Origin of the sequence: Rummeliibacillus pycnus (genome assembly GCF_050459865.1) — a bacterium.
Taxonomy (GTDB): Bacteria; Bacillota; Bacilli; order Bacillales_A; family Planococcaceae; genus Rummeliibacillus; species Rummeliibacillus pycnus_B.
In genome coordinates, this window is sequence record NZ_JBCMNM010000039.1 from 1 (window position 1) to 57671 (window position 57671).

A 57671-nucleotide genomic window follows, 5' to 3' on the forward strand; every position below is an offset into this window, starting at 1 on the left:
TAATTCCACATCATGCAGATGCAAATTAATACTAATACTAATACTATTAATAATTGTATTTAAACACTTTAAAGTTTTGGTAAGTTAAATTTCGTTAAGTATTTAGCAGGTAGACGCAGATAATAGATTTGAAGTCCAAAATAAGACCAAAATTTAATAGCATAACTATAAGTGTTTTTATCCATAATGAAGAAGGCTATCAATTTTATAGAAAATAAAAACAATCTATTTTGTCGTATGAAATTGTTTTAGCTCTAAATAAAAATATGCTATGATGATACTAGGGAGAGTGAACACAATTGCGAAGAAAAAGAGATAAACTTCAAAAACATCAAAATGTTATTGTGTTCCCTGGAACAATAGAAAGGCTTATTGCAGAAGGACAGCGATATGCTGAAAATTATCAATATGATAAAGCTGTCGTTTCGTTACGTGAGGCATTGCAATATACAGAAGGTGACGAAAGTCTATTGAGTATTTATGCCTTCTCTTTGTATGAAACACGTAATTTTCAAGAAGCTAAACTTATTTGCGAGAAATTGCTAGCCATTGGTCCACAGTTATACATAGAAACCATGGAACTTTATTTAACGGTGTTGATGGAATTGAAGGAGTTCAAGCAAGTAGAGGTATTAATTGAATCCTTGCTTGAAGAAGATGTCATACCACCAGAGTCGCAAGATAAATTTATTCGTATCAAAAACTTGAATGCAATGATTGCTGATACGCAAGATGAAGAACCGTCGGACATAGTAGAGATTGAAAAAGCATGCGAACAATTTGAAGCAGACCCATTTTTTTCTCAAACGACTTTACAACAAATGCAGCAATTGCAAGCATTTCGTGAAGTGAATATTCGTCCGTTGAAAGAACTTGTGGCCGCTATTATTGAAGACCCACGTGCTCATCCAATGATACAAAGTTTTGCATTATACTTACTTGTACAGCAAGAGGTTGATCTTGAAGTGAAAGTAAAAAAGTTTGATGAATTGCGTATTGTAAATCCATCACAGTTACAATTTCCTGATGAGATGCCAGTCGCAAAGCAAGTTTTAAAACTTGTTGGAAGTGCCTTGGAAAAGGAGCCATCTTCTTTAGAAATGGTTCAATATCTCATTGCGAGACATATATTCGTGACTTATCCTTTTGAATGGTTTGATTATCACTCAGAAGAGATAGTAGATGGGTATATAGATTTTGTACATGCTATGTTTGGCGAAATTAAAGAAACAGATTACGATTTAATGGACTTATTAAACCTGCTTGAAGAGCAGTCAGAGCTGTTTGATGTGTGAAATCAGTTGAAACTATAGCTATCTATGATATACTAAAACAGTTGTGAAAGTCGTATTAACGAATGAAAAGTCCAACATTTGAAATTAATCTTGGAGGTATTATAAATGTCAGCAAAATGGGAAAAACAAGAAGGTAACACTGGATTATTAACAGTAGAAGTGCCTGCTGAAAAAGTAAACGAAGCTTTAGATAAAGCTTTCCAAAAAGTGGTAAAACAAATTAATGTACCAGGCTTCCGTAAAGGTAAAATGCCTCGTCCAATGTTCGAAAAGAAATTTGGTGTAGAATCATTATACCAAGATGCTTTAGAATTTTTAGTAAACGAAAACTATCCTTTAGCAATCGATGAAACTGGTATCGATCCAGTTGATCAACCAGAAATCGATTTCGAAATGGAAGACCTAGGTAAAAACAAAGACTTCAAATTTACTGCAAAAGTAACTGTAAAACCAGAAGTAACTCTTGGTGATTACAAAGGTTTAGAAGTAACTAAACAAGAAACTTCAGTATCTGACGAAGAAATTGAACAACAATTAAAAGACCAACAAACTCGTCTTGCTGAATTAGTTGTAAAAGAAGAAGGCACTGTAGAAGAAGGCAACACTGCTGTTATCGATTTCGAAGGCTTCCAAGATGGCGTAGCATTCGAAGGTGGAAAAGGCGAAAACTATTCACTTGAAATCGGTTCAGGTTCATTCATCCCAGGATTCGAAGAACAATTAGTAGGCGTAAAAGCTGGTGAATCTAAAGATGTTGTTGTAACATTCCCTGAAGAATACCATGCTGCTGAATTAGCTGGTAAAGAAGCTTCTTTCAAAGTAACTGTAAAAGAAGTAAAAGCAAAAGAACTTCCAGAATTAGATGATGATTTCGCTTCAGAAATCGATTCAGAAGTTGAAACTTTAGTTGAACTTCGCACTAAACTTAAAGAAAAAACTGCTACTGAAAAAGAAAGTGCTGCAGAAACAGCTTTACGCGACGACTTAGTTGAAAAAGCTGCTGAAAACGCAACAATTGATATTCCAGAAGCAATGGTTGAAACAGAAATCAACCGTATGTTACAAGAATACGATCAAAGCTTACAAATGCAAGGTATGAACCTTGACCTTTACTACCAATTCTCAGGTCAAGATGAAGCAGCTCTTCGTTCACAAATGAAAGCTGATGCTGAAAGCCGCGTACGCGTATCTTTAGTTCTTGAAGCAATTGCTGAAGCTGAAAAAGTTGAAGTAACTGAAGAAGATATCAACGCTGAATTAGAAAAAATGTCTGAACAATTCAAAATGGATGTAGAGCAAATCAAATCAGTTCTTGGTGGCACATCTGTACTTGAACATGATGTGAAAATTCGCAAAACAGTTGAATTATTAGTTGAAAACGCTAAAGTAACTGAATAATACAGTTCAATTTTAGTAAACCTGAACAAGGTACGGGTTTTAAATCCGTACCTTGTTTTTCTAACATATAAATGAAAATTTAGAATAATACATATTTATGAGTAATGTGTGACAAGGAATCATAATATTTGATAATATATATAGAATCTTGTAACATTGTTGCTTGAATAGGGGTGAAATAATTGTTCAAATTTAATGATGAAAAAGGCAATTTAAAATGCTCATTCTGTGGTAAACCACAAGAACAAGTCCGTAAACTAGTTGCAGGACCAGGCGTATATATTTGTGATGAATGTATCGATCTATGTTCTGAAATTGTTGTTGAAGAACTTGGTACTGAAGAAGAAGTTGAGCTAAAGGACATACCAAAGCCAAAAGAAATACTAGACATTTTGGATGATTATGTCATCGGACAAGAACGTGCAAAAAAAGCGTTATCTGTAGCAGTCTACAATCACTACAAACGTATTAATTCTAACAGTAAAGTAGATGACGTAGAGTTATCAAAATCTAATATCGTGTTAATCGGGCCAACTGGTAGTGGTAAAACATTATTAGCTCAAACTTTAGCGCGTATTATCAACGTACCATTTGCGATTGCTGACGCGACTTCTTTAACAGAAGCTGGTTATGTAGGAGAAGATGTTGAAAATATTCTTCTTAAACTAATTCAATCCGCTGATTATGATATTGAACGAGCTGAAAAAGGAATTATCTATATCGATGAAATAGATAAAGTTGCACGTAAATCTGAAAACCCATCAATTACACGTGATGTGTCTGGTGAAGGTGTTCAACAAGCATTATTGAAAATCTTAGAAGGTACAACAGCAAGTGTTCCTCCTCAAGGTGGTCGTAAACACCCTCATCAAGAGTTCATACAAATTGATACGACAAATATTCTTTTCATTGTAGGTGGAGCTTTTGATGGAATTGAATCAATTATCAAACGTCGTATGGGTGAAAAAGTAATCGGTTTTGGTTCTGATGTTAAAAAACAAAATGCAAATGATAAAGATTTGATGAAACATCTGATTCCAGAAGACTTACTTAAATTCGGTTTAATCCCAGAATTTATCGGTCGTTTACCTGTATTGGCAAGTTTAGAGCAGCTAGATGAAGATGCACTTGTTCAGATTTTAACAGAACCTAAGAATGCACTATCTAAGCAATATCAAAAGATGTTAGAACTTGATAATGTAGAGCTTGAATTTGAAAAAGACGCATTATATGAGATCGCAAAAGAAGCGATTGAACGTAAAACGGGTGCTCGTGGCTTACGTTCAATTATTGAAAATATTATGTTGGATGTAATGTTCGAATTACCTTCTCGTGATGATATCGCAAAATGTATTATTACGAAAGAAACTATTACAGATAAAGCTCGACCAAAACTTCTTTTAAAAGATGGCACTGAGCTAGATCCAGATAGCGAAAAAACGTCTGCATAAGATCTGATTGAATAGCTGGCTTCGATTAAGTGCCAATCAGCACTTTCTCGGTCGCCAGCTTTTTTTAACTAAATTACTGTGCATTAAAAGTGTTTTCGGAAACATACTTATAGCGTATTGAAATATACTCCTAAGATAATTAATAATATGAAATTTACACAATCACTCGGAGGTGTTCACCCGTATGGCAGAAGTAACTAGAACGAAGGACATACCGCTTTTACCACTTAGAGGGTTACTCGTTTATCCAACGATATTATTACATATTGATGTAGGTCGTGAACGCTCTATAGAAGCATTGGAAAAAGCGATGGCGGATGATAATTTGATATTTCTTGTAACTCAAAAGGTCATGAGTGTTGAAAATCCGGAACAAGATGATTTATATGAAGTGGGTACTGTCGCTTATGTAAAACAAATGTTAAAATTACCAAATGGTACATTACGAGTGCTCGTAGAAGGTCTTAACCGAGCAAGAGTAAAGAAAATTATAGATCATGATGATTATATTTCGGTGGATCTAGAAAATTTAGTGGATTCGAATGAAGTCGATATTGAGACAGAAGCATTGATGCGTACATTATTATCCTTTTTTGAAAAATATTCAAAAGCTTCTAGTAAAATTTCGAACGAATCTTATGAAACCGTAGCGGATATAGAAGAACCTGGTCGTTTTGCTGACACAATTGCATCCTATTTACCATTGAAAATGCAAGCAAAACAAGAAATTCTGCGTACAATTGACATTAAAGAAAGAATCAATATTTTAATTCAACGTTTGCATGATGAACAAGAGGTGCTAAATCTTGAACAGAAGATTAATACCAAAGTTAAACGTGCAATGGAGAAAACGCAAAAAGAATTTTACTTGCGTGAACAAATGAAAGCAATCCAAGAAGAACTTGGAGACCGTGAAGGGAAGCAAGCAGAAGTTGAAGAGTTAAGAAAACGAATCGAAGCTTCCAAAATGCCAGAAGAAACGATGAATGTTGCATTAAAAGAATTAGGTCGTTATGACAAAATACCAACTGCTTCTGCTGAAAGCGGAGTTATTCGTAACTATTTAGATTGGTTAATTGCACTTCCGTGGAAAAAAGCTACTAAAGACCGTCGAGATATCAATGTTGCAGAGAAGATTTTAAATCGAGATCATGAAGGTTTAGAAGAAGTAAAAGAACGTATTTTAGAATACCTTTCTGTCCAACAATTAACCAATTCACTTCGAGGGCCAATCCTTTGCCTTGCTGGTCCTCCAGGAGTAGGGAAAACTTCATTAGCAAAATCGATTGCTGAATCTTTAAATCGCAATTTTGTTCGAATCTCACTTGGTGGTGTTCGAGATGAGTCCGAAATTCGTGGTCATCGAAGAACATATGTCGGTGCAATGCCAGGTAGAATCATTCAAGGTATGAAAAAAGCAGGTACTATTAATCCTGTTTTCTTATTAGATGAAATTGATAAAATGTCGAATGACTTCCGTGGGGATCCATCTGCAGCAATGTTAGAAGTATTAGATCCTAACCAAAATAGTACATTTAGTGATCACTATATCGAAGAACCATATGACCTATCGAATGTGATGTTCATAGCAACTGCGAATGATTTAAGTACAATTCCAGGGCCATTACGTGATCGTATGGAGATTATTTCGATTGCCGGTTATACAGAGGTAGAAAAACAAGAAATCGTAAAAAATCATTTAATACCAAAGCAAATGAAAGAAAATGGATTAACAAAATCACAACTACAAATTCGTGATGATGCAGTACTTGATTTAATTCGTTTTTATACACGTGAAGCGGGGGTTCGTAATTTAGAACGTCAAGTTGCTTCACTATGTCGCAAATCAGCAAAACAAATTGTCTCAGGCGACAAAAAACGTGTTGTTATCACTTCAAAAAATTTAGAAGACCTATTAGGAAAACATCGATTCCATCATGGACAAGCAGAAAAGGAAAATCAAATTGGTGTTGCGACAGGTCTAGCCTATACTGTTGTTGGTGGAGATACACTACAAATTGAAGTTTCACTTACTCCAGGTAAAGGAAAGATTCAATTAACAGGTAAATTGGGTGATGTCATGAAGGAATCTGCACAAACGGCATTATCTTATGTACGATCCAAATCAGATGAATTGGGTATTGAAGATGATTTCTTTGATAAACACGATATTCATATCCATGTACCAGAAGGAGCTGTACCAAAAGATGGTCCTTCTGCTGGTGTTACAATGGTTACTGCAATCACTTCTGCCATAACAAAACGACCAATTCGTCGTGAAGTAGGTATGACAGGGGAAGTTACTTTGCGAGGACGAGTATTACCGATTGGTGGATTAAAAGAAAAATCACTTGGAGCTCATCGTGCAGGGTTAACAACAATAATTTTACCGAAAGACAATGAACGTGATATTGATGATATTCCAGAAAGTGTTCGGAAAGGGCTCACATTTAAGCTCGTGTCAAACGCAGATGAAGTATTGAATATAGCGTTAGACGGAGGGATTTTATGAAAGTCAATAATGTAGAGATGGTAATCAGTGCTGTTCGACCAGCTCAATATCCAGAGGACGGTCTGCCAGAGTTCGCTCTTGCAGGTCGTTCTAATGTTGGTAAATCTTCTTTTATCAATCGAATGATTGGCCGAAAAAGTATGGCTCGTATATCTTCAAAACCAGGGAAAACCCAAACACTAAACTTCTATAAAATTGAAGAGCAATTATTTTTTGTAGATGTACCAGGTTATGGTTATGCAAAAGTTTCTAAAACTGAACGTGAAGCTTGGGGCAAAATGATCGAGCAGTATTTAACTGGAAGAGCAGAGTTAAAGGCAGTTGTTCAAATTATCGATATTCGTCACGAACCAACTGACGATGACTGTATGATGTATGATTTCTTAAAGCATTACAATATTCCAACAATTGTTATTGCTACAAAAGCAGATAAAATTAAAAAAGGGAATTATGCCAAACATATAAAAATGGTCGAAGAGGGTTTAGACATGGATCCGGATGACCCACTTATTTTATTCTCATCTGAAAAGGGAATGGGTATGGAACAAGCATGGGCGGAAATTGAAAAAAGAATGTAGTAGATTACATAACCTGTAGAATTGAAATGTTCTACAGGTTTTATAGTTTATTTAAATCAACAAAAAATTTGATAGACTCTAATATTAAGCATACCCAATAGAAAACTGGAAAGATGCTTTGGATAATCATGTCAGCATTTATACAAGAATTTTTACAATAATGTTCAGAAAATTTAATAATAGAGCAACATTATTGTGATTCAGTGTATGTTTTGATAAAATATAGATTATAATAATTCTAAAGAAAAATGTCGATTTTTATGTCATAGCCTGTTCACAAAATTGAAGCAGGATTATTTATAATTTATGTTATAATAAGAATCGTTAATTAGAACGTGAGAGGTGTATAATTTCATGCATACCATCGTAGTAGGCTTGAATTATAAAACAGCGCCCGTCGAAATTCGTGAGAAATTCTCATTTAACGAAGAAGAACTTCTCGATGCGATGAGAGCATTAGAAAGTCAAAAAAGCATACTAGAAAATGTAATTGTCTCAACTTGTAACCGTACTGAAATATATGCTGTAGTCGATCAACTGCATACAGGACGTTATTATATTAAACAATTCTTATCAAATTGGTTTCAAGTTCCAGTGAATACTTTTGAACCACATCTTTATATTAGTGAAGAAGATAGTTCAATGATGCATTTATTTAAAGTTTCATCTGGGATCGACTCAATGGTATTAGGCGAAACACAAATTTTGGGACAAGTTAAAGGCAGCTTTTTAAAAGCTCAAGAAATCGGTGTTACAGGTACTGTTTATAATAAATTATTCAAACAAGCAATCACATTTGCAAAACGTGCACACGGAGAAACAGCTATTGGTGAAAATGCCGTTTCGGTTTCTTACGCAGCTGTAGAACTTGCAAAGAAAATCTTTGGCTCATTATCAAATAAACATGTAGCTATTTTAGGCGCTGGTAAAATGGGTGAACTTGCGGCTGAAAATCTATATGGTAGCGGTGTTTCTAAAGTAACTGTTATTAACCGTACATTCTCAAAAGCAGAAACTCTTGCTGAGAAATTTAATGGTACAGCAAAATCTATGCAAGAGCTTCAATGTGTACTACTAGAAGCAGATATTTTAATAAGTTCAACTGGTGCTACAGATTATGTAATCGATTATGAACTTATGAAACATGTTGATACTTTACGTAAAGGAAAACCAATATTTATGGTTGATATTGCTGTTCCACGTGACTTGGATCCACGTATCGGCGATCTTCAAAATGTTTTCTTATATGATATCGACGATTTACACGGTATTGTAGAAGCAAATCTAGCAGAACGCCAACGTGCAGCCGAACAAATCACATCTATGATTGGTACTGAAGTCGATGAATTCAAAGATTGGATGGGTACTTTAGGAGTTGTTCCTGTTATTTCAGCACTTCGTCAAAAAGCTGCTCGAATCCAAGCAGAAACCATGCAAAGTATTGAAAATAAAATGCCTGATTTAACAGAACGTGAGAAAAAGGTATTGAATAAGCATACGAAATCGATTATTAACCAATTGTTAAAAGAACCTATTTTGCAAGCAAAGGAAATGGCTGGTTCTCAAAAATCAAAAGAGCAGTTAGCGTTATTCCAACAAATTTTTGGAATTGAAGAAGAAGTAGAAGAAGAAGCTCGAAAACAACAACTTCACCAAAAAGAACGCATGCAAAAATCAGCATTAGAAGTACAAACAACTGATGCTAAATTGTCATATTAAAGAATTTTTCTGAAGGCGTTTTCGTGTCTATGTGGTAAACTAATAGGTGCGAAGGCGCTTTTTTCATCTTATGTATAACACGACAAAGGAGTTTGTTATGACTGATTTGACGATGACAAGGCTACATGAAGCAATGGTCGTCTTATATGCGATCAGTCTTGTCTTTTATTTTATAGATTATCTCAATAAAGATGCTAAGGCGCATCGAATTGCATTTTGGCTTGTATCGATTGTATGGATTTTGCAGTCCGTTTTTTTAGGGTTATATATTATAGAAACACATCGATTCCCAATATTATCTTTATTTGAAGGGATTTATTTCTACGCATGGCTCTTGGTTACAATTTCCATATTATTGCATTGTTTGTATCGTGTCGATTTACCGGTTTTCTTTTTAAATGTAATCGGTTTTATATTTATGTCGATTCATACGTTTGCACCAAATCAAATTGCTCAGTCGCCAGTAGGACATACTCTGGTATCTGAGTTACTTTTTATTCATGTGACGTTCGCAATATTGTCATATGTTGCATTTTCTTTGTCATTTGTTTTCTCCACATTATATTTAATCCTTTATAATGTACTTAAGAAAAAGAAATGGACAAAGCAATGGACGAGATTACCTTCTTTAGAGCAAGCTCAAAAAGGTATGTCTGGTGCATTATTAGCAGGTATTCCATTCTTATTAATTAGTTTAATATTAGGTTTACAATGGGCTTACGTCTCATTGGAAAATTTTACAATTTTCGACGTGAAGATTATTGGTTCATTTATATCGTTATTAATCTATTGCTTAATTATATATGGAAATCGAAAAGGAAAACTTCATACAACAATGTATGCTTGGACACATATTTATGCGTTCTTGATTGTTATTATCAACTTCTTCTTAGGAAGTCGTTTATCAAGTTTTCACTTTTGGTATTAACAGAAAGGTTGGATTGTAAGTGCGTAAAATTATTGTAGGTTCTAGAAGAAGTAAGCTTGCTTTGACTCAAACAAACTGGTTCATCGACCAATTAAAAAAAGCGGGTGTACCATTTGAATTCGAGGTGAAGGAAATTGTCACAAAAGGTGATAAAATCCTTGATGTTCAGTTATCAAAAGTAGGCGGTAAAGGTTTATTTGTAAAAGAAATCGAGCAAGAATTATTCGATAAAGAGATCGATTTTGCTGTTCACAGTATGAAGGATATGCCTGCCGTACTTCCAGAAGGACTTGTAATCGGTTGTATTCCAAAACGTGAAGATCCACGTGATGCATTTATTTCAAAAGGCCATGTAAAATTTGCAGACCTTCCTAAAGGAGCTGTTGTAGGTACTAGTAGTTTACGTCGTAGTGCACAATTATTACTTGCACGCCCTGACTTAGAAATCAAATGGATTCGCGGCAATGTTGATACCCGTTTATCAAAACTTGAAACAGATGAATACGATGCGATCATTTTAGCAGCTGCAGGCTTAAAACGTTTAGGCTGGAATGATGAAGTTGTTACGGAATATTTATCTACGGATGTTTGTATGCCAGCAGTTGGGCAAGGCTCACTTGGTATTGAATGCCGTGGTGATGATGAAGAATTATTAGCAGAACTTGCTAAATTGACAGATAAAGCGACTTGGGAAGAAGCTCAAGCTGAACGTGCATTTTTAGCAGCTATGGATGGTGGCTGTCAGGTACCAATTGCTGGTTTTGCACGCTATAATGAAGGTCAAGTAGATTTTAAAGGATTAGTTGCGGCTCCTGATGCTTCTGTATTCTATAGAGAATCAATCGTTTCAACAAAAGCTACTGAAGCTGGTGTAGAGGTTGCTAAAAGGTTAACAGAACAAGGTGCTTTTGAATTAATTCAAAAAGTAAAGGCTGAGCAAGATGCCAAATAATTTGCCATTACAAGAACAACAAATTGTTCTGACTGGCACAAACATGACACATTCAATATCTTCTCGAATAACAGCTTTAGGCGGTAAAGTACATTACTTACCGCTTATTACTGTTCATGAAATTGAAGCATCAGAGGATGTAACGATGCTTCAACATGCTTTGAATAGTGAATGGCTGATTTTTACGAGTCAAAACGCGGTACAGGCATTTTCAAATAAGTTAGAACGTTACAAACAGACGAAAGAGGACTGTGTAGCGAAAATTGCCGTAGTTGGCGAGAAGACAGCACAAGCAATGGAAAAACTAGGTTTTACAATCGATTTTATGCCTTCTACATATAGTGCAGATGTTTTTGTTAAGGAATTTCCAAATTACGTGGGGCAATTAAAAAATTGTCTATTCTTGAAAGGAAGTTTAGCAAAGGCTACTATAAAGGAAGGATTACCGTTTCCGGTAGAAGAATGGACTGTTTATGAAACAATTCAAACAACAGACCATGTTTCTGCTTTGAAAAATCTGATTGAGCAATCTAAAAACGTTACTGTGATCTTTGCAAGTCCTTCTGTAGTAGAAGTTTTTGCAAAGCATATAGCAGCCGATATTGGTTGGAATGGTTTCAAAATTGCTGCAATCGGTCATGTGACAGAAACAGCATTGCAAAATGTTGGAGCAACGGTAGATGTAAAACCAGAAAAGTATACAATGATGGCCATTATTGACGAATTGGCTAATGGAAAGGAACTTTAATCATGACAGACTTAAACTTTAAAAGACATAGACGTTTACGCCAATCTGCAACAATGCGTGCAATGGTAAAAGAGACATACTTACACAAAGAAGATTTCATCTATCCAATTTTCGTAATCGATGGCGAAAATATTAAGAATCCAGTGAATTCAATGCCAGGTGTATATCAATTTTCTTTAGATCGTTTAGGCGAAGAAATGGATGAAGTCGTATCTCTAGGTATTCCATCTGTTATTCTTTTTGGTCTTCCAGCTGAAAAAGATGAAGTTGGCACACAAGCTTTCCATGATCACGGTATCGTACAAGAAGCTACACGATTCGTCAAAAAGAACTACCCAGATATCGTTGTAGTCGCAGATACTTGCTTATGTGAATTCACTTCACATGGTCACTGCGGAGTTGTATCAGAAGACGAAAAAATCTTAAATGATCCTTCTCTAGATATTCTTGCAAAAACAGCTGTCTCACAAGCACAAGCAGGCGCAGATATTATTGCACCTTCTAATATGATGGATGGATTTGTTGCAGCAATTCGCAAAGGCCTAGATGAAGCTGGGTTTGAAGATGTTCCAATCATGTCATATGCTGTAAAATATGCATCTGCATACTATGGTCCATTCCGTGATGCTGCTGATGGTGCACCAAAATTCGGTGACCGTAAAACATATCAAATGGACCCATCAAATCGTTATGAAGCAATGCGTGAAGCTACTAGTGATGTTGAAGAAGGCGCAGATTTCTTAATCGTAAAACCAGCATTATCATATTTAGATATCGTTCGTGATGTTCGTAACAATTATGACTTACCTGTCGTTGCATACAACGTAAGTGGTGAATATGCTATGGTTAAAGCTGCAGCACTTAATGGCTGGGTAGATGAAAAACAAATCGTTCTAGAAACTTTGACAGGCATGAAACGCGCAGGTGCGGACTTAATCATTACTTACCATGCGAAAGATGCAGTTCGCTGGATGGAGGAGAAATAATCAATGACTCGTTCACATGAAAAATCAAAAGCAGCATTTGCTGAAGCAATTAACTTAATGCCCGGTGGCGTTAACAGCCCAGTACGTGCATTTAATGCAGTAAATATGGATCCAATCGTGATGGAAAAAGGTCATGGTGCAATCATTACCGACGTAGATGGTAATGACTATATTGACTATGTATTATCATGGGGTCCACTAATCATCGGCCATACTCATCCTGATGTTGTAGCAGCGATTCAACGTGTTGCTGAAACAGGTACAAGCTTCGGTGCATCTTCAGTTATCGAAAATGAGTTAGCTAAAGAAGTAATTAAACGTGTACCATCAGTAGAAATGGTACGTATGGTTTCTTCAGGTACAGAAGCAACTATGAGTGCGATTCGTGTAGCTCGTGGCTTCACTGGACGTGATAAAATCTTAAAATTCGAAGGTTCTTATCATGGTCATGGTGATTCATTATTGATCAAAGCTGGTTCAGGTGTTGCAACTCTTGGTTTACCAGATAGCCCAGGGGTTCCAATGGGAATCGCTCAAAATACTTTGACAGTTGCGTATAATGACTTAGAATCTGTTAAACAAGCATTCGAAAAATACGGTGAAGAAATTGCCGCAATCATTGTAGAACCAGTTGCCGGTAATATGGGATGTGTTCCTCCTCTACCTGGCTTCTTAGAAGGTTTACGCGATATTACAACAAAAGCTGGTTCATTATTAATCTTTGATGAAGTAATGACAGGTTTCCGCGTTGGATTTAATTGTGCACAAGGATACCTTGGAGTTTCACCTGACCTTACTTGCTTAGGTAAAGTAATCGGTGGGGGACTTCCAGTAGGTGCTTTTGGTGGTTCTCGTAAAATTATGGAAAACGTTGCTCCTGCAGGTCCAATCTATCAAGCTGGTACACTTTCAGGTAACCCATTAGCTATGACTGCTGGTCTTGAAACGTTAAAACATGTAACACCAGAATCATATGAGTACTTTAAAAAATTAGGTGACCAATTAGAAGCTGGATTCCGAGAAGCAGCTGAAACTTATCACATTCCTCACACTGTAAATCGTGTAGGCTCAATGATTGGTTACTTCTTAACAAATGAACATGTTATCAACTTTGAAACAGCGAAAACTGCTGATTTACAACTGTTTGCAGATTATTATGCTTTAATGGCTGAAGAGGGAATTTTCCTTCCGCCATCCCAATTCGAATGTGTATTCTTCTCAACTGCACATACCGAAGAACATATTGCAAAAACAGTCGAAGCATTCCAAAAAGTGTTTAAAAAATTAGCTAGATAATAATATTAAAAAAAGCCAACGAATTTTTTTCGTTGGCTTTTTCTTTTGTAAAAAGTTGATTCTTCAGTTGTAATCATCGTTTAATTTGATATTAATAATTGGTATTTTAATATAATTTCAACAATAAAAAAACACTTGGACAATTTATCCATTCCATGAAAGTTCTTTTTTAAAATTTTTCGGCATATACATGAAGATAGAGGAGGGATATATAGTGCAAAAGATTACCTGGGAAATAAATGAGTCATTTATTTTTCCAGAAACTTATGGCTGCCCAGTGAAAGCGAGTGAAGTTCACGTAACACCCCGATGGGAACAACAAGTTGATGATCTATCAGTTTCGCTTTTAGGGATTTATCATTTATCAGCTTTTCTGGAATTTGACGCAGGCAAGGAAAGAGCAAAACAATTATCAAATGAATGTACACTAATAGATGAGGTGGAATGGCAAGATAAGCTAGGATATTTTGAATATGCTATTCCTTTAGATGTTAGTTTGCCAAAAGACAATGTTGTACATTCATCTGTTCAATTAAATGCTCGAGATATTAACGTGAAATTGGATGATGACGGTGTATGCCATATTAAATGTCATGTAGATTGTCTCTATGATGAGGAACAAGATAAAACACAAAAAGTTGAGCAACCACATGAAAGTAATGTATTGCTTATGCATTCAGAAGCGGCTGAAGATGCAGAGAAAGGTGAATCGATTTTGAATGATTTTTTGTGGGATTTAGATGAACAATATACTCGGGTCGAGATACCATTAAATAAAATCCGTTAATAACAGATAACTAAGAAGTACAAGAAATAAAAGTATCACTATATCCCATGTTGTTGGTACGATAATGATACGGACAAATTGAAAGCATGAAATAGGAACAATAATATTTCTGCAATAAAATCTAGTTTTTCTCAACCATGGGGGAAGTAAATAAGGATTGTAACGATTTCTTTTCATAACCACATCTCCTTTCTGTTAAATAAAAAATCCATTCCTAGTAATATATGTAGCTAGGGATGGATTTTTGTAGTTAAAGTGGGTAAATGTTTGTTTTTGTTTCTTCAATTGTTGTTTCAAATATCTTATAGATTAAAGATTTGTTCTCAATTTCTAGAATAGTTGGATATAGATATTAAGTTTTGAGCTTTCATTGCTGTTTCCTTTAAACTTATATAAAATCCAATCAATAACTGCAAACACCCAATTCCTATTATTTTTAACTTCCTCTATTGTTGAAGACGATATTTGTGTAATTGAACGGATATTAATATTATATTTAGATAATATATGCGATCCGCCACTATTTAAAGTGTTGCTAGAGGATTTTGCTAATGCGTCAATTTGTACATAATAAGAAAAGAAATATTTTCTTCAAGTACATTAGCCTTCTTTCAAATCATTTTTATGCTTATTATACTTATACAAAGTACTACATGTGAAGAATGTTGAAATTTGGTTAGTTTAAGTATTCTGAAAAACTTGAAAAACAATGTCTGATTCGTTACAATGTATACAGCTATATATATATGCGAAGAAGGGGAGGAGTAGAACGCTCCTACTTGTTAGAGAGGGAACGGTTGGTGCAAGTTCCTCAAGTAGACGTTTGAAGGTAGCCCTGGAGCAGTTTCTGCGAATGATTAGTAGTAGAAACCGGTTAGTAGCCGTTATGAGATGAAGTGTCAGCCATTTGTGCTGAAATTAAGGTGGTACCGCGAATAATAACCTTCGCCCTTTGTTTAGGGTGAAGGTTTTTTTATTTTTTCAAAGCCATTTACTTCGTCAAATAACGAGATATCAAAGGAGGTCATCATATTGACTGAACAAAACACATCTATGCCAACAAAGTACGATCCACAGTCGATTGAACAAGGTCGTTATGAATGGTGGCTTGAAGGAGAATTCTTCAAAGCACAACCAGAAAGTGGAAAACAACCATATTCAATCGTAATTCCACCACCTAACGTAACAGGTAAATTACACTTAGGCCATGCTTGGGATACAACTCTTCAAGATATCCTAATCCGTATGAAACGCATGCAAGGTTACGATGCTCTTTGGTTACCAGGTATGGACCATGCGGGTATTGCAACACAAGCGAAAGTTGAAGCAAAACTTCGCGAAGAAGGTGTTTCTCGTTACGATCTTGGTCGTGAAAAATTCCTCGAAAAAACGTGGGAATGGAAAGAAGAATATGCAGGTACAATTCGTCAACAATGGGCAAAATTAGGCCTTGCATTAGATTACTCTCGCGAACGCTTCACGCTTGATAAAGGTCTTTCTGATGCAGTAAAAGAAGTATTCGTGAAATTATATGAAAAAGACTTAATCTACCGTGGTGAACGTATCATTAACTGGGATCCACAAGCAAAAACAGCATTATCTGATATCGAAGTAATTTACAAAGATGTTCAAGGTGCATTCTATCACATGGAATATCCTTTAGCAGATGGCTCTGGAAAACTTGAAATTGCAACAACTCGTCCAGAAACAATGCTTGGTGATACTGGTATCGCTGTAAACCCTAACGATGAACGATACGCTCATTTAGTAGGTAAAACTGCGATTCTTCCAATCATAGGTCGCGAACTTCCAATCGTTGCAGATGACTATGTTGACTTGGAATTCGGTACTGGTGTTGTTAAAATGACTCCAGCTCATGATCCTAATGACTTTGAAGTAGGTAACCGCCATGATTTATCACGCATTATCGTGATGAACGAAGACGGTACAATGAACGAAAATGCTGGCAAATATCAAGGGTTAGATCGTTTCGAATGCCGTAAACAAATCGTAAAAGACTTACAAGAACAAGGTGTACTTATTAAAATCGTAGAACATATGCATTCAGTAGGTCACTCAGAACGTACTGGTGTTGTTGTAGAACCTTACCTTTCAGCACAATGGTTCGTTAAAATGGAACCACTTGCAAAAGAGGCTCTTGAACTTCAAGAGAAAGAAATGGAAAAGGTAAACTTTGTGCCAAACCGTTTCGAAAACACATACTCTCGCTGGATGGAAAATGTTCATGATTGGTGTATTTCTCGTCAATTATGGTGGGGTCACCAAATCCCAGCTTGGTACCACAAAGAAACAGGTGAAGTTTACGTAGGTAAAGAAGCACCATCAGATGAAGAAAATTGGAATCGTGATGAAGACGTACTTGATACTTGGTTCTCTTCTGCATTATGGCCATTTTCTACAATGGGCTGGCCTGATGAAGCAAGCGCAGAATACAAGCGTTACTATCCAACAAGTACATTAGTAACAGGTTATGACATCATCTTCTTCTGGGTTTCTCGTATGATTTTCCAAGGACTTGAATTCACTGGAGAACGCCCATTCAAAGACGTATTAATTCACGGTTTAGTACGTGACGGCGAAGGTCGCAAAATGTCTAAATCACTTGGTAACGGTGTTGACCCAATGGATGTTATCGAAAAATATGGTGCTGACTCGTTACGTTACTTCTTATCAACTGGTTCATCACCAGGTCAAGATTTACGTTACACTACTGAAAAAGTAGAAGCTGTTTGGAACTTTGCAAACAAAATCTGGAATGCATCTCGTTTCGCTCTTATGAACATGGAAGGCATGACATATGACGAAATTGATCTTTCTGGCGAAAATTCGGTTGCAGATAAATGGATTTTAACACGCTTAAACGAAACAATCGAAGAAGTAACACGCCTTGCTGATAAATACGAATTCGGTGAAGTTGGCCGTCAATTACACAACTTCATCTGGGATGATTTCTGTGACTGGTATATCGAAATGGCGAAATTACCATTGTACGGTGAAGACGAAGCAGCGAAGAAAATGACTCGCTCCGTACTTGCTTATGTACTAGACAACACAATGCGTCTATTACATCCATTAATGCCATTCATCACTGAAGAAATCTGGCAAAACCTTCCTCATGAAGGAGTATCTATCACTCACGCTTCATGGCCAGTAGTGAACACAGAATTTACTTTTGATCAACAGTCTCAAGATATGAAATTGTTAATGGATATTATCCGTGCAGTACGTAATATCCGTGCAGAAGTAAATACACCAATGAGCAAAAAAGTACCGATGTACATCTCTGCAAAAGATGCAGCGACATTAGCAGTACTTGAAGACAACAAAGCGTATATCGAAAAATTCTGTAACCCAGAATCACTAACTTTAGGTGAAAACTTACAACCTGAAATGAAAACAATGTCAGCTGTCGTATCAGGTGCTGAACTGTTCTTACCGCTTGAAGGTTTAATCGACGTTACAGCTGAAATCGAACGTCTTACTCATGAACTTGAAAAATGGGATAAAGAAGTAAAACGTGTTCAAGGTAAACTAAACAACGAACGCTTCGTTTCAAAAGCACCAGAAGATGTAGTTGCTGCTGAACGCGAAAAAGAAGCAGACTACCTTGAAAAATTCGCAACCGTTGAAAAACGTATCGCTGAATTAAAAAATATGTAGATTTATAATAAAGAAAATCGCTCAAGTCATTTGGAGGCTTGGGCGATTTTTTTCTTTAGAAAGGAATAATCAGAGATACCTTTCAAAAATAGGATGTAAATTGCATGAAACTCGGAAGTCCACCATGAAACCGCGGAAATCCGCCCGAAACCGAAGATGCCTCATCTGATTCGGGGATAATTTCTACAATCCTAATTCCTCAACAAAATATTCCATCAATATACTAGGTAAATCCTCTTCATACAAATTATAAAAAGATCTTGCACCAACTGGATCTTCGATTTCGTTTAAGAGCCAATCTCCATCTGGCAGTAGTAAAAAGTCGATGCCTATATAATCACTTTTTAGTGCTTTTTGAAGAGTCCCAACTTGCAGACATTGCTCTTTAGATAGTTCGTATTTTTCAATGGAGCCACCTAATGTATAGTTAGAACGAAAATCGTGGCTACCTTTTCGTTTGACTGCACCAATTATCTCAGGACCAACAATCCATACCCTTACATCGGTAGAATGAGTTTCGATATATGGCTGAATCATTATTTTTCGATGATGCCACTTTGATTGATATGATTTTAGTTCATCTTCTGAGTTACATAGTGCAACTTCATTACCACCGTGTCCATCAACGGTTTTAATAATAACAGGGTACTGCTGAATACGTTCTTTCAGCAACATAGGAACACTAGGAATTCCTTGCAGTTGTGCAAATTGCAAGGTGCTTTTTTTATCATTAGCAAGTTCATTCACAAATGAGCTATTAAACACTTTAATACCTTTAAGTTCCAACTTTTTAGCGATTTTGGCATTACGTGTACGATTCCATACGAAAAGTGGCTGTCTATGAGTTGTGTCCCAAAAGTCTATATCGATTTCATCTAGGATAACTAACGAAAGTTCAACTTCATGTTTTTTTGCAGCTTCAATCATTTGTTCAGCGAAAACTTGATTTTTTTCTGCATCTTGTCGTTCGTATAATAGATAGGCGTTTTTCATCAACTCACCCGATTTTCTTCAAAATATATTCAATGAATTGAACACCAACATTAATCCCAGTGACATTATAGAGATTTCGAATATGTGCTGCTGCATTGACCTCACATACAATAGGTTCTTCATCAGGGCCGAATAATAAATCTACACCAGCGAATTCTGCACCTACTGCTTTTGCGGCTCGAATGGCAACTTCTTTTTGGTCATTTGTTAAATCGACTTTTTCGGCACGACCACCATTTGTAATATTCGCACGAAAATCAGTTTCAGAATGGCGATACATGGAAGCTACTACTTCATCACCAATAATATTTACCCGTATATCGCGGCCGCGACTTGTTTCGATAAATTGTTGAAAAACAAAATCGACACCTCTTAATTCATCTACTTTTTCAAAGAATTCCGCTTCGGTATTAATTAAATAGACCTTCATACCAAATGAGCCATGTCCTTCTTTAATAATCATTGGGAGGCCTAATGTATTCAAGACATTTTCAAAATAGCCACTTTCACGTATGGTGAATTTTGGATAAACCTTTGGTGCAATAATTGTCGTTGGCATTGGGACTTGTGCTTTAGCAAGTTGTATGTATTGTTTCGCCTTATTATCACAAGTTTCGATGACTTCTGGATCATTGAAAATAGGGATGCCGCTATTTTTTAAGTAAGTAGCAAGTAATATATCTTTGTCTAAAAAGATGACGAAATCAGGTTTGTTTTGAAGTTCTTCGTCTAGGTTCATCATAACTTCAAAGTTTTTATAAATAATTGGTTGAACATCTAGTTGTTGTGCTGCTTCAGCCATTAATCTTGCTTGGTCTAGAAATTTATCGTTTACAAGACTTCCATTATAAATAATCCAACAAGTTTTCATCATAAAATCCCCTTAACACTAGTGCTATAATAATATATAAAAGTTTAGCACGAAAACGGTGGAATATATAGGACGGAGTGTTGAAATGATACCTAAACTAGATGAATATAAAAAACGCTGGCAAATTACTAGTGATCCAGCTATTAAACCAGGATTGGATTCAATGAATGAGGCCTTAGCGTTAGTAGGAAATCCACAAAATAACATCCCAGTTATCCATCTAGCAGGAACAAATGGGAAAGGCTCTACCAGTTCTTTTATCGAACATATTGCCAAAAATCATGGGCTAAAAACAGCAACATTTATGTCTCCATGTATTGAAGATGTGCACGACCAAATCCAGTTAAATGAAACACCGATAACACCAAAAGAGATGGATGCTATTTTCAAGATCATGCGTGATTCAGGGCTGGATAGTAAACTAACTGATTTTGAGCTTCTTTCGGTGGCAGCTTTTCTTGCCTTTGGTCGATTCAAACCAGATATTGCGATTATAGAATGTGGTATGGGGGGGCGTTTCGATTGTACAAATGTAATGATCCCTGTTGTGTCAGTTGTACCGAGTATCGCATTAGAGCATACCAACTTTTTAGGTGATTCTTTAGCAAAAATTTCTTACCATAAATCAGGTATTATTAAAAAAGAAAGACCGATTGTCACTGGAGCACTTCCTCCTGAAGCAATGACTGTCTTTAAAGAAGAAGCAACCAAACAACATGCACCACTTTATGTATTTGGCAAAGATTTTTTAGTAGAAGCAACTAAAGGTTATGAAAAATATATTAACCAAGATTATGAATTTACAAACTTGAATAGAATGATGCCGGGCATTCACCAAAGAAGTAACATGGCACTTGCGATTACAACATTTATATTATTTGCAGAGGATCAAGGTATAGAAATTGATTCAGAAAAACTTCAAAAGGGTGTATGTGAAACACATTTAGCTGGTAGATTTGAAAAATTAGCGCCCAATCTTTATGTCGATGGTGCCCATAATCCTGCAAGCGCAAAAACGCTAGTTGACACGATTAAAGAAGAATTTCCAGGTGAAAAGATTCATTTTGTAATGGGAATGTTAAAAGATAAGGATATAGCAGGAGTTTTAAGACTATTAGAAGAAATAGGAACAAGTTTCACATTTGTTGATGTTGATAATGAGAGAGCTATGCCTGCAGAGGAAATATGTGACTTAAGTCTCAATTTAGATAAGCGTGTATCGAAAGGTGAAATTGTTCAAATAATTGATGAGAAGCTAGATGGCTCTGGTATTGTCGTAATGACAGGATCACTCTACTTATTAGCTCAATGGAGGAAATTACTATTAACAAGGTTCAAATAACCTAAATAATTGTATGACATTGGAATTGATTTTTGGTATAATTTGCATTATAAATTTAAAAAATCTAAGTAGGGGGAACTAGAATGAAAAAATCATTTGCGTTTCAAATGATGATCTTTGTAACGTGGATTGTATTTATGCCTATTAGCATGTATGCAATTTACACTGTGTTTCCACCTGCTGCAGATATGGATTGGACATTATTGATAGGTTTTACAGTATTAAGCCTGTTAACAGCGGCTTACCCTGTAATTATTAATGGTACGCCATTTTTCCTTATTCTATGGGTTAGTCTAGCCGTGTTTTTGAGATTCGGATTATTTATAGAAATTATCGTATTTCAAATTACAATCATCCCATTCTTGTACAAATTAAAACTCACACGCCAGGATGTTTATCGAATTCCATGGAATTCAATCATGTTTCTAATTGTATCCTTTATCAGTGGTTTTATCTATTTGACGTTCGGTGGTCAGATTCATTCGTTAGATCATATGCATATAATTGGTTACGGATTTCTTTATGTTTTCTTCAATATTACCGCAAATCATGTGCTCTTGAAACTTAGTGCAGCTTTGCTAGGTTATAGAGCCCCTTTCTTTACTATAGAAGATGCATGGGATTATTTGATTTGTTGCTTTGCCCTTCCAATGGGGCTCAGCTTATACTTGTTAGGAGAATATGTAGGGGGCATTTCCATTGTATTATTAGGAATTCCGTTTTATATGATGACACAATTATTACAGCTTTATAGCACATCAAGTAAGCTTAATAAGGAACTCTCTGAAGCCGCGCATTTTGGTCATCAACTAGCAGATCAATTAGACTCTGAAGAAACACTCGATTTGTTTATAGATAGAATACCGAAAATGGTAGCGATTGATGGACTATATATGATTGATCGAAGAAAACAAACAGGTACATTATCGGTATTACGAGCTTACGAGAATGGACAAGAAATATTAAAAAATGTTACGCATAAAGAACTAAGTGAAAGCTTACTAAATCATACATTGAAGACTGAAGAAAAAGTTCATTTTAACAAAAGAACAGAATGGCTCTCTTCATCTAACAACTATCTGTTAGATGATACGCAAAGTGTATTAGTTTTACCTCTTTCAAGAAATCAGTACATGGAAGGTGTACTATTATTAACGTCTAAGAAGAAAAATTTCTTTAAAGAGTATAAAGTGAAAATACTTGAACTTATTTGCTCATATTTTGCAGTTTCGTTAGAAAAAGCAAGATATGTTGAAAAAACAAGACATAGTAGTGAGCGTTGCGGATTAACAGGATTATATAACTATCATTATTTTGATGAATATTTAACTAAAATGATGAATGAATTGAAAAGTCGTAATATTTCAAATCTATCATTAATTATGCTGGATATTGACTATTTTAAAAAAATAAATGACAGTTACGGTCATCAAAGTGGAAACGATATTCTATGTGGAATCGCTGATACATTGCGAAGAGAAATTGGCGGCCAAGGTACACTTGCTAGATATGGTGGCGAAGAATTTGTCATCCTATTACCGAATTATTCAAAAGAAGCAGCGCTTAATATAGCAGAACGTTTACGCAAAACAATCGAAGTACAACCATTTGAAATATCTCCAGACTTGATGGAGAATGTCAAACACCTAGTTGTCCACGTCACAGCAAGTATCGGTGTATCATCTGCATTCGAAGATACTGACGAAGGTACCTCATTACTTCGTAACGCCGATCACGCAATGTATATTGGAGCGAAGCAGAAGGGGAGAAATCGGGTTGCTGGGTTTTGAATAACTTGATAAATTTAGAGGTGCGCAGGAGGAAAAGAGTTTTTCTCCTGCTTTTTTCATGCTCATTGGATTAATATTTAAAAAGGTAGTTTGATTTATTTAAGCGAAAATATCGAGTACTATTTTTAAAAATTTTAAGGCTTTTTAAAGGAATTCGAGACTTTATCTCGAATTATGCGTACTGACTCTGTTTCTTATCTAACCCCAAACTTAGAAGTAACAGTTTCAGTGTAAACATCTCCCAATACTAAAAAGGGGAAATTGCAAGCGACAATTCAACTTACAACCTTCTATTATGTCGGTCAACTGGATGATCAAAACAACAATAATTAAAGAGGGATAAAAGATGGATATTGTCTATGCGGTGTTTTTTATGATAGTTGGATTAGTATTTGGCTCTTTTTTTAATGTGGTAGGGATACGTCTGCCAAAAGGTGAGTCTATTGTAACCCCTCCATCTCATTGCGAAGGGTGCAAGAGAAGATTAACGGCAATCGATTTAGTACCGGTTCTCTCTTATCTTTTTTTAAGAGGAAAATGTCGTAGTTGTGGATCAAAGATTGGATTTTTCCACCCATTAATGGAGCTACTAACAGGGATTTTATATGCTTTAAGCTATTTGCATTTCGGATTTACACTAGAATTGGTTGTCGCTATTCTATTTATTTCATTACTTGTCATCATTACCGTTTCCGATATTGTGTACATGTTAATACCTGATAAGGTTTTGCTACCATTTGCGCTTGTATTAATCATCATGCGTATTTTCTCACCTTTAGATCCTTGGTGGGATGCGATTGTTGGGGCGGCAGTTGGATTTGGTATTTTGTTTGTTATTGCCTTTGTGTCGAAAGGTGGTATGGGTGGTGGCGATATTAAGTTATTTTTCGTCATTGGTCTTGTACTGGGTTTTAAGTTGACGATCGTGGCTTTGTTTATGTCTGCAGTAATCGGACTTGTAGCAGGCGTTGTACAACTCATGTGGCAAAAAAAGGGGAGTAAGCAACCGATCCCATTTGGACCATGGATTGCTGTTGGAAGCGTGTTGACTTATTTTTATGGCCAAGAAATACTCGAATGGTATACTAATTTGTTATTATAAAAAGAAAACTTTTTAGGACAAGACGACATCAGTCTTGTCTTTTTTTATGTCTATTCTGCTACGGTATTGAATAGGGGTGATGTCATGAAATTTAATAGTAGAAAAAAATCAGAACAAACACATTTTATGTTAGCGGCCGTTTTTCACGGTGTATTGATAGGTGCTGCCGGAGTATTGCTATTTTTCTTTATCTTACAGACAGTAGAAAAGAGATCCTCACAGCAAGATGAAAAAACACTACCGGTAAGTACAGCACAAAGCACTGAAGTAAAAAGTAAAACCGTAAAATTTTATGCCGTGCAGTATGGCGTTTATTCCTCTTCGCAGGCTGCGTCAGATTTTCTAGCGGGTCATCCTGAATACGAGAATGTATCAATTGTCCCTGCTGGGAAGCAATTCTATTTATGGAGTGCGGTAGATAATAGTGAAGAGAAGATTAAGTCGATCGTGACTAAGGATGCCTTTATAAAGCCTTTTACACTTTCTGGAGCAACCTGTGAAGAAAAAGGGCTTAAAATTCTACCACAATTACTGGAAGTTAGCAAAGTCGCAAAATTAAATGTTAGCGATTCTACTAAAGGACAAGCGACTCCAACTGATTGGAAGGCAAAAGTTACTGCAATGACAAAGGTTTCAAATGATTTAGAAGTAGTAAAATTACAGCTTTTAGCGAATTATGTATCGGAAAATGATTGCCTAGAAATTAAATTTTAAACTGTCGTATAAATACAAATCTAAATTTCGTTTATTTTTGGTAATTTCCCTAATTTTTACTTTTCTATTATGATGACTAAAAAGGAGGTATGAAGGTATGTTTATACGATTAAATAAGGACATTATTTTACTAAATCCACAAGGAAATTGTGAGGAGTTATTGGAAAAACTCCAACTGCCTTTTTCAGTCATTCATAGAGATTTTACAATGGATTTTGCGTTGCCTACGATTCCCTTTGAATTTGCGAATAATACAGTTGTAGTTAAACTATTACGAATGCAAAAACCACAAAAATCAATATGCTATATGAATGTTAAGCGAGTTGTGAGTTTAAATGGGTTAATAATGCGTTTACCACGTACTAGAAATGAAGCCATCTCTTTTTTTAGACGACTTTCTAATAACCGACATAAAGTAACAACAGCAGTGGGAATTCGCTGTGATGAACAGCTATCATCCTTTGTAGTACAATCAGATGTGACGATGCATCGTCTAACAGAAAAAATAATTGCTCAATATGTCGAAACAGGGGAACCTTTTGAACAAGATGTTGGTTATAATATAATGGGAGTCGGACAAAATTTAGTGAAGAGGATTGATGGAAGCAAATATAATGTCGCTGGACTACCTCTAGATGTACTTAGAACTTTTCTAACGGATAGGAAGATTATAACTGTTGAAAAGGAGGAAAAAGTACATGGTAACTAAAGTTGAAGCACCACTCATGATTCGTGATGTGCATCAAGATGACAGACCTAGAGAAAGACTAAAGCGACAAGGGGCAGATAGTTTATCAAATCAAGAGTTAATCGCTATATTACTACGAACAGGTACAAGGAAAGAATCTGTTCTTCATGTAGCGAATCGAGTACTAACTCATTTTGAACAGCTTCACGAATTAAAGAATGCGACAATCGAAGAAATTATGGATATTAAAGGTATTGGTGAAGCAAAGGCCATACAGTTGTTAGCGTCTATTGAATTAGGAAGACGTTTAAACAAAAAAAGGACAGACGATCGATTCACCATTCGTTCGCCACAAGATGCTGCAACTTTTTTAATGCCAGATATGTCTTCCTTATTGCAGGAAAACTTTGTGACGCTATTCTTAAATGTCAAAAACCAGATTATCCATCAGCAAACGATTTTTATTGGGAGTTTAAATGCGAGTATAGTGCATCCCCGTGAAATTTTTCGTGAAGCTGTAAAACGATCAGCAGCCTCTATTATATGTGCCCATAATCATCCATCTGGAAACCCTTCTCCAAGTCCTGAAGATATTGACGTAACAAAACGTCTACAAGAAGCAGGTTTAATCATTGGAATAGAGCTATTAGACCATGTCATTATCGGAGATCATCAATTTATAAGTTTAAAGGAGAAAGGTTATATATAGCACTGTAATTTTTAACTCTTTTCCGTTATAATGAAACTTATGATTTTATGACAGCTACGAAAGTTATGGCTAAAAGAGAAAGGAAGAACAATATAGTGTTTGGATTAGGTGGAAAAGATGTCGGGATTGATCTCGGCACAGCAAATACATTGGTATTTTTAAAAGGTAAAGGAATCGTACTCAGAGAACCTTCTGTAGTTGCGAAAAATACAAATTCAGGAGAAATCGTTGCTGTAGGTAACGATGCAAAAAATATGATTGGTCGTACACCAGGCTCAATCGTGGCTATTCGCCCGATGAAAGATGGTGTAATTGCAGATTTTGATATTACAACTGCAATGATCAAATATTATATGGAAGAGGCAATGAAAGCTTCTGGCGGTAATTGGAAAAAACCAAATGTAATGATTTGTGTTCCTTATGGTATTACATCTGTAGAACAACGTGCGGTTATTGATGCATCTCGTCAAGCAGGTGCAAAAGAAGCGTTTACAATCGAAGAACCATTTGCAGCAGCAATCGGTGCAAATCTACCAGTTTGGGAACCAACAGGTAGTATGGTAGTTGATATAGGTGGAGGTACATCAGAGGTTGCTGTTATTTCATTAGGCGGAATCGTGACAAGTGAATCTGTACGTGTTGGCGGTGATGCAATGGATTCAGCGATTATTGCTTATATCCGTAAAACGTATAATTTAACAATCGGTGAACGTACGGCTGAAACTATTAAAATCGAAATTGGCTCTGCTAGCACAGATGGCCAAGAAGAAAAAATGGAAATTCGTGGTCGTGATTTAGTAACAGGACTTCCAAAAACAATTGAAATTTCTTCTATTGAAATCGTCGATGCATTGAAAGAATCAATCTCAGCAATTATTGATGGCGTGAAAAAAACATTAGAACAAACGCCTCCAGAACTTTCTGCTGACGTAATGGAACGCGGTATCGTGCTAACTGGCGGTGGTGCTTTACTTAAAAATTTAGACAAAGTAATTAGTGACGAAACAAATATGCCAGTATTTATCGCAGAAAACCCATTAGATTGCGTTGCTATTGGTACTGGTATGGCTTTAGATCATATCGATTTAATGCGTCGTCATCAATCTAAATAAGGGGGATTAGACAATGCCACAGTTTTTCTCGAATAAGCGATTGATATTGCTGCTTGTCGGCGTAATCTTCTTAGTGGCATTGATTAGCTTTTCTTTACGCGATCGTCAAAACGCTTCTCTTCCTGAACAAATAATAAAAGACACTGTCGGTTTTGGACAATCCATTGTTGCTAAACCGGCGAGCTATATTACAGGATTCATCAATAATGTCGATTCACTAATGAACACCTATGATGAAAACAAACGTTTAAAATCGCGCTTGGAAGAATTCGGTACATTACAAGCTAAAGTCAATGAATTGAAAGTTGAAAATGACAAGTTAAAAGATTTAGTTGGGAAAAAAGATGATTTACGAAATTATGATCCAATTCAAGCAAATGTCATCGCACGTAACCCGGATCAATGGGAAGAAAAGCTCATTCTGAATGTGGGATCTATTAGTGGTGTTAAAGTTAATATGGCTGTTCTAACTTCTAAAGGCTTAATTGGGAAAATCGTACAAACTACACCTTATACTTCACAAGTTGAATTATTATCTACAAGTAATACAAATTACAGAGTTTCTGCCGCTGTAGCAACTAAAGATTCAGAAGCATTTGGCTTAATTGAAGGATATGATTCAAAACGTGGGGAGTTGATTCTTAAAAGAATTGACTCTAGCTTACCCGTTAAGAAAGGTGATAAAGTTACAACGTCAGGCCTAGGGGGCATATTCCCTAAAGGTGTTTTAATTGGTGAAATTACTAAAGTTTCTACAGATGATTATGGTTTAACTAAGTTAGCATATGTAAAACCAGCTGCTGATTTCTCGATGTTAGATCATGTTGTAATTGCGAAACGTCAATCCCAAACTGTTGATGGCTCTGATGGTAATAATACCTATAAATCGATTACTACAACAGGAGCTGGAAACTGATGGCAAGATTCCTAATTCCGCTTGTTGCTGTAATTCTGTTCTTTGTTGAAACAGAGTTTTCACTTTATTCTCCAATTGAATGGCATGGTAATCTATATTACTTGGTACCAAGATTTTTGATTCTTTACTTAATCTTCTTGTCTATTTATTATGATCGAAAACGTGCAATGTTGTATGGATTAATATTTGGGGTATTGTATGATATTTTCTATATTGATATTATTGGATTGTATACATTTTTATACCCATTTATTTGTTTTATTGCAGGTTCTACAGTAAAATATATCCATCAACATCTAGCTATAACAACAATCCTTTCATTGGTGCTTGTAGCGCTATTAGAGATTGTTTTACATCAATTTTTCTTATTGATTTCATTTACTTCGGTTCCATTTGCCGAGTTTTTAAATCAACGACTTATCCCAACTATGATTGCAAACTCTATCTATTTAATCATGTTAGGATGGACATTTAAGTATTTGATAGAAGCTCGTCTCTTAAAGAAAGCGAATCGATCAACGTTATAGCAGAGAAGCGTGAGGTGTAGCATTTGACAACTAAGCAACTCGTCTTAATTAAAGGAACAAAGGAAGGACTAGTGCTTCAGCTTGATGATCAATGCGCTTACTCTGATTTATTGGAAGAATTAAAGCGTAAAGTCACTGAAGATGGTCTAGAAGGACAAGCAGAGGTAACTATTCATGTAGGTAATCGATATTGTAGTCAAGAGCAATTAAAAGAAATTCTTCACATTGTTCAACATTCCAAACATCTAAAAGTTTCAAAGATTAAAAGTGATGTAATAACTTTAGAAGAATCTAATCAAAAGCTTTTGAAAAGTCAATCTGCAACTTACATAGGAATTGTACGTTCTGGACAAGAATTAAAAGCTGAAGGTGATCTCGTTGTTATTGGTGATGTGAATCCCAATGGCAAGGTGATTGCTGGAGGTAGTATTTATGTTATGGGTCGTTTGAAGGGGATTGCACATGCCGGTGTAGATGGTAATCGTGAATGTGTAATTGCTGCTTCATGGTTAGAGGCTACACATCTTTTGATTGCTGATTTAATGGAATTGATGACCAATGAGGTGACAATTCTAGCTGAAAAACCTGAAATGGAATGTGCTTATATCCATTCAAACGGTCATATTGCCATTGACCGTTTACAGGATTTACGTAATTTAAGACCAAATTTATCGACATTTAAGGGAGGAAGCTAATGTGGGTGAAGCTATTGTAATTACTTCGGGTAAAGGTGGAGTAGGGAAAACAACTACTACTGCTAATTTAGGTACTGCATTGGCCCTTCAAAACAAAAAGGTATGCTTAATCGATACGGATATTGGTTTACGAAACCTAGATGTAATTTTAGGTTTAGAAAACCGTATTATCTATGACTTAGTAGATACTGTTGAAGGGCGCTGTAAGGTCCAACAGGCTTTAGTAAAAGATAAACGATTTGATGATCTACTTTTCTTATTGCCAGCCGCTCAAACGTCTGATAAGAACGCTGTGACTCCACAACAAATGCTGACGTTAGTTGAAGAATTAAAACTTGATTTTGACTATGTTTTAATCGATTGTCCTGCTGGAATTGAGCAAGGCTACAAAAACGCAGTTGCCGGTGCTGATAGAGCGATTGTTGTTACAACGCCTGAAATTTCTGCAGTACGTGACGCTGACCGCATTATTGGATTATTGGAAAAGGAAGAGATAGAACCACCTAAACTCATTATCAATCGTATTCGTCCTCAATTGATGAAAAATGGAGATTCAATGGATGTCAATGAAATTACTACACATTTATCGATTGATTTATTAGGTATCATTCCAGACGATGACCGTGTAATCCGTTCTTCTAACAAGGGAGAACCAATAGTAATGGAACCTTCTACACAAGCTGCTATTGCTTATCGCAATATCGTACGTAGAGTTTTAGGTGAATCTGTACCACTTATGTCATTAGAAAATGAACATAAAGGTGTATTCTCAAAAATTAAAGCTTTATTTGCTAAATAATTGTTTGGCTAAATTGGCTACATAAGTTAAGAGTCTCAAGAGAATTTAATCTCTAGTGACTCTTTTTTTAGTTAGAACGTTCTTGTCTTTGTGATATAGACCTGAATAGCATCAGTATTGGGCTGCCTATCTGTAATTTTTTAATAATATTTGAGTCGAAAGCAGAAAAGTACGCAAGCGATTCGAACCTCGCATCGCTTGCCGACAATAGAGCAGGATAGATTATTGTACTGTTTATCATACTTATCTCATAAACTTATAGAAAATGTAAGTTTGGGGTGGTAGATAATGAATAAATGGAAATTGGCTGTGGTAGTAGCAGTACTATTATTTACCGTAATAGTACTAGAAAAAAAGCAAATACTTCATAGTGATGTTACTGACTATGTTCTATCAAATGATGATTTACTTGTTCTCTCAAATTGGACAAAGCAAGTTTTTCATGAAGAAGAAAAAGTAGCTGTAATGGCACCTGTTGAAGACTCCCATATCGGCGAATATAATACTATGCAAACATTCTCTAACGGAGTGTTATTATCTTACGATGAGCCATTAACGATTTATGCGAAGCATGATGGCTTTGTTATTTTCACTGGACATACAAAATCATTAGGTAAAACAATGACAATTACATATGATACAGGAGAACGTGTAACATATGGCTTACTAAAATCACTAGACTACCTACCTTATACATCTATTAAGGAAGGAGAACCTCTGGCTTCAATGGAGTCAGGTACATTCTATTTACAAGTAGAACGTAGAGGTGCTATTTTAGATCCTGGATCATTAAAGGACTGGCTTCATTGATGGGGAAGCTGAAGCTTCATCCTACACTTTTACCTCTTATTGTATGGTTAATCATCACAGGACAGTTTTCTAATTATGCATTATTGTTTATTTCTTTATGTTGGCATGAATTTGGACATTTATTCATAGCTTATATACTTGGTGTAAGAGTAAAATCATGTACCATTATGCCCTATGGTGGAGAAATTTTATATGCAACGAAGTGGCAGATTACCAAAAAGCAGCAGCTATTGATTGCAATGGCTGGACCTATTGCAACACTATTATTATTTAGTATTGCATTATTCTTGCCAAAAAATATAAGTGAACCTCTACAAACTATTCAGTTTTTAGTGCTATTGATTAACTTATTACCAATCTGGCCATTAGATGGTGGGCGTATTTTAGAAATCTTATGGAGCGAAAATAAGTCACTTCAAACGACAAGGACTTCTTTTTTACTATTATCAATGGCATGCTGTCTTATCTGTTTCATATTGGCAATATGGTATATACCTCGTTCAATCTTTTTTATGTTAATACTCCTTTTGCTTTTTTATCAAAATATCATTGCTTTTCGCTACAGAAAATACGAGCAAGCATTTGAAAACATCGTACTAAATAGGTTGACGTTATAGTTTTAGTATGATAATATTTCTAATGTTATGTAGCACCCGTGCTACAACCGCGCTGAAAAGGTTATTCTAAGAATTCCTAGTGAATCACCTATTGAAGGCGAGTCTGAGACTTTTGAGGAGGTGCAGTTATGTACGCAATTATTGAAACTGGTGGTAAACAAGTTAAAGTAGAAGCTGGCCAAGCAATCTACGTTGAAAAAATCAACGCAGAAGCTGGTGAAACAGTTACTTTTGACAAAGTTCTTTTCGTTGGTGGCGAAGATGTTAAAGTTGGAGCTCCTTTCGTTGAAGGTGCAACAGTTACAGCTAAAGTTGAAAAACAAGGCCGTGCGAAAAAAATTGTTGTTTTCAAATTGAAAGCTAAAAAGAACTACCGTCGTAAACAAGGTCACCGTCAACCATACACTAAACTAGTTGTTGAAGCTATCAACGCTTAATAGTGAGGTGATTTGATGATCACTGTTGAAATTCATAGCGATGAAAATCGTAAATCTTATGGATTTGAAATTTCAGGTCATGCCTATTCAGGTGATCCTGGTCATGATTTAGTATGTGCAGGAGCATCTACCGTTGCTTTTGGTACGGTGAATGCAATTGGACAAATTCTACAATTACAACCAGGAATCGAGCAAGGTGAAAACGGAGGATTTCTATCCTGTGTAATTGATCAAGCCGATCTTGACACTGAAACTGATGCAAAACTGCAAATTATTCTTCAAACAATGGTAACACAGTTTTATACTATGGTTGCTGGTTATGGAGATTTTATCGAATTAAAATATAAGATGATCTAGGAGGTGGAACATATGTTACTAGTATCTTTAGATTTACAATTCTTCTCTTCTAAAAAAGGTGTAGGTTCTACTAAGAACGGTCGTGACTCTCAAGCAAAACGTTTAGGCGCTAAACGTGCAGATGGTCAATTCGCTACTGCTGGTTCAATTTTATACCGTCAACGCGGTACAAAAATTTACCCAGGAGAAAACGTAGGTCGCGGTGGAGACGATACTTTATTCGCAAAAGTTGATGGCGTTGTTAAATTTGAACGCTACGGTCGCGATAAACGTAAAGTCAGCGTGTACCCAGTTGCTCAAGAAGCATAATTGAACAATAATAAGGGACTGCATTTATTGCAGTCCTTTTTATTTCAATAAATGAGTTCGATCCAGTATATTTTTGAATTTGCTTTCAAATGGTTGAAATGGAAATTCTCCAAGAAGAAATAATTTAGTAAAAAGTTCAAAATCGGCTTTCGCTATATTTTGCGAAAGCCGAATTTTTTCTTAATACGTAGTTAAATTTGAATATTGACATTTGAATAGAAGATATATTTTTCGAAAATTGGTATACTGTAAAATGAACATCTCATCGAAGGAGTGTGAACGATGACAAATAATAAAACACTCACCATAAATGAAGTCTTACGTTTTGCAAACCATGATTTTCTAAATCAACTTCAACTTATTAAAATCAATCTTGATTTAGGTAGAACTGAGGCAGCAAAAGTATCTATTGAAGAAATTGCTGATCAATGTAAAACCTTTTTCAATATCAATAAATTAGGTTTACCTAAAACAATTGAATGGATCCATACATTAGGATGGCGTTGCCCAAACTTCAATGTTACGATTCAGAGTATGATTGAACATGAAGTAGATAAGGGAGTAGATGAAGTGATTTATGATTATTTAGATCAATCTGTTTCGCACATCTATCCGTCATTAGATCCGTTTGCTGAGCAGCAACTTTCATTGCAAATCTATTCAACAGAAAAGCAATTTGAGATTTCGTTTCATGCAAAAGGTCATTGGAACCAAAAAGAAATTTTCAATCAATCAATGGAACATCCATTTTTAATGATTGATGAGAATCAATATTCAGAACAAGAATGGCACTACGCCATTGTAAGTAAGAAGGAGGGTATTTAATGTTTGTCGACCACGTAAAAGTTTATGTTAAAGGTGGAGATGGCGGCAATGGTATGGTAGCCTTCCGTCGTGAAAAATTCGTACCAAATGGTGGTCCAGCGGGTGGAGACGGTGGCCATGGCGGCGACGTAGTATTCGTAGTAGATGAAGGCTTACGTACACTGATGGATTTCCGTTTCAAACGCCATTTCAAAGCTGATCGCGGTGAACATGGTATGAGTAAAAACCAACATGGTAAAAAAGCAGAACCTTTATATGTTTCTGTGCCACCTGGTACGGTTGTGACCGAAGAAGAAACTGGCCGTGTCATTGCAGATTTAGTAGAACACGGTCAAAAAGCGGTCATCGCAAAAGGTGGTCGTGGGGGTCGTGGTAATTCTCGATTCGCAACACCTGCAAATCCTGCGCCAGAACTTTCAGAAAAAGGGGAGCCAGGACAAGAACTTAATGTTATATTAGAATTAAAAGTATTAGCAGATGTAGGTCTAGTCGGGTTCCCAAGTGTAGGAAAATCGACATTACTATCTGTAGTTACTTCTGCAAAGCCTAAGATTGGTGCCTATCACTTTACAACAATCGTACCAAATTTAGGAATGGTTCGTATTGATGATGGCCGAAGCTTTGCTATGGCTGACCTTCCGGGGCTTATTGAAGGCGCATCTGAAGGTGTTGGTCTAGGACATCAATTCTTACGTCATATCGAACGTACACGCGTAATTGTTCATGTAATTGATATGTCTGGTATGGAAGGTCGCGATCCATACGAAGATTATTTAACAATCAATAAAGAATTAGAACAATACAACATGCGACTTACTGAACGCCCACAAATTATTGTGGCAAATAAAATGGACATGCCTGAAGCAGAAGACAACTTAAAAGTATTTAAAGATCAAGTCGGTGAAGAAGCTCAAATCTTCCCAATATCAGCGGTTTCACGCCAAGGTTTAAAAGAAATGTTATTTGCAGTTGCAGATCTATTGGAATCAACACCTGAATTCCCACTTCATGAAATTGAAGAAGAAGAAACTGATGCAACTGTACTATATAAACATGAGGCAAAAGGTGAAGATTTTGTTATTAGTCGTGACGATGACGGTGCCTATGTATTATCAGGATATACAATCGAACGTCTATTTAAAATGACAGACTTTAGCCGTGAAGAATCTGTACGACGTTTTGCTCGTCAATTACGTGGTATGGGTGTCGATGAAGCATTGCGTGAACGAGGAGCAGAAAATGGCGATACCGTTCGCTTATTAGAGTTTGAGTTTGATTTTGTAGAGTAGTATTCAGGGGGGAAAAAGATGAAAAATGTAGCAGATCAACGCTATTATTTAGTACGCGAAGATGTCTTAACGGATGCCATGCAAAAAACATTAGAAGCAAAGCACTTGTTGCAAACAGGTGCTGTAACTTCTATTTGGGATGCTGTTAAGCAAGTCGATTTATCCAGAAGTGCGTTTTATAAATATCGAGATGCTGTTTTCCCCTTTCACTCTATTGTACAAGAACGTATTTTAACAGTTTTTCTACAGCTAGAGGACCGCAAAGGAACACTAGCTCGACTTCTATCCACAGTTACAGATACTCATTGTAATATCTTGACAATCCATCAAACGATTCCGATTCAAGGTCGTGCAAATGTTACGCTATCTTTAGATGTTACAGCTATGGATGTGGAGTTGGACGAGTTAATGCAAAGTCTCAAGAAATTGGACTTCGTAGAGTCAGCAGAGGTAATTAGTTCAGGCGCATTATAAGGGGGCTTTTCGAATTGGTATCCAGAGAATGGGGAAATCGAGTGGCTTATTTAGGCCCAGAAGGTACATTTACGCATTTAGCAGCACAAGAATTATTTCGGGACGAATGGACGATTCCGTATAAAACAATTCCAGAATGTATTGAAGCTGTGGCTGAAGGTCAAGTAGATTTAGCCATTGTTCCATTAGAAAACGCTTTAGAAGGTACTGTCCCATTAACCATTGACTATTTATTTCATGAGGTCAATTTATTTGTCGTAGGAGAGGTATTATCACCAATTGAGCAACATTTAATGGTACATAAAAAGCAAGTAGCAAATTGGGAAGATATTCAAGGTGTCTATTCTCACCCCCATGCATTAGCCCAATGCCATAAATATTTGTATTACCGCTTTAGAGGTGTTCCGTTACATCAAACAACATCTACTGCTGCAGCTGCACAGTTTGTTTTTGATCATCCAGATGAATGTATCGCTGCAATTGGTAATACGGCAGCTGCCAAAACCTATGGATTAGAAATTGTTCAGGATAATATTCATGATTACCACTTTAATCATACTCGTTTCTTCGTACTTTCTAGAAGCAACCGACGTATCGATCTTGCAGAACAACGTGAAGATCAGATTAAAACAACTCTTATGATAAAACTGCCAAATGATCGTTCAGGTGCATTACATCAGATTCTGTCCGTTTTCGCTTGGCGTCAAATTAATTTAAGTAAAATTGAATCGCGACCTTTAAAAACAGGTTTAGGTGATTATTTCTTTATATTGGATTTGTTAGAAGATGAAAATTCACCGATGATGAAAGGTGCAATGGAGGAGCTTGCCGCCTTAGGTTGCTCTGTGAAATCATTGGGAAGTTATTTTACTTACAAGCAACATTCAAAAGAGAAGACAAATAAAGTGTCCAAATTATAAATTTGGGCGCTTTTTTTCTTACGAGCAGATGGATAACTCGAAAATATACTTGAGTAACTTCATTAATTAGTAATCAAAAAAGATGCTACATAAGTGTTCTTTATTCTCGACACTTTATGTAACATCTTTTTTTAATCCTTCGAAAGTAAATATCCTTTTTCCTTTAATAATTTTTCAGCTAAGTCAAGTTGTGCTTCAGTGGGAGCAGAAATGGTATGTAGATGAGCACCATCTGTCAATGCCATTAGTGGACTTGCATTTGTTTCCTGAATTTTGTGCATAAATTGTTGTACGTCATATCGATTTTTTACCATTATGTTGGCTTTAATTTCACCATAAACTGGATGTTCAACAGTGACGTCTTTTACCGTAATGCCTGCATCGACCAAAGTATTCAATTCATCTTCTGTTTGTTCTGATGTATGGTAAGCAGCAATTTGTCGTTCGTAAAATTGTACACTAGTTTTTTGATTAAAATATATATATCCTTGACTCGTTGCGACAATCGGTTCATTTCGCGCTTTTAATAAGGCAATATCATTGACGATTACTTGCCTAGAAACTTTCGTTCTTTGTGCAAATTCAGTACCGGTAATGGCCTTACCTTCTGTTTTCAATAAATCTAATAAAAATGCTCTGCGTTCTTCACCAAGTAATTTTTTCATAAATAACACCTCAAAATACAAGCATAAATAGTACTTCTACATACATAGTGTAACATGAAAGGCGTAAACAAATAAGATTCGAGTGTCCAAATAATGATGCTTTTCATATTGTATAGAGACGGAAGGAGGAAAAGCGTGCGCGTTCATACTGTCAAAAAGGGCGAAACACTCTGGAAAATTGCAAGACAATACGGAATTTCTTTCGAGGATATGAAAAGGTTAAACGCCCATTTAGCAAATCCTGATTACATCGTTCCAGGGATGGAATTATTTTTGCCTGATGAACCAAAAAAGGAACTTCCTAAGAACACTCATAGTGAGCATCATACAGTACAACCAAAGGCACCCCCTGTACAACAGGTGCATCCAAAAGAACAACAACATAGGGTGATGCCAAAAGAGCAACCAATTGTTCATCCAAAAGAACATCATCCTAAGGAGCAACCGATCGTTCATCCAAAAGAACATCATCCTAAGGAGCATCCAATCGCTCATCCAAAAGAGCAACCAAGGGTGATACCAAAAGAACACCCAATCGCTCATCCGAAAGAGCAACCAAGGGTGATACCAAAAGAACGCCCGATTGCTCATCCAAAAGAGCAACCAAAAGTAATACCAAAAGAACGTCCAATTGTACAGCCACCAGTTCCACCACCGGTACCGGTACCGGTACCTATTCCAATTGTTGAACAAAAGCCAATACCACATGTACATCCATTTGAAGAAGCCCGCCCCGTCAGAGCGAGAATTGAAATGATCGAAAAACACGAGGAGGAAATTGTTATTCAACCGCAAATACAGATTCAACCAATGCCAACACCGGTGCCAACACCGGTACCAACACCAGTGCCAGTACCAATGCCAGTACCGATGCCATGTCCACAGTATGTTGTACAGCAACATCATTGTGAATGCGGATGTAAGGCGCATCATCACTGTGGTTGTAAGGGGCATCATATGGGACATCATATGATGGGACATCATCATCGCTGTGGATGTAAAGGACATCATATGATGGGACATCATCATCACTGTGGATGTAAAGGGCATCATATGGTATCACCATGGTCAGGGCATATGGCACCACAGCATCATTGTGGATGTGGAGGACATCCAATGTCAATGCCATGGTCAGGACAAATGACTGGTATGGAACCAATGGCACCAATGCCAATGCCATATTCAGGACAAATGACTGGTATGGAATCAATGGCACCAATGTCAATGCCATGGTCAGGACAAATGGATGGTATGGCACCAATGGCACCAATGCCAATGTCAATGCCATGGTCAGGTACTATGGGGCCGAGTCAAGAACCATGGGCAGGGCAAATGACTGGTATGGAACCAATGACACCACCACATTGGCAAATGCCAGAATCAACAAGAGAACTTGAATCTTCATCATCTGAGATGTTTGAACATGGGCATCACGATCAACAGGTAGAGCCTTGGCATCATATGCCAGCAATGCAACAACCTCAATTTTTTGAACCGCAATGGAATTATGGACCACAAATGCCGCATCATCCAATGATGCATCATCAAATGTGGCCAGGAGAGTGTTGTAAACCATTCCCACCTGTTCACCAATGGCCACAACCACAACCATACTTTATGCCAAACTTCCCGCAAGCAGGGCAAGAGTCTTATTAGGTGAACAATTTCGATGTAAGAAGGAAGATTAAATCGAATGTCTGGCATTGTCAGTCAGGGAAAGAAGAATTTGTTGTAAAAAAATATGATAATCCATTGGTTGCCAAAAAGGTTAAAGCAATACATGAAAAATTGGCTGACATGCAATTTCCACATACGATAACAAAAGTTAAGTTAGAAGATCAAAATGTACTTATACAACCATGGATAAAAGATGCTAAGGCATTTAATTATCAATACAGATATGACCGTACAAACTCTCTAGCTCTTTTACATCAGCTGCATCAAACTGGAGACAAAGTAGATTGGTCAAAAGATGAGTATTATTTACCTCCGTACGATTTACGATTAAAATGGCAAGAAAGATTGCATAAATTCATCTCGCATTATGCACAAGTATCTGTTTATCTAGGTTCTGACAACTGTAATCAGCTCATTTTATATGCTCAGGAAGCACTAAAAGGTTTTAATCAAATAGAACTTTTAGAGAGTCCAAGGACATTACTTCATGGGGATGTAGTGCATCATAATTTTTTGAAAGACTCTAAAGGAAAGAATATTCTGATTGACTTTGATCTAGCATCTTATGGACATCCAGAGGAAGAGTTGATAATGTGGATGCATCGTGTATTGCCACATGTAAAATACAATTTGAATACATTGTTGAATGAGCAACCGTTACTAAAACGTATACCAGTAACTTACTTACAAACATTACGTTTTCCAAATGAATTATTACGTGAATGGATGTACGTAAAAACGGTTACGACTGAAAAACAGCAAGCGTTTGTGGAGGAATTAATACGCTTTACGGAAGTGGCGCTCTCTTCTTGGTCAAAATTGTGGTATGATTGTGACAGGTGAAAATAGAATACATGTTTGTTTTTTAAGATAGGCCCTGTAATGGCCTATCTTTTTTCACTGTAATAGCAGGCTAGCATATCATCACGTACTAAAAATTATGCTATAATCGAAAGCGTTGAGTAAAAGGAGAATTAGATATGTACGACTACATAATGGGAACAGTTACGCGTGTAACACCAGAATATATTGTGGTAGAGCAACAAGGAATTGGTTGGCAATTATATACACCGAATCCATTTGCCTTTCAAGAAAATAAGGAGCAAATAAAAGTCTTTACACATTTATATGTACGTGAAGATGCACAGCAATTATTTGCCTTTAAAACATTAGAACAACGAGAGTTATTTCGAAAGCTTATTCAAGTATCTGGTATAGGTCCAAAGGGAGCACTTGCCATTTTAGCAAGTGGTAATCCAAGTCAAGTAATCTCTGCAATCGAACAAGAGGATGAAAAATTCTTAGTGAAATTCCCTGGTGTTGGTAAGAAAACAGCACGTCAAATGATTTTAGATTTAAAAGGGAAATTGGACAACTTACTTGAAAATATTGAATTACCAAGTGCAGAAGATGAATTACCGTTATTTGGTGTCAATCCTAACAAGCATGAACTAGAGGAATCCCTTTTAGCACTTGCGGCACTTGGCTATTCTGAACGTGAATTGACGAAAATTCGCCCACAACTGGATGAAGATGAACGCCTGAAAACGACAGAAGACTATATGAAACAAGCATTAAAACTTTTATTAAAACAACAATAATTTGAAGGGAGGCAGTCTCAATGAATGATCGAGTTGTTTCAAGTGAAGCTACAAAAGACGAGGATCAGTTTGAGTTATCATTAAGACCTCAAACCCTTATTCAATATATTGGTCAACAAAAGGTTAAAGAAAATTTGAAAATCTTCATCGAAGCGGCTAAAATGCGTGAAGAAAGTCTCGATCATGTTTTACTTTACGGTCCCCCAGGACTAGGTAAAACTACACTTGCAGCGGTAATTGCTAATGAGATGGGCGTAAATATACGGATGACAAGTGGTCCTGCAATTGAGCGACCTGGTGACTTAGCTGCGATTGTCAGTTCATTAGAACCAGGAGATGTCTTGTTTATTGATGAAATTCATCGATTACCACGAGCGATTGAGGAAGTACTTTACCCTGCAATGGAAGATTTCTGTTTAGATATTGTAGTGGGGAAAGGACCACAAGCTCGATCTGTTAGACTGGATTTACCTCCTTTTACATTAGTTGGTGCAACAACGAGATCTGGAGCGCTATCTGCTCCACTAAGAGATCGTTTTGGTGTATTATTACGGTTAGACTACTATGATGAATATTCATTGACTGAGATTGTTTGTAGAAGTGCAGAATTATTTGGAGTCGATATTGATAAAATAGCTGCTGGTGAAGTGGCTAGACGTTCTCGTGGAACACCGCGAATTGCCAACCGTTTGTTAAAGCGGGTACGTGATTATGCACAAGTAATTGGCGATGGAGATATTACGTTTAAGTTATCTCAAGACGCTTTAGAACTACTACAAGTAGATCCTTTAGGCTTAGATCATATCGATCATAAATTGGTTGAGAATATGATTGAACGCTTCCGTGGAGGTCCAGTAGGGCTAGATACGATTGCTGCAAGCATTGGTGAAGAATCGATGACGATTGAAGATGTTTATGAGCCATATTTAATGCAAATTGGCTTTATCCAAAGAACGCCAAGAGGTCGTATCGTAACAGCTCTCGCATATGAACATTTTGGCTATGCATATCCATCAGAAACTTAAATAAAAAGCTATGTTAGATAAACTAGATGTTGTTTTAAGTGAAATATATTTAAATTTCCGAGTGCAATTACACTTTCGGTTATTCCACTGAAAACATTGTACTTAGCATTCCATGGCATCATGAAGTATGAGATCAACAAGGATGTGTAATAATACTTGGTCATGAGGAATGTATGGTAGATCAACTCACCAAAAGCAATAATAGAGTTTTTAACAAAGCCAATTACAAAAGGAAGTTTACAATGAGATTAGAAGACTTTGATTACTATTTACCAGAAGAATTAATTGCACAAGTACCACTTGAAGATCGTGCTTCAAGCCGACTGATGGTATTAGATCGCGAAACTGGTGAATTATCACATCATCATTTCCGCGACATTTTAGATGAATTACAAGAAGGCGACTGCTTAATTCTTAACAACACACGTGTATTACCAGCACGTTTAATCGGGGTGAAAGAAGAAACTGGGGCCCATGTCGAAGTATTATTATTAAAACAAACAAGTGATGATGAATGGGAAACACTTGTAAAACCTGCGAAACGCGTAAAAGTTGGTACTGAGATTACTTTCGGTGACGGATTACTCAAAGCAACTTGCACTGGCGAATTAGAACACGGTGGCCGAATGTTTAAATTCGATTACGAAGGGATCTTTATCGAAATTCTTGAAAAACTTGGTACAATGCCATTACCACCTTATATTCATGAAAAACTTGAAGATCAAGAACGCTACCAAACGGTGTACTCTAAAAATCTTGGTTCAGCTGCAGCCCCAACTGCTGGTCTTCACTTTACAGAAGAATTATTAGATCAAATTCGTGCAAAAGGTGTAAAAGTAGCTTTTTTAACTTTACATGTTGGAATCGGTACATTCCGTCCAGTAAGTGTTGAAAATATCGAAGAACATGATATGCATGCAGAATTCTATAATTTATCTGAAGAAACAGCACAAATTATTAACGACACAAAAGCAAATGGTGGCCGTGTAATTGCAGTAGGTACAACTTCTACACGTACTCTTGAAACAATTGCACATAGAAATAACGGACAAGTTGTTGCAGAATCTGGCTGGACTACAATCTTTATCTTCCCAGGCTTTGAATACCAAGCTGTCGATGGTATGATTACAAACTTCCATTTACCCAAATCAACATTAGTAATGATGATCAGTGCACTCGCTGGTCGTGAAAATGTATTAAATGCATATAAAATCGCTGTAGAAAACAAATATCGTTTCTTCAGTTTCGGGGATGCTATGTTCATCCGACCAAAAGCAAAGAAAGGAAACTAATACATGTCTCAAGCAATTCGATATGAGCTTATCAAGACAGATAAGCAAACAGGCGCAAGACTAGGAATCGTGCATACACCGCACGGTTCTTTCGAAACACCAGCTTTTATGCCAGTAGGCACACAAGCATCAGTCAAAACGATGGCCCCAGAAGAGGTTAAAGAAATGGGTGCCGGTATTATTTTAAGTAATACCTATCATTTATGGCTTCGTCCAGGTCACGAACTTATTCGTGAAGCAGGCGGATTACACAAATTTATGAACTGGGATCGTGCTATTTTAACTGATTCTGGTGGTTTCCAAGTTTTTAGTTTAAGTGATATTCGCCGAATTGAAGAAGAAGGCGTTCACTTCCGTAACCATCTAAATGGGGACAAGCTTTTCTTAAGCCCAGAAAAGGCAATGGAAATTCAAAACGCACTTGGATCAGACATTATGATGGCATTTGATGAATGTCCGCCATTTCCAGCTACGTATGACTATATGAAAAATTCTGTAGAACGTACTTCACGCTGGGCTGAACGTTGTTTAGAAGCACATGCTCGTCCACAAGATCAAGGGTTATTCGGGATTGTACAAGGTGGAGAATACGAAGCTCTTCGTAAACAATCTGCACAAGATTTAGTATCTTTAGACTTCCCGGGCTATGCAATTGGTGGTTTATCTGTAGGTGAGCCAAAAGATATTATGAATAGAATGCTCGAATATACAACACCATTACTACCATCAGACAAACCTCGCTATTTAATGGGAGTAGGTTCACCAGACTCATTAATTGATGGTGCAATCCGTGGTATTGATATGTTTGACTGCGTACTACCAACGCGTATTGCTCGTAATGGTACATGTATGACAAGCCAAGGACGATTAGTTGTGAAGAATGCAAAATTTGCTCGCGATTTCGGACCACTCGATCCAAACTGTGATTGCTATACATGTAAAAACTATTCACGTGCCTATATTCGTCACTTAATTAAAGCAGATGAAACGTTTGGTATTCGTTTAACTTCATATCACAATCTATACTTCTTACAAGATTTAATGCGTAAAGTACGCCAAGCAATTCGCGAAGATCGCTTAGGTGATTTCCGTGAAGAATTCTTTGAACAATATGGTTTCAACAAACCAAATGCAAAAAATTTCTGATTCTTGTATAATTAGTACTAGAGATAGAAAGGGGGAATAGTTTTATGCCGCAAAATTTACAAGCATTACTACCAATGATTATTATTTTTGCATTGATGTATTTTATGTTGATTCGTCCAGCACAAAAACAACGTAAAAATACTCAATCTATGCAAAGTAGTTTAGCAAAAGGTAATAAGGTTGTTACTATTGGTGGATTACATGGCCAAATCGAAGCAATCGATGACGCATCAGTACTTATTAAAGTAGAAGATGGTTCTAAATTACGTTTTGAACGTGCTGCTATCGGAAAAGTAATCGATGGAGCAGTAGAAGCAAAATAATATTTATTTAAAAAATACATCTAGTTAGAATGAAATTTTAACTATGTAAAATACTATCTATACAAACAAAAGCCTTTATTTCAAATAGAAATAAAGGCTTTTTTGTGGTTTTGTAGAAATAATATATTATTCATCTTGTTTGAAAGGAAAGCGATTCAATGGCTAAAAAAAAACAACTGAATATTAAAAAGAAAATGGAGCAGCTAGGATTTGACGATGATACCATCCATTCTCGCTTAACAGCTAAACAAAGAATGGCACAAAATCGTACTGGAAGCAATCGATTAAAAGTTCATTCTAAACCTAAATGGATTCATTCATTTGGCTATATTATTTTTATTCTTCTTATGTGCGGTATAGCGGGTGTAGCAATTTATATTTTTTTATAATGCATAATTTGAATAGAACGACAAAGGATAAAGAGAAAAAGGGGTCATAAAGTGAATGATTTATTAGTTATCGCTTTTCGTATGATCTTCCTATACTTTGTCATTTTAATTATTTTCAAACTTATGGGAAAACGAGAAGTTGGCGAATTAAGTGTAATGGATCTTGTGATTTTTGTTTTGATAGCAGATGTAGCATCGTTTGCGGTTGATGAACCAGAGCGAAACTTATTTGAATCTATTTTACCGATGATTATTTTATTAATCATTCAAATAACTATTTCTTATATTTCTTTAAAAAGTAAAAAAATTCGCGATAAGATTGATGGTGATCCAACAACAATTATTAGAGATGGAGTGCTCCTCGAAGATGAAATGAGGAAACAGCGCTACAATTTAGACGATTTGTTTCAACAACTAAGGGAGCAACAGATTGGGTCTATACAAAAAGTGGCATACGCTTTTTTGGAACCATCTGGAAACCTTTCTATCTTTATGAAAGATAGTAAGCCGCCGATATTACCAATAGTAGTTGATGGTGAAATTCAAAAAAGACATCTTATGTTGATTGAAAAAGAAGAACAATGGTTACGTCAGGAGTTAGCTAAATTAGGTTACGATGATCTTAAAAGGATTTTCTATTGTTGTTTTGAAGATGGTGAAATTCATGTGCAATTGAGATCATAGTCGTTTTCTCAATGTTTTCGTCAAATAACGGAAATCAGTTACACGAATTTGATCAGCAATCATAAGAATCACAAATAGCAAAACAAGTGTTATGGACCCATTAATCCAAATATTAAATTGCGATGTAGGGATGATATACTCTCGAATGACAACTACTAAAATGCAAACCCAATATGGAATGATGAATAGTTTAAAGCCGGTTTCAACATATTTCTTTTTCCGAATAGTGGCAATATGCAAGAAAGAAGTAATCAAAACACCAAAGCCAATGGCAATAACGGCGCCTGTTTCTGCAATGCCTGATTGTGAAGCGAGAGCTAGCATGACCAATAGTTTACCTATCCCACCATATACGGAATTCATCATTGCTGCCTTCGCTTCATCCAAAGCTTGAAGGATTGAATTTAAAGGGCTCTGTATATAGTAGAAGAAAAAAATAGGTGCTAGTAACTTCATATACCCTCGATCTTCAGACAGATGGAAGAGCTTTGTAGCAAACTCGTCTCCATATAAAAAAAAGAAAACGGCGCTGAAACAACCGACGATTGTAGACATTCTTAGAGCGATATGTACGCGCTCTCTTAACAGGGATTGCCTACCTCTCGCTACAGCATCACTTACTGCAGGAATTAGCACTACAGCTAGCGCGTAAGGGATAAATGAAGGAAATAGTAATAAAGGAATATGAACACCTGATATGACCCCGTATTGCTTTGTTGCGGCAGCTGCAGTTAAACCTGCTAATGTTAATGCTTTCAAAAAGACAATTGGTTCTAAAAACCAAGTAAAAGATCCAAATAATTTACTACCGGTAGATGGTAAGGCAATAGCTAAAATTGGCTTTGGAGAAGAATAGCCTTTTGATGACAACACAAGCCCTTTATGTTTTGCGTGTAAATATTTCCAATATAGATAAGCAAGCGCTGCTATTTCTGCCAAACCAGTAATTACCATCGCATATGTAGCAGTTGTAGCAGGGGAATCTTGTACCACACCATAAGGCAATAACCATGTAATCATAGCAATCCGAATAACTTGTTCAATCGTTTGAGACCAAGCCGTTTCTTCGATTCGTGCAAGACCTTGGAACAAACCTTTTAACAAGGCAGAGGCCATTGATAAGGGGACAGTAAAAAGTGAAACATAAAGTAACATTCTAACATGATTATCATGTAGAAGATTTTCTGCTAAGTACGGGATAAATAATAATATTAATGGGAAGAAAAGTAGGATAGATAGATAACTTATTAATCTTGATGTACGCATAACCCTACTAATTTCAACTCGTTTACCTTTTGCCTCTAATTCGGCGACGATTTTAGCAATGGCAATTGGTATACCTAGTTGCACGAGTGATAAAAAGAAGATAAATGCAGGATACGCAGTCATATAAACGCCTACAGCATCTTCACCTGCAACGCGCATAAACTGCATTCGATATAAAAAACCTAATAATTTAGATAGTAGAACAGCTCCCATTAACAAAAAGGTGCCATGAAAAAATGAAGTCATAAGGTCCCTTCTTTCTATAAATACAATTTCTAGAAAATGCTAAATCTTGTACGTTCAAAATAATGGAAAAGGACGTGAGTGAAGATGGTAGTACAATATGAAAAAATATTTACAAAAGTTTTACCTGTCCTAAATATTAAAAAAGCAGATTTTAAAATGGAAGGTTTAAAAAGTATTACCGAGCAAGATATTTGGCGTTTTTTAGTTTCGAAAAAATGGAAAAAAATGAGTGAGGCTGATTTAGCTTTACATAGAGTGATTGCCGATATTTTTTCATTAACTGCTGCTCAGTATATGACTTTCACCCAAGTAGAAGAACTAAAAAGCGCAAATTGGTTTGCTTCTATTAACGATGAAGAGTTACAAATATTAATCGGAAATCAACATTCGCCAAAAATTACTTCCTAATTAGTAAAAAAGTACATGGGATTGATTTGACAGTCTGGAAAACCTGTTTCATAATAAACGTGTTATGCAAATATAGTGACAAGAGCGAATCAATAGAATATGAAACACTGATATGGAAGAATTCTACTGCTTCATAAAGACGACTAATGCTCGTAATTGTGAGATAGTTTACTGACTAGGACAACACTTCGATACAAAGTAGTGACAGGACAACTAGTTATCACATCGAACATCAAGAATCGTCTACTGTCATTGAGTAATACTGCGGCATTTGTTTGAGGAGGAAGTTTTAATGAAATTAAAAAGCCGAATCGTCGCGTTTCTAATGATTGTCGTTGTAATTGGCGCATTCATGGGAACGACCGTAAAAGGCGTACTAAGTAACATTAACTTAGGTCTGGATCTACAAGGTGGCTTCGAAGTACTTTATCAAGTTGAACCTTTAAAAGCAGGACAGAAGATTACCGAAAGTGATGTCAAAGCAACAGCTGATGCCATTAGTAGACGTGTCAATGTTCTTGGTGTTAGCGAACCAAGCATCCAAATTGAAAGTGGGAACCGTATCCGTGTTCAATTAGCAGGTGTAACGAATCAAGAATCTGCACGTGATGTCCTTTCAAACCAAGCGAATCTAACTTTCCGTGACGTCAATGACAAAGTGTTATTAGACGGTAATGATTTACAACAAGGCGGAGCAAAAGCATCATTTGACCAACAAGGTCGTCCGATGGTTACACTTAAACTAAAAGACCCTAATAAATTTGGTCAAGTGACGAGCAAAGTTGCAGCAATGGGAACACCAAATAATCTATTAGTTATTTGGTTAGACTTCACTGAAGGCAAAGATTCTTATAAAAAAGAAGTTTTGGAACCAAAACCTAAATTTGTTTCTAACCCACAAGTTACTCAAACTATAAATTCAAAAGATGTTCAAATCACTGGTAACTTTACAGTACAAGAAACAAAAGACTTAGCGGGTATTTTAAATGCTGGTGCTCTTCCAGCAAAACTAACTGAAATGTATTCAACTTCTGTTGGTGCACAATTCGGTGATGCAGCATTAAATAGTACAGTATTTGCTAGTATAGTGGGTGTAGCTTTAATCTTTATCTTCATGATATTGGTTTATCGTTTACCAGGTTTAGTAGCTGATATTACATTAACGATCTTCACATTTATTGTTTTAGTACTATTTGATTGGATCCATGTAGTATTAACTCTACCTGGGATTGCTGCATTAGTACTTGGTATAGGAATGGCGGTAGATGCCAACATCCTTATGTATGAACGTATAAAAGAAGAATTACGTGTAGGGAAATCTGTAAAAGCCGCATTCCATTCGGGCTCTAAATCTTCATTTACAGCGATTTTCGATGCTAACATTACAACATTACTTGCAGCCGGCGTATTATTCGTCTTTGGTACAAGTTCCGTTAAAGGTTTCGCAACAACATTAATCATTTCAATCTTAGTCAGCTTCTTAACCGCTGTTTGGGGTACTCGTATCCTATTAGGATTACTTGTTAATAGTGGTTACTTAGACGGGAAATTCGGATTGTTTGGTGTCAATAAATCTCGCATTCACAAAATTGAAGAAGGTGTTGATACACTTGATTTATCAACTCGCTTCGACCGCTTCGACTTTGTACACAATCGTAAAAAATTCTTTACACTATCAGCTGTCCTAATTATTGCTGGTATGATTGTAGTGGGTATCTTCAAATTGAATCTAGGAGTAGACTTCACAAATGGTTCTCGTGTTGAAGTAACATCAAATCATGCGTTAACAAAAGAAGATGTAAAAACCTATGTTGATAAAATTGGTTTCTCTTCTGATGATATTGTTATTTCTGGAAATAAAAACGATCGAGCAGTCATCCGATATAAAGAAGACTTTTCAAAAGATGAAATCAAGAAGATAAAAACAGAGTTTAATAAAGAATTTGGTCAAACACCTTCAATTAGCACAGTTTCACCAACCATAGGTAAAGAACTTGCAAGAAATGCGATTAAAGCGTTAATATATGCGTCTCTTGGTATCATTATCTATGTTGCCTTCCGTTTTGAATGGCGCATGGGTGTCGGTGCAATCGTTTCATTAATTCATGACGTATTCTTCATGGTTGCGATTTTCAGTCTCTTCCGCATAGAAGTAGATATCACATTCATCGCAGCCGTATTAACAATCGTCGGATATTCAATTAATGATACAATCGTTACATTTGACCGTATTCGCGAGAACTTACACCGCGTTAAGAAAATTAAAGATGCAGACGATTTAGCGCATATTGTCAATAAATCACTTCGTCAAACTCTAGCGCGATCTGTTAATACCGTAATGACTGTAATTGTAGTTGTTGTTGCATTATTGATCTTCGGTGCAAGCTCAATTTCAACCTTCTCAATTGCATTATTAATTGGTTTAATTACAGGTATGTATTCTTCCATTTACATCGCTGCTCAAATCTGGTACGTATTAAAAGTACGTGAAATGAAGAAAAAAGGTAAAGTAGATGTAGGTAAGAAGGAAAGAAAATGGGGTTCAGACGAGCCTGTAGTTTAATATATTCAATTCATAGTAAAAAAATGAAAATCCATTCTAATGGTTTATACCAATAGAATGGATTTTTTTATGCATCTTAACTTAAGAACTAATAAAAGCAGAAATCAAAAGTTCATGAAAACTCCATATGAAAAAATCTAAAAAAATATCAAAATTAACAAAAATTTATGGTAATATTATGGTGAATAAAGTATCATTTGATAAATTATTTCATAAGTTAATAAGAACTATCTTATTAGAAAATAGTTGTGCTTTAATTGGTTTGAAAGTTCTAAATGTAATAAGGATTGGAGTAGTGAACGATGAACTATAGAAAATGGATAACGATATTTTGTACTACTTGTATTGCATCTATAATTTTTCCATTTTTTGCTCATGCAACGAACAATCAATACGATGATGTGATGATTGTATATAAAAACAATGATGGTAAAGAGCAAATTTTAAAGCAGGCTATTAAAATCGAACATACATATGAAAATCTTAAAACAATAGAAGGGACTTTTAGTCGTGAAAGCTTAGATAATTTAAAAAATTTACCGGATATTAAAGTTGTAGAAAAGAATCCAAATGTAATAGAACCATTTAATTCAAGTAGTTCTCAGTTTACTAAGCTTTTGCCTAATTGGAATATAAATTCAATCAAAGTACAAAATGCATGGTCTTTAGGTCTAACAGGTGAAAATGTAAAAGTCGCAGTTATTGATACTGGGGTAGCAGTGAATAATGAACTGTCAGATGTTCAAAGATATTCATTTGTTGATGATGATCCACGTACCCGCATTGACGAAAGTACTCCTTATGATACAGATGGACATGGTACGTTTGTTTCAGGGATTATCTCTGCAGGGATTTCGTCAAGCAAATATTATGACGATATTGCTGGAATTGCACCAGACGTATCCTTATACAGTTTAAAAGTCTTTGAAGAAGATGGTGCAACAATGGAGTCGCTTTTAAAAGCTCTCGATTGGTCTATTAAAAATCATATTGATATTGTTAATATGTCATTAGGTACTCCATACGATGATCCTATACTAAGAAATGCGGTTGAAAAAGCATATAATGCTGGGCTAACATTAGTTGCAGCAGCGGGTAATGACGGTATAGGAAAAGATGTAGAGTATCCTGCGAAATATAATCAAGTGATTGCAGTATCTTCTGTAGATGAAAATAATCAAATTTCCTATTTTTCAAACACTGGGTCAAAAGTAGAGTTTACTGCGCCAGGAAGTGATATCTATTCATTGGGATTAAGAAATAATATTGTTCAAGATTCTGGAACTTCATTTTCAGCACCGCATGTTACTGGGATTTTAGCATTATTAAAACAACAATATCCTGGCTACACAAATGAACAATTACGAAAAATTTTAAGAAATTATACGCTTGATTTAGGTAGTAAAGGAAAAGACTCATATTATGGATATGGATTGGTTAATTATGTTCAAACAACTCCAGAGGATGTCCAAACACTATCAGTAAATGCTATTACAAAGTCTTCAGCAAACATAACTTACACATCCACTGAACATGCGGTCATACCAACAGAAAAATATCATATCTATGTAAATAACCAATTAGTCGCAACTACAAAGAATTTAAGCTATTCCCTTTCAAAATTAAAAGGGGGGACGTCTTATAAAGTATTGGTAGAAGCAGTAAGTAGAGACAATGTTTCAACGCAAGGAAAGGAAATTTTGTTTACAACGCTTCAATCTTCTCCTGAAGAAAAATATATAGAAAATAATACATCTACAATAACAAGTTGGATCAATCTCTTACATAAAGGAAAATCACTAACTTTTAATACTCAATTTGCGCCATTATATTCGATATCTACTGGGTTAACTGCATCACAAAAAGAAACAATTACAAAATATAACAAAAAAATTAACCTCGTAACAATTTCACCAACATCAACATCTAACTATATAAAGGCAACAAACTTGAAAAATATGAAGAAAATAAAATCAACAACCATTACATTTGGTACACCGATTAATCCGTCAACGCTAAATTCTAGCAACGTATATGTATATAGTGGAGGTAAAAAAATATCAGGATTTGCTCTAAAGAAAGATTCAAAAGGTAAAACTATCAAACTTACTTCAACAAAAGAGTTGGCAAAAGGAAACTATACGATTTTCATAAACAATAAAGGCTTAAAAACATCTAAAGGAAAAGCCTTTACAAAACCGATTGCAATTGAATTTTCAGTGAAATAGATAAGTAATGACCACAGTTAAGTTAGATATAAACTGTGGTTTTTTCAATTTTGATAGGGAAGTAGAGCGAACGTTAAACTGGCCAAGTCAATCAAAAGATGCTCCGTACTAATTTTTGTGTACAAAGAGAACAATAGTATTCTACTTTCAAAGTACTACATATATTTTGTATAATGAATCTTATGAGGAAGTGAAAAAATGACAGCGACTGAAAAAAGATGGCGAATTAATCGCCCTGATGAACAACTTGTGAAAGAACTGCAAGACGAACTAAAAATTTCATCAATCTCAGCTAAAATCTTAGTAGCACGCGGTTTCACTACAGTGGAAGCAGCTCGTGCTTTTTTAATGATTGACGAAAATGCAATTCATGACCCATTCGAACTGCATGGCATGAAGGAAGCTGTTGAACGAATAAATAAAGCAATTGAAAGCAATGAAAAAGTATTAATATACGGTGATTATGATGCCGATGGAATTACCAGTACAACCGTAATGAAAACTGTTCTTCAAGACCTTGGTGCAAATGTATCACACATGATCCCAAATCGTTTCACAGATGGATATGGACCAAGTGAACGACTATTTAGAAAAGCATTTGAAGAAGGCTATCAACTTATAATTACAGTTGATAATGGTATAGCCGGAAATCATGAGATACAAGTTGCCAAAGATTTAGGTATGGATGTCATCGTAACGGATCACCACGAGCCAGGCGAAACATTACCTCCTGCAGATGTAATTATTCATCCAAGACATCCAGATGGCCATTATCCATTTGGTGAACTGGCAGGAGTTGGAGTTGCTTTTAAAGTAGCTCATGCATTGTATGGTAAATTTCCAAAACATCTTGTAGAAATAGTAGCTATTGGAACAATTGCAGATTTGGTGCCACTATTAGATGAAAATCGATATCTAGTTAAAGCAGGAATTGAAGCATTACAATGTTCTAAAAGACCTGCAATCAAAGCATTATGTAAAGTATCTGGCGTAAATCAACTAGAAATAAATGAAGAGACGATAGGATTTAGTTTCGGACCAAGATTAAATGCTCTTGGAAGACTTGGAGATGCAGCACCTGGAGTTGACTTCTTAATGTCTCAAGATGAGGTCGAAGCTACTACCATGGCGAACTACTTAAACGAACAAAATAAAGAACGCCAAGCAATCGTGACAGAAATTACAGAGCAAGCAATAGCAATGGTAGAAAATGATGATGAAATTGGCAACTCACAAATATTAGTCATTGCAGAAGAGGGATGGAATCCAGGAGTAGTGGGAATTGTCGCATCTAGACTTGTAGAAAAGTATTATCGTCCAACAATCATCTTATCTATTGATGTAGAAAAAGGTATCGCAAAAGGTTCAGCTCGTAGCATTGAAGGCTTCCATATGTATAAGGAACTCTCAAAAAATAGAGAGATTTTACCTGCATTTGGTGGTCACCCAATGGCTGCAGGAATGACACTTGCGATGGAAGATGTCGATGAATTACGTGTGCGATTAGATAAACAAGCAAGAGAATGTTTAACAAAGGAAGATCTAATCCCTGTTTTAGAAGTTGATATACCACTTACTTTAGATGAAATTAATGTCAATACGATTGAAGACGTACGTACATTAGCTCCATTTGGAATAAGTTTCGCAAAACCTATGTATACGATAGAAGATGCCTCCATTCAATCTATGCGCAAAATTGGTGCAAATGAGGATCATATTAAACTACAAATAGTTTCAAATAATCAAGAACTTGATGCAGTAGGCTTTCATAAAGGCTTTTTAGTAGATGAGTTAACTTATGGAATTAAGATTTCCTTTGCTGGAGATCTTCAAATCAATGAATGGAACGGTCGTAAAAAACCACAACTTATGCTACAAGATGTCAGAACAGATGAATGGCAACTATTTGATCTAAGAGGTATTCGGCAAGTTGCACGATGGCTACAAACTATTCCACTTGAAGAAGTAACTTTCATTGCTTTTAGCGACTCAACTATCAGCTATTATGAATCTCTTATTCCAAAAAAAATTCAAAGCTATTCGGAAAATATTTCAAGTGAAAATTGTCGCCCATATGTTGTATTATTAGATTTGCCACAAAATGTTCAAATGTTGGAATCTTTATTAACAAGCATAAAACCAACTCGTGTTTATGCACACTTTTATATTCCTGATTCTCATTATTTCGATGGAATGCCTACACGAGAGCAGTTTGCATGGTATTATTCATTTTTAAGAAAAAGACAGAGTTTTCACCTGCGCCAACATTTAACTGATTTAGCAAAACATAAAGGCTGGAGCCGTGAGATGCTTATTTTCATGACACAGGTGTTTTTTGAACTTGGATTTGTTACAATAGAAAATGGACTCGCGAAAATTGTAGATAATCCACCGAAAAAAGACTTAACAAGCGCGAAAATCTATCAAGAACGCTCGCAACAAATGGATTTAGAACAAACCCTATTGTATGCGCCATATAAGGATTTAAGAGAGTGGTTTGACCTCCGTTTAAATGGTCAAGAAGTTTCTGAGGAGGAACAATAATAATGGATTTAAAACAATATGTAACAATCGTAGAAGATTGGCCTAAAAAAGGCATTTCTTTTAAAGATATTACAACAATTATGGATAACGGTAAAGCCTATAAATATGCAACAGACCAAATCGTTGAATACGCTAAAAAAGTTGGTGCTGAATTAATCGTAGGACCAGAAGCTCGCGGTTTCATCACAGGATGCCCAGTAGCTTATGCGCTTGAAATTGGTTTTGCTCCAGTACGTAAACCAGGTAAGTTACCACGTGAAGTAGTTTCTGCTGACTACGGTCTTGAATATGGTAAAGATACATTAACAATGCACAAAGATGCTGTGAAGCCAGGACAAAAAGTATTAATCGTTGATGATTTACTTGCCACTGGTGGTACAGTTGATGCTGCCATTCGTTTAATTGAACAACTAGGCGGAGAAGTAGTAGGTTGTGCGTTCTTAATCGAACTTGAAGAGTTACATGGCCGTGATAAAATCGAAGGTTATGATGTCTTCACTTTAATGAAATACTAGTCATTCTTATTGGACAAATAATGGAAGCCCTCATGGCATTAGCCTGAGGGTTTGCGTAATTTGTCGAATTATCTATTTTTTTCAGGGAAATAGCCTTTACAAATAGGCTGTTTTTTTAATACAATTAAATTTATACCTAATCAGAAAAATTATGAAATAGGGTGGGCTAACATGGCGAAAGATCAAGTGATGACAGTAGAAGAAGTTTTCGCAATACTTACATCATATATGAATGACGAACACGTCGAATTTGTAAAAAAAGCATATGAACTTGCTAAAGACGCACATAAAGAGCAGTTCAGAAGTTCAGGAGAGCCATATATTTTACATCCTGTACAAGTTGCAGGTATATTAGCAGATCTACAAATGGACCCGGAAACTGTTGCAGCAGGTTTTTTACATGATGTAGTTGAAGATACCCATGTCACACGCGAAGACCTTGTTGAACAATTTAGTGAAGAAGTTGCAATGCTTGTAGATGGTGTTACCAAATTGGGTAAAATTAAATATAAATCGAAAGCAGAACAACAGGCTGAAAATCATCGTAAAATGTTCGTTGCAATGGCGCAGGATATCCGTGTCATTCTGATCAAATTAGCAGACAGATTACATAACATGAGAACACTGAAACATTTGCCTGTTGAAAAACAACGTCGCATCTCTAAAGAAACACTTGAAATTTTTGCTCCGTTGGCACACCGTTTAGGAATTTCAGCTATTAAATGGGAATTGGAAGATACTGCACTACGTTATTTAAATCCACAGCAATATTATCGTATCGTTAACTTGATGAAGAGAAAACGTGTAGAACGTGAAGATTATTTAAAGTCAGTAATGGATGAAATAAAACTTCAACTTAATGATATTCATATTAATGCAGAATTATCTGGTCGTCCGAAGCATATATATAGCATTTATCGGAAAATGGTTTTGCAAAACAAGCAATTCAATGAAATTTACGACTTATTAGCTGTTCGAGTAATAGTAGATAGTATCAAAGATTGCTACGCAGTGCTAGGTATTGTTCATACACTTTGGAAACCTATGCCTGGTCGATTCAAAGATTATATTGCGATGCCGAAACAAAATTTATATCAATCTCTTCATACTACTGTAATAGGACCATATGGGGATCCTTTAGAAGTTCAAATACGTACGAAGGAAATGCATAAAATTGCAGAATTCGGGGTTGCCGCTCACTGGGCCTATAAAGAAGGCAAGAGTATTGATACAAACAAATCAAATATTGACAATAAGTTAACGTGGTTCCGTGAAATTTTAGAATTCCAAAACGAATCTTCTAATGCTGAAGAATTCATGGAATCTTTGAAATTTGATTTATTCTCGGATATGGTTTACGTATTTTCACCTAAAGGCGATGTTATTGAGTTACCGTCTGGTTCTGTTCCGATTGACTTTGCTTATCGTGTTCACTCAGAAATAGGGAATAGAACGATTGGCGCAAAAGTAAACGGTAAGATGGTACCGTTAGATACACCTTTAAAAACAGGTGATATTGTAGAAATCATGACTTCTAAACAATCATTTGGCCCCAGCCGAGATTGGTTGAATATTGCGCAATCATCACAAGCAAAACATAAAATTAAACAATTCTTTAAAAAGCAATTACGTGATGACAATGTGAACAAAGGCCGTGAAATGATTGAAAAAGAAATCATAGAACAAGGCTTTGATCCAAAAGAAATTTTAACGCCTGAAAACTTTAAAAGGGTATGCGAAAAATTAAACTATGCAAATGAGGAAGATTTAGTTGCAGCGGTAGGCTTTAACGGAATGACTGCATTACAAGTAGTCAACCGCCTAGCAGAACGTGTAAGAAAACAACGAAATCAAGAAGAAGTCATAGAAAAAATTACAAAAGAGATGAAAACTCCTCAAAAAGAAAAAGTAACAGAAACAGGAGTTGTCGTTAAAGGGTTAGAAAATTTATTAATCCGTTTATCTCGTTGTTGTAACCCTGTACCAGGTGACGAAATTGTTGGTTTTATCACAAAAGGTCGAGGTGTTTCTGTTCACCGTGCAGATTGCTCTAATATTCAAACATCAGAAGAACAAGAACGATTAATTGATGTTGAATGGGGACAAAATTTAGAACAACAACAAAAACTATTTAATGTAGATATCGAAATCTCAGGCTTTGATCGAGTTGGTTTGCTAAATGAAGTAATACAAGTAGTTACAGAAACAAAAACGTCGATTGGCGGAATAAGTGCCCGCACAGACCGAGATAAGATTGCTACTATTAATTTAACATTGCAAATACGTGATATTCACCACTTATATAAAGTGGTAGATCGAGTTAAACAAATTCCCGATATCTATTCAGTACAACGTGTAATGCATTAAGATAGGAGATTTAGCATGAAAGTAGTCTTACAACGAAGCAAAGAAGCATCTGTTACAGTAGATGGTAAAGTGACAGGTAAGATTGAACAAGGTTATGTTTTATTA

Annotated in this window: 53 protein-coding genes and 2 other annotated features (1 of these 55 running past the window's edge); of the genes, 49 read left to right on the forward strand and 4 right to left on the reverse strand. The window is 36.0% G+C overall.

Annotation, left to right across the window (positions count from 1 at the left end):
* Positions 1–299: 299 nt before the first annotated feature.
* The 13 genes from ABE048_RS09395 (at position 300) to ABE048_RS09455 (ending at position 18331) form a co-directional block, all read left to right on the forward strand.
* Positions 300–1295, forward strand: a complete 996-nt coding sequence (locus ABE048_RS09395) for a hypothetical protein (protein ID WP_430310867.1) — start codon at positions 300–302, stop codon at positions 1293–1295.
* Between the two features lie 105 nt (positions 1296–1400).
* The gene (gene tig / locus ABE048_RS09400; protein ID WP_430310869.1) at positions 1401–2693 is read left to right on the forward strand and encodes a trigger factor; all 1293 of its coding nucleotides are present in this window, start codon (positions 1401–1403) and stop codon (positions 2691–2693) included.
* Between the two features lie 182 nt (positions 2694–2875).
* Positions 2876–4144 carry an ATP-dependent protease ATP-binding subunit ClpX gene (gene clpX / locus ABE048_RS09405; protein WP_430310871.1) on the forward strand — a complete coding sequence of 423 codons (1269 nt, stop codon included), beginning with the start codon at positions 2876–2878 and terminating at the stop codon, positions 4142–4144.
* 184 nt (positions 4145–4328) lie between these two features.
* On the forward strand, positions 4329–6656 hold the full coding sequence (gene lon / locus ABE048_RS09410) for an endopeptidase La (RefSeq protein WP_430310873.1): 2328 nt from the start codon (positions 4329–4331) through the stop codon (positions 6654–6656).
* Positions 6653–7234, forward strand: coding sequence for a ribosome biogenesis GTP-binding protein YihA/YsxC (gene yihA, locus ABE048_RS09415; RefSeq protein ID WP_430310875.1), 582 nt, complete (start codon positions 6653–6655; stop codon positions 7232–7234). Before lon ends, yihA begins: the two co-directional genes overlap by 4 nt.
* Positions 7235–7588: 354 nt before the next feature.
* On the forward strand, positions 7589–8953 hold the full coding sequence (gene hemA, locus ABE048_RS09420; protein WP_430310877.1) for a glutamyl-tRNA reductase: 1365 nt from the start codon (positions 7589–7591) through the stop codon (positions 8951–8953).
* A gap of 97 nt (positions 8954–9050) precedes the next feature.
* On the forward strand, positions 9051–9881 hold the full coding sequence (gene ccsA / locus ABE048_RS09425) for a cytochrome c biogenesis protein CcsA (RefSeq protein ID WP_430310879.1): 831 nt from the start codon (positions 9051–9053) through the stop codon (positions 9879–9881).
* A 19-nt stretch (positions 9882–9900) separates the two neighbouring features.
* Complete coding sequence (hemC, locus tag ABE048_RS09430) at positions 9901–10833, forward strand: hydroxymethylbilane synthase (RefSeq protein ID WP_430310881.1); 933 nt, start codon at positions 9901–9903, stop codon at positions 10831–10833.
* A complete protein-coding gene (locus ABE048_RS09435; protein WP_430310883.1) occupies positions 10823–11581 on the forward strand; it encodes a uroporphyrinogen-III synthase in 759 nt (252 codons plus the stop codon). Before hemC ends, ABE048_RS09435 begins: the two co-directional genes overlap by 11 nt.
* A 2-nt stretch (positions 11582–11583) precedes the next feature.
* Positions 11584–12567, forward strand: a complete 984-nt coding sequence (hemB, locus tag ABE048_RS09440) for a porphobilinogen synthase (RefSeq protein WP_430310884.1) — start codon at positions 11584–11586, stop codon at positions 12565–12567.
* A 3-nt stretch (positions 12568–12570) separates the two neighbouring features.
* Positions 12571–13863, forward strand: a complete 1293-nt coding sequence (hemL, locus tag ABE048_RS09445) for a glutamate-1-semialdehyde 2,1-aminomutase (protein WP_430310886.1) — start codon at positions 12571–12573, stop codon at positions 13861–13863.
* 214 nt (positions 13864–14077) lie between these two features.
* Positions 14078–14650: a hypothetical protein gene (locus ABE048_RS09450; protein ID WP_430310888.1), complete on the forward strand. Its 573-nt coding sequence runs from the start codon at positions 14078–14080 to the stop codon at positions 14648–14650.
* A 742-nt stretch (positions 14651–15392) separates the two neighbouring features.
* Positions 15393–15606, forward strand: a binding site (T-box leader).
* 97 nt (positions 15607–15703) lie between these two features.
* Positions 15704–18331, forward strand: coding sequence for a valine--tRNA ligase (locus tag ABE048_RS09455; protein ID WP_430311012.1), 2628 nt, complete (start codon positions 15704–15706; stop codon positions 18329–18331).
* 183 nt (positions 18332–18514) lie between these two features.
* On the opposite strand, the gene ABE048_RS09460 is transcribed toward ABE048_RS09455, so the two are convergent.
* Both ABE048_RS09460 and ABE048_RS09465 read right to left on the reverse strand, forming a co-directional pair.
* A complete protein-coding gene (locus tag ABE048_RS09460) occupies positions 18515–19324 on the reverse strand; it encodes an ATP-grasp domain-containing protein (protein WP_430310890.1) in 810 nt (269 codons plus the stop codon).
* 4 nt (positions 19325–19328) lie between these two features.
* A complete protein-coding gene (locus ABE048_RS09465) occupies positions 19329–20195 on the reverse strand; it encodes an ATP-grasp domain-containing protein (RefSeq protein WP_430310891.1) in 867 nt (288 codons plus the stop codon).
* Positions 20196–20280: 85 nt separating this feature from the next.
* Here ABE048_RS09465 and ABE048_RS09470 point away from each other — a divergent pair, with 85 nt between their 5' ends.
* The 20 genes from ABE048_RS09470 (at position 20281) to pheA (ending at position 36627) form a co-directional block, all read left to right on the forward strand.
* Positions 20281–21537: a bifunctional folylpolyglutamate synthase/dihydrofolate synthase gene (locus ABE048_RS09470; protein ID WP_430310893.1), complete on the forward strand. Its 1257-nt coding sequence runs from the start codon at positions 20281–20283 to the stop codon at positions 21535–21537.
* Between the two features lie 83 nt (positions 21538–21620).
* Complete coding sequence (locus ABE048_RS09475) at positions 21621–23327, forward strand: sensor domain-containing diguanylate cyclase (RefSeq protein WP_430310895.1); 1707 nt, start codon at positions 21621–21623, stop codon at positions 23325–23327.
* Between the two features lie 346 nt (positions 23328–23673).
* Positions 23674–24429, forward strand: a complete 756-nt coding sequence (locus ABE048_RS09480; protein ID WP_430310896.1) for a prepilin peptidase — start codon at positions 23674–23676, stop codon at positions 24427–24429.
* An 84-nt stretch (positions 24430–24513) separates the two neighbouring features.
* Positions 24514–25143: a hypothetical protein gene (locus ABE048_RS09485; protein ID WP_430310898.1), complete on the forward strand. Its 630-nt coding sequence runs from the start codon at positions 24514–24516 to the stop codon at positions 25141–25143.
* 97 nt (positions 25144–25240) lie between these two features.
* Entirely contained in the window at positions 25241–25852 is a 612-nt protein-coding gene (locus ABE048_RS09490; protein WP_430310899.1) for a Maf family protein, read from the forward strand.
* Positions 25842–26540, forward strand: a complete 699-nt coding sequence (radC, locus tag ABE048_RS09495) for a RadC family protein (protein ID WP_430310901.1) — start codon at positions 25842–25844, stop codon at positions 26538–26540. The genes ABE048_RS09490 and radC overlap by 11 nt, the downstream gene beginning before the upstream one ends.
* A gap of 95 nt (positions 26541–26635) precedes the next feature.
* Positions 26636–27652 (forward strand): rod shape-determining protein, encoded by a 1017-nt coding sequence (locus ABE048_RS09500; RefSeq protein ID WP_430310902.1) that lies wholly within the window; start codon positions 26636–26638, stop codon positions 27650–27652.
* A gap of 13 nt (positions 27653–27665) precedes the next feature.
* Entirely contained in the window at positions 27666–28568 is a 903-nt protein-coding gene (gene mreC / locus ABE048_RS09505; RefSeq protein ID WP_430310904.1) for a rod shape-determining protein MreC, read from the forward strand.
* The gene (gene mreD, locus ABE048_RS09510; RefSeq protein ID WP_430310906.1) at positions 28568–29095 is read left to right on the forward strand and encodes a rod shape-determining protein MreD; all 528 of its coding nucleotides are present in this window, start codon (positions 28568–28570) and stop codon (positions 29093–29095) included. The genes mreC and mreD overlap by 1 nt, the downstream gene beginning before the upstream one ends.
* 23 nt (positions 29096–29118) lie before the next feature.
* Positions 29119–29790, forward strand: a complete 672-nt coding sequence (minC, locus tag ABE048_RS09515) for a septum site-determining protein MinC (protein ID WP_430310907.1) — start codon at positions 29119–29121, stop codon at positions 29788–29790.
* A gap of 1 nt (position 29791) precedes the next feature.
* The gene (minD, locus tag ABE048_RS09520) at positions 29792–30589 is read left to right on the forward strand and encodes a septum site-determining protein MinD (RefSeq protein WP_430310909.1); all 798 of its coding nucleotides are present in this window, start codon (positions 29792–29794) and stop codon (positions 30587–30589) included.
* A 288-nt stretch (positions 30590–30877) separates the two neighbouring features.
* Positions 30878–31399, forward strand: coding sequence for a peptidoglycan DD-metalloendopeptidase family protein (locus ABE048_RS09525; RefSeq protein ID WP_430310911.1), 522 nt, complete (start codon positions 30878–30880; stop codon positions 31397–31399).
* Positions 31399–32016: a metalloprotease gene (locus tag ABE048_RS09530; RefSeq protein ID WP_430310912.1), complete on the forward strand. Its 618-nt coding sequence runs from the start codon at positions 31399–31401 to the stop codon at positions 32014–32016. The genes ABE048_RS09525 and ABE048_RS09530 overlap by 1 nt, the downstream gene beginning before the upstream one ends.
* A gap of 35 nt (positions 32017–32051) precedes the next feature.
* Positions 32052–32131, forward strand: a sequence feature (ribosomal protein L21 leader region).
* Positions 32132–32144: 13 nt separating this feature from the next.
* Positions 32145–32453 carry a 50S ribosomal protein L21 gene (rplU, locus tag ABE048_RS09535; RefSeq protein ID WP_430310913.1) on the forward strand — a complete coding sequence of 103 codons (309 nt, stop codon included), beginning with the start codon at positions 32145–32147 and terminating at the stop codon, positions 32451–32453.
* Between the two features lie 15 nt (positions 32454–32468).
* Entirely contained in the window at positions 32469–32810 is a 342-nt protein-coding gene (locus tag ABE048_RS09540; protein ID WP_430310914.1) for a ribosomal-processing cysteine protease Prp, read from the forward strand.
* Positions 32811–32822: 12 nt separating this feature from the next.
* Positions 32823–33119, forward strand: coding sequence for a 50S ribosomal protein L27 (gene rpmA, locus ABE048_RS09545; protein WP_430310915.1), 297 nt, complete (start codon positions 32823–32825; stop codon positions 33117–33119).
* A gap of 282 nt (positions 33120–33401) precedes the next feature.
* Entirely contained in the window at positions 33402–33944 is a 543-nt protein-coding gene (locus ABE048_RS09550; RefSeq protein ID WP_430310917.1) for a Spo0B domain-containing protein, read from the forward strand.
* Positions 33944–35233 carry a GTPase ObgE gene (obgE, locus tag ABE048_RS09555; protein ID WP_430310918.1) on the forward strand — a complete coding sequence of 430 codons (1290 nt, stop codon included), beginning with the start codon at positions 33944–33946 and terminating at the stop codon, positions 35231–35233. The genes ABE048_RS09550 and obgE overlap by 1 nt, the downstream gene beginning before the upstream one ends.
* An 18-nt stretch (positions 35234–35251) precedes the next feature.
* Positions 35252–35707: an ACT domain-containing protein gene (locus tag ABE048_RS09560; RefSeq protein WP_430310919.1), complete on the forward strand. Its 456-nt coding sequence runs from the start codon at positions 35252–35254 to the stop codon at positions 35705–35707.
* 14 nt (positions 35708–35721) lie between these two features.
* Positions 35722–36627, forward strand: a complete 906-nt coding sequence (gene pheA, locus ABE048_RS09565) for a prephenate dehydratase (RefSeq protein WP_430310920.1) — start codon at positions 35722–35724, stop codon at positions 36625–36627.
* Positions 36628–36758: 131 nt separating this feature from the next.
* On the opposite strand, the gene ABE048_RS09570 is transcribed toward pheA, so the two are convergent.
* The gene (locus ABE048_RS09570) at positions 36759–37292 is read right to left on the reverse strand and encodes a transcription repressor NadR (protein ID WP_430310922.1); all 534 of its coding nucleotides are present in this window, start codon (positions 37290–37292) and stop codon (positions 36759–36761) included.
* 135 nt (positions 37293–37427) lie between these two features.
* Between ABE048_RS09570 and ABE048_RS09575 the strand changes: the two genes are divergently transcribed.
* From ABE048_RS09575 to ABE048_RS09615, 9 genes are all read left to right on the forward strand, one after another.
* The gene (locus tag ABE048_RS09575) at positions 37428–38948 is read left to right on the forward strand and encodes a LysM peptidoglycan-binding domain-containing protein (RefSeq protein ID WP_430310923.1); all 1521 of its coding nucleotides are present in this window, start codon (positions 37428–37430) and stop codon (positions 38946–38948) included.
* Entirely contained in the window at positions 38949–39812 is an 864-nt protein-coding gene (locus ABE048_RS09580) for a phosphotransferase (protein ID WP_430310924.1), read from the forward strand.
* A gap of 137 nt (positions 39813–39949) precedes the next feature.
* Positions 39950–40570 carry a Holliday junction branch migration protein RuvA gene (gene ruvA / locus ABE048_RS09585; RefSeq protein WP_430310926.1) on the forward strand — a complete coding sequence of 207 codons (621 nt, stop codon included), beginning with the start codon at positions 39950–39952 and terminating at the stop codon, positions 40568–40570.
* Positions 40571–40590: 20 nt separating this feature from the next.
* The gene (ruvB, locus tag ABE048_RS09590) at positions 40591–41595 is read left to right on the forward strand and encodes a Holliday junction branch migration DNA helicase RuvB (RefSeq protein WP_430310928.1); all 1005 of its coding nucleotides are present in this window, start codon (positions 40591–40593) and stop codon (positions 41593–41595) included.
* Positions 41596–41837: 242 nt separating this feature from the next.
* The gene (gene queA, locus ABE048_RS09595; RefSeq protein WP_430310930.1) at positions 41838–42887 is read left to right on the forward strand and encodes a tRNA preQ1(34) S-adenosylmethionine ribosyltransferase-isomerase QueA; all 1050 of its coding nucleotides are present in this window, start codon (positions 41838–41840) and stop codon (positions 42885–42887) included.
* A 3-nt stretch (positions 42888–42890) separates the two neighbouring features.
* Positions 42891–44033: a tRNA guanosine(34) transglycosylase Tgt gene (gene tgt / locus ABE048_RS09600; RefSeq protein ID WP_430310931.1), complete on the forward strand. Its 1143-nt coding sequence runs from the start codon at positions 42891–42893 to the stop codon at positions 44031–44033.
* A gap of 44 nt (positions 44034–44077) precedes the next feature.
* On the forward strand, positions 44078–44356 hold the full coding sequence (gene yajC, locus ABE048_RS09605) for a preprotein translocase subunit YajC (RefSeq protein ID WP_430310932.1): 279 nt from the start codon (positions 44078–44080) through the stop codon (positions 44354–44356).
* 158 nt (positions 44357–44514) lie between these two features.
* Positions 44515–44745 (forward strand): hypothetical protein, encoded by a 231-nt coding sequence (locus ABE048_RS09610; protein ID WP_430310934.1) that lies wholly within the window; start codon positions 44515–44517, stop codon positions 44743–44745.
* Positions 44746–44796: 51 nt separating this feature from the next.
* A complete protein-coding gene (locus ABE048_RS09615) occupies positions 44797–45429 on the forward strand; it encodes a DUF421 domain-containing protein (RefSeq protein WP_430310936.1) in 633 nt (210 codons plus the stop codon).
* On the opposite strand, the gene ABE048_RS09620 is transcribed toward ABE048_RS09615, so the two are convergent.
* Positions 45424–46941, reverse strand: coding sequence for a putative polysaccharide biosynthesis protein (locus tag ABE048_RS09620; RefSeq protein WP_430310938.1), 1518 nt, complete (start codon positions 46939–46941; stop codon positions 45424–45426). The genes ABE048_RS09615 and ABE048_RS09620 overlap by 6 nt on opposite strands.
* Positions 46942–47025: 84 nt before the next feature.
* Here ABE048_RS09620 and ABE048_RS09625 point away from each other — a divergent pair, with 84 nt between their 5' ends.
* The 7 genes from ABE048_RS09625 to dtd all read left to right on the forward strand — a co-directional run.
* Positions 47026–47349, forward strand: coding sequence for a post-transcriptional regulator (locus tag ABE048_RS09625; RefSeq protein ID WP_430310939.1), 324 nt, complete (start codon positions 47026–47028; stop codon positions 47347–47349).
* Positions 47350–47641: 292 nt separating this feature from the next.
* Positions 47642–49912, forward strand: a complete 2271-nt coding sequence (gene secDF, locus ABE048_RS09630) for a protein translocase subunit SecDF (protein ID WP_430310940.1) — start codon at positions 47642–47644, stop codon at positions 49910–49912.
* Between the two features lie 302 nt (positions 49913–50214).
* Positions 50215–52140, forward strand: a complete 1926-nt coding sequence (locus ABE048_RS09635; protein ID WP_430310942.1) for a S8 family serine peptidase — start codon at positions 50215–50217, stop codon at positions 52138–52140.
* Positions 52141–52338: 198 nt separating this feature from the next.
* Positions 52339–54684: a single-stranded-DNA-specific exonuclease RecJ gene (gene recJ / locus ABE048_RS09640; RefSeq protein ID WP_430310944.1), complete on the forward strand. Its 2346-nt coding sequence runs from the start codon at positions 52339–52341 to the stop codon at positions 54682–54684.
* A 2-nt stretch (positions 54685–54686) separates the two neighbouring features.
* A complete protein-coding gene (locus tag ABE048_RS09645; RefSeq protein ID WP_430310946.1) occupies positions 54687–55199 on the forward strand; it encodes an adenine phosphoribosyltransferase in 513 nt (170 codons plus the stop codon).
* 171 nt (positions 55200–55370) lie between these two features.
* Positions 55371–57566, forward strand: a complete 2196-nt coding sequence (locus tag ABE048_RS09650; RefSeq protein WP_430310947.1) for a RelA/SpoT family protein — start codon at positions 55371–55373, stop codon at positions 57564–57566.
* A 15-nt stretch (positions 57567–57581) separates the two neighbouring features.
* Positions 57582–57671, forward strand: partial view of a D-aminoacyl-tRNA deacylase gene (gene dtd, locus ABE048_RS09655; protein ID WP_430310949.1) — the 5' portion only. 351 nt of this gene lie beyond the right edge of the window; only the first 90 of its 441 coding nucleotides appear in the window; it begins with the start codon at positions 57582–57584; the stop codon falls past the right edge of the window.

Coding starts and splice junctions, on each gene's coding strand:
- queA (WP_430310930.1), top strand. CDS start 41,838: ATGAGATTAGAAGACTTTGATTACTATTTACCAGAAGAATTAATTGCA.
- yihA (WP_430310875.1), top strand. CDS start 6,653: ATGAAAGTCAATAATGTAGAGATGGTAATCAGTGCTGTTCGACCAGCT.
- ruvA (WP_430310926.1), top strand. CDS start 39,950: ATGTACGACTACATAATGGGAACAGTTACGCGTGTAACACCAGAATAT.
- secDF (WP_430310940.1), top strand. CDS start 47,642: ATGAAATTAAAAAGCCGAATCGTCGCGTTTCTAATGATTGTCGTTGTA.
- ABE048_RS09460 (WP_430310890.1), bottom strand. CDS start 19,324: ATGAAAAACGCCTATCTATTATACGAACGACAAGATGCAGAAAAAAAT.
- tig (WP_430310869.1), top strand. CDS start 1,401: ATGTCAGCAAAATGGGAAAAACAAGAAGGTAACACTGGATTATTAACA.
- mreD (WP_430310906.1), top strand. CDS start 28,568: ATGGCAAGATTCCTAATTCCGCTTGTTGCTGTAATTCTGTTCTTTGTT.
- radC (WP_430310901.1), top strand. CDS start 25,842: ATGGTAACTAAAGTTGAAGCACCACTCATGATTCGTGATGTGCATCAA.
- ABE048_RS09570 (WP_430310922.1), bottom strand. CDS start 37,292: ATGAAAAAATTACTTGGTGAAGAACGCAGAGCATTTTTATTAGATTTA.
- rpmA (WP_430310915.1), top strand. CDS start 32,823: ATGTTACTAGTATCTTTAGATTTACAATTCTTCTCTTCTAAAAAAGGT.
- ABE048_RS09620 (WP_430310938.1), bottom strand. CDS start 46,941: ATGACTTCATTTTTTCATGGCACCTTTTTGTTAATGGGAGCTGTTCTA.
- ABE048_RS09480 (WP_430310896.1), top strand. CDS start 23,674: ATGGATATTGTCTATGCGGTGTTTTTTATGATAGTTGGATTAGTATTT.
- lon (WP_430310873.1), top strand. CDS start 4,329: ATGGCAGAAGTAACTAGAACGAAGGACATACCGCTTTTACCACTTAGA.
- obgE (WP_430310918.1), top strand. CDS start 33,944: ATGTTTGTCGACCACGTAAAAGTTTATGTTAAAGGTGGAGATGGCGGC.
- ABE048_RS09645 (WP_430310946.1), top strand. CDS start 54,687: ATGGATTTAAAACAATATGTAACAATCGTAGAAGATTGGCCTAAAAAA.
- ABE048_RS09540 (WP_430310914.1), top strand. CDS start 32,469: ATGATCACTGTTGAAATTCATAGCGATGAAAATCGTAAATCTTATGGA.
- yajC (WP_430310932.1), top strand. CDS start 44,078: ATGCCGCAAAATTTACAAGCATTACTACCAATGATTATTATTTTTGCA.
- ABE048_RS09455 (WP_430311012.1), top strand. CDS start 15,704: ATGCCAACAAAGTACGATCCACAGTCGATTGAACAAGGTCGTTATGAA.
- ABE048_RS09475 (WP_430310895.1), top strand. CDS start 21,621: ATGAAAAAATCATTTGCGTTTCAAATGATGATCTTTGTAACGTGGATT.
- ABE048_RS09650 (WP_430310947.1), top strand. CDS start 55,371: ATGGCGAAAGATCAAGTGATGACAGTAGAAGAAGTTTTCGCAATACTT.
- ruvB (WP_430310928.1), top strand. CDS start 40,591: ATGAATGATCGAGTTGTTTCAAGTGAAGCTACAAAAGACGAGGATCAG.
- ABE048_RS09530 (WP_430310912.1), top strand. CDS start 31,399: ATGGGGAAGCTGAAGCTTCATCCTACACTTTTACCTCTTATTGTATGG.
- hemA (WP_430310877.1), top strand. CDS start 7,589: ATGCATACCATCGTAGTAGGCTTGAATTATAAAACAGCGCCCGTCGAA.
- ABE048_RS09435 (WP_430310883.1), top strand. CDS start 10,823: ATGCCAAATAATTTGCCATTACAAGAACAACAAATTGTTCTGACTGGC.
- hemB (WP_430310884.1), top strand. CDS start 11,584: ATGACAGACTTAAACTTTAAAAGACATAGACGTTTACGCCAATCTGCA.
- ABE048_RS09560 (WP_430310919.1), top strand. CDS start 35,252: ATGAAAAATGTAGCAGATCAACGCTATTATTTAGTACGCGAAGATGTC.
- ABE048_RS09470 (WP_430310893.1), top strand. CDS start 20,281: ATGATACCTAAACTAGATGAATATAAAAAACGCTGGCAAATTACTAGT.
- ccsA (WP_430310879.1), top strand. CDS start 9,051: ATGACTGATTTGACGATGACAAGGCTACATGAAGCAATGGTCGTCTTA.
- ABE048_RS09490 (WP_430310899.1), top strand. CDS start 25,241: ATGTTTATACGATTAAATAAGGACATTATTTTACTAAATCCACAAGGA.
- tgt (WP_430310931.1), top strand. CDS start 42,891: ATGTCTCAAGCAATTCGATATGAGCTTATCAAGACAGATAAGCAAACA.
- ABE048_RS09610 (WP_430310934.1), top strand. CDS start 44,515: ATGGCTAAAAAAAAACAACTGAATATTAAAAAGAAAATGGAGCAGCTA.
- recJ (WP_430310944.1), top strand. CDS start 52,339: ATGACAGCGACTGAAAAAAGATGGCGAATTAATCGCCCTGATGAACAA.
- ABE048_RS09550 (WP_430310917.1), top strand. CDS start 33,402: ATGACAAATAATAAAACACTCACCATAAATGAAGTCTTACGTTTTGCA.
- hemL (WP_430310886.1), top strand. CDS start 12,571: ATGACTCGTTCACATGAAAAATCAAAAGCAGCATTTGCTGAAGCAATT.
- mreC (WP_430310904.1), top strand. CDS start 27,666: ATGCCACAGTTTTTCTCGAATAAGCGATTGATATTGCTGCTTGTCGGC.
- ABE048_RS09625 (WP_430310939.1), top strand. CDS start 47,026: ATGGTAGTACAATATGAAAAAATATTTACAAAAGTTTTACCTGTCCTA.
- ABE048_RS09635 (WP_430310942.1), top strand. CDS start 50,215: ATGAACTATAGAAAATGGATAACGATATTTTGTACTACTTGTATTGCA.
- ABE048_RS09485 (WP_430310898.1), top strand. CDS start 24,514: ATGAAATTTAATAGTAGAAAAAAATCAGAACAAACACATTTTATGTTA.
- rplU (WP_430310913.1), top strand. CDS start 32,145: ATGTACGCAATTATTGAAACTGGTGGTAAACAAGTTAAAGTAGAAGCT.
- ABE048_RS09465 (WP_430310891.1), bottom strand. CDS start 20,195: ATGAAAACTTGTTGGATTATTTATAATGGAAGTCTTGTAAACGATAAA.
- ABE048_RS09525 (WP_430310911.1), top strand. CDS start 30,878: ATGAATAAATGGAAATTGGCTGTGGTAGTAGCAGTACTATTATTTACC.